The sequence below is a fragment of the Flavobacterium sp. LB2P53 genome, from assembly GCF_003970305.1.
Taxonomy (GTDB): Bacteria; Bacteroidota; Bacteroidia; order Flavobacteriales; family Flavobacteriaceae; genus Flavobacterium.
This window is the reverse complement of the sequence record NZ_RYDG01000002.1, coordinates 461,371-517,267: the sequence shown is the minus strand read 5'-3', so window position 1 is coordinate 517,267 and position 55,897 is coordinate 461,371. Positions and strand designations below refer to the sequence as shown.

The following is a 55,897-nucleotide window of genomic DNA, read 5'->3' as shown; positions in this document are numbered from 1 at the left end:
GCTGGTGCAGCATTAACTGGAGGAAACTTTTGGCAAGGCGCAGTTACGGGTTTAGTGGTTAGTGGACTCAATCATGCAATGCATCAGATGGATAGTCCAGATGACGATGTGCGAATTAACACTAAAAATAAAACGGCAGAAGTTACAAGAACAGGCGATGGTCACGACAGAATTTTTGTTGATGGTGTTGAAGTTATGGCTACTCCTAGAGGCGCATTAGGTCCAGAGTTAAGAGATAATGGATATTCAATATCAATGAAAGGTCCGCAAGGAGTTGGAATGGGATTAACTGATTTAGTACTAGACGCATTCAATTTAATAACTGGAGCAGGTGAATTAAAAATGGGTGTTACGATGCTGTCGAAATCTTCGTTAGGTTTAAAGGTTTTAGGAGGAGCTTCAAAAGGAACTTTAAAATCGTCAGTTTTTTATAAATCAGTTTATGGTAATGCTAAAATCAGCTTATTTGGAGGAGCTGTTACAAGACTTCCTTATGTTTCTCCTTTCGGAGTTGGTATGGTAAGAAATTGGTCTTCGTTTTATGGTAGAAACGCAGCGCTTTTTGGAGGAACAAGAGCAACAGCAGGTGCAGCAGGATTAACAAATAATTAGATATGGAATTTTTGGAGACTAAAGTTTGTGATTTTTTTAATGAATGGTTATTTAGTAAAAAAGAGTATAATCTAAATACAATTATAAATACGATAGATTTAGACAAAGAAGATGCAATAATGATTTTTGAAGAGTTTTTAAATAAGTTTGAGATAGAATCAGGGTATTCTAATTTTGATACAAATAAATATTTTTACAAACTAAATTTTTTAGATGCTTTATTAATTAATATTTTTAGAAAAAAAATTGAAAAAAAATATGTCAAAAAACCATCTATCACCATTGCTCATATGGTAATGGTAGCTAAAAGAAAAGAGTGGTTTGATCCATTATCATAATATTTAAAAAAAAGCCGAGCAAATGCTCGGCTTTCTTCCCTTTATAAAGTCGCTACATTTTTAGCGAAGAAATCTTTAAATTTTTTATTGGTAAGCATTTTATCAATAAGTTTAAAGATGGTTTGTTTGTCATCATCTTCTAGCTGTTGTATGAGTCTCATTTGCTCAACGGCTGTTTTATCTTCCATTACAACTTCGGTTGGAATTTTGCCGTCGTAATTAATAATTTGATCAGTAGTTAAATTCAAAAGTAATGTTACATTTTAGTCGTTTTCCTAACACGACTTTCTAACGTGTTAAATTTTTTCAATTTTTCTAACACGTTTACATAACGTGGTAAGTTTTTAGCATTTTTCTAACACGTTGTTTTTATGCGGTAAATTTTCAATGGTTTTTTACCATATTTAACTATTCATTAAAACGTTTATCAATTCGGTATTCATATAATAGTTAGATTTTCCGACTTTGGTTTTTTCTAAAAATCCTATTTCTGAAATTTTATCTAAATAAATTGAAGCCGTTTGGCGCGTAATATTCAATTCTTTTTCCAAAAACTCAATTTTAGTGTAAGGATTTCTAAACAAAATATTTATCAAATCTTGACTGTATATTTTAGGTAATTCAGTTCGCATTTTACCTTTATAATCTGCCATTAAATCCCGAATTTTAGTAATCAGAACAATAGTTTGCTCTGCAGTTACCTCAACGCCTTTTAACATATACAACACCATCGCTTCCCAGTCGTTAGTTTCTCTAACGCCCTGCAAAACTTTGTAGTAATTGGCTTTGTTTTGGGTAATGTAACGGCTTAAATACAAAATAGGAATATCTAACAATCCCGATAAAACCAAATAGAGAATGTTGATAATACGCCCCGTCCGTCCGTTACCATCATAAAATGGGTGGATACTTTCAAACTGATAATGTATAATTGCCATTTTTATAAGTGGGTCAATATCCGAAAAATCATTGTCGTTTATAAACTTTTCTAGGTTGCCCATTAAGTCCAAAACTTCATTGGCCCTTTGTGGTGGAGTATAGACCGTTTGCCCTAGCGAGTTTACTAATTTTGTTCCCGCTTGCGTTCTAAATCCAGCATTGTTTTGTAACAGCTCCTTTTGAATGGTTAAGATATGTTTGTTTAAAAGTAATTTCTCTTTTCGCACAATTTCAAAACCAAGTTTCAAACCTTGTGCGTAATTAAAAACTTCTTTACTGGCGTGTTTCTTGGTGTCAATCAATACATTTTCTTTGTATAAATCGTCGTGAGTAGTGATGATGTTTTCAATCTCACTACTGTCTTTTGCTTCCTGGAGTGTAAGCGTATTAATCAAAATACTTTCGTTTGGAATAGTCTTTGCCGTGCCTTTGAGTTCAGCTAAATACCGATGTGATTTTGCCAATTGCTTCAATATAGCAATCGATTCTGTAAAGTCTTTAGGCGGTAAGGATTGCAAAGTAAAATTTTCTGTCATTGTATGTGATTGATTCACAAAGTTAGAAAACTTATTTTGATATTGTAGTGATTTCAAAAAATACAATTTCTTGAAAAAAATTAAATTCATACCCCCCACAAGAACCACCAAAAAGAAAAGTTACGGAGGTAAAATATTTTTTTTGAGGTACTCCCCATCTTTTATTTAAGAACGGAAACCACCATAATAAAGTGATTTACACAGAAAACGAAACTAAGACATTTATTTAAGGACAAAAAACCAAACAGCTAAACTTTTATTATTCCAAGTTAAGACTATAGAAACAGATAAACGATGTTATAAAGATACTGTTTAACAGTTTTTAACTTATTGTATCAATCTAATTATATTACATTAAAATAGGTTCATTTTAGTTTCACAACACGAAACGGAGTTGTTATTAGGTCAAGTTTAAAAAACAAAAAACCCAAAACACTAATAATTAGTACTTTGGGTTTTAAAAGTGCGGATAATAGGACTCGAACCTACACGCCTTGCGGCACCAGATCCTAAGTCTGGCATGTCTACCAATTTCACCATATCCGCGAAATTCTGAGTGCAAATATAAGCATTACTTCTTAAGTTCAAAGGAATTTCTTAAAAAATTATTTACTCAGTTTTTTGTACTTTTGAGATTATAAAATAATTAAATAATGGAAAATATTAAAGCATACATTCAAGAACACAAAGACCGCTTTATCAACGAGTTAATCGAATTATTAAAAATGCCCTCCGTGAGCGCAAATCCTGCTTTCTCACTAGATATCATCAATACTGCTGCTGCCGTAAAAGCAAGTTTGGAAAAAGCAGGCTGCGATTTCGTTGAAATCTGTGATACCCCAGGCAACCCAATCGTGTATGGCGAAAAAATAATCGACCCAAATTTACCAACCATTTTAGTGTATGGCCATTATGACGTACAACCCGCAGATCCTATTGAATTATGGACTTCGCCGCCATTTGAACCCGTAATTAAGAAAACCGAAACTCATCCCGACGGCGCTATTTTTGCCCGTGGCGCTTGCGATGACAAAGGCCAAATGTACATGCACGTAAAAGCATTGGAATATATGGTTCAATCGAATACTTTGCCGTGTAATGTGAAGTTTATGATTGAAGGCGAAGAGGAAATTGGCTCCAAAAGCTTGAGTTGGTTCGTAGAACGCAATCAGGAAAAACTAAAAAATGACGTGATTTTAATTTCGGACACCGGAATGATTTCTAATCAACAACCGTCAATTACAACAGGATTACGTGGATTGAGTTACGTAGAAGTCGAAGTTACGGGACCAAACCGTGATTTACATTCCGGATTATATGGAGGAGCGGTTGCCAACCCAATCAATATTTTAGCCAAAATGATTGCTTCGCTTCATGATGAAGACAACCACATTACCATTCCTGGTTTTTATGATAATGTAGCAGAATTATCCTTGGAAGAAAGAGCCGAAATGGCCAAAGCGCCTTTCAACTTAGACAATTACAAAAAAGCATTAGACTTAAATGACATTTACGGCGAAAAAGGCTATAACACAAACGAAAGAAACTCCATTCGCCCTACACTGGACGTCAACGGAATCTGGGGTGGTTACACCGGAGAAGGTGCCAAAACCGTTATTGCAAGCAAAGCTTTCGCTAAAATCTCGATGCGTTTGGTTCCTAATCAGGATTGGGAACAAATCACGGAATTATTCACAAAACATTTCATAAGCATTGCTCCTGCCGGCGTTACCGTAAAAGTAAAACCACATCATGGCGGACAATGTTATGTAACGCCAACAGACAGTATTGGCTACAAAGCCGCGAATATGGCGTATACAGAAACCTTTGGCGTTCCCGCAATTCCCGTGCGCTCCGGAGGAAGTATTCCTATCGTGGCGTTATTCGAAAAAGAGCTGAAAAGCAAAACTATTTTGATGGGATTTGGTCTGGACAGTGATGCCATTCACTCGCCAAACGAACATTTCGGAATCTTCAATTACCTGAAAGGGATTGAAACCATTCCGTTGTTTTACAAATATTTTGTAGAACTTTCTAAATAATAGTTGGCGATACCGTCCGTTCGAGTTTTTTTGTAAAAAGAAACGGAACAAAAAAGTATCGAGAACCTACATCCGCTCTAAACAGGGCGGATTTTTTTTGGGCGTTCCCACGCTTCCACTATCGTTCCAGCGTGGTCAGGCTGTCCGTTCTCAATCTTTTTATTTTTTGAAACAAAAAAATAAAAAGGATTTCCACTCCCATCCTTAACGCAAACCGCTGACTACCAAAATATTTTTCATAAAAATTTGTTTATTTCAATTTATATTCTACATTTGTAGAGCTAACTCTATTTTCGTAGAAAAAAATTATTTTATGCGACAAACTGTTATTGTAATCGGCTTATTATTTTTCCTCTTTAGTTGCAAAACCAATCAGATGAAAAATAAACTTAGAGAAGGACTTTGGATTGAACAATACTCACAGGATAGTTCCCATTATAAATCAATTGGAAAATACAGAAAAGGTGATCCCGTAAAAAAATGGAGTTATTACTTAAATGGCAAAATTATTAAAAGAGAAAAATACAAAGACAACATCTGCAACACTACTTTTTATCATGAAAATGGAAAAATACAGTCCAAAGGAAAAACAAAAATGGAAACGAGTGATAAGTACGCGCATTGGTTTTATTTTGGTGACTGGAAGTTCTTTAATGAAAATGGAAGACTAATAACGATAAAGAAATACAAAAACGGAGAATCAGTTTCCGAAATAGAAATTAAATAACATGCAACAATTAACAAACTCAGAAGAACAACTCATGGAACACCTTTGGAAACTCGAGAAAGCCTTCATGAAAGACTTGCTGGAAGCCTATCCAAAACCAAAACCGGCAACCACAACCGTGGCTACTTTATTGAAAAGAATGATTGACAAGCAATTTGTAGCGTATACTGAATTTGGGAACTCCCGGGAATATTATCCATTGGTCAAAAAAACGGATTATTTCTCCAAACACGTCAACGGATTGATAAGTAGTTTTTTCAATAATTCGGCATCGCAATTTGCTTCTTTCTTTACCACCGAAACGAATTTGTCTCAAACGGAACTGGAAGAACTCAAGAAAATAATCGACAGTGAAATTCAAAAAAAGAAAAAATGAGCGACTTTCTAATCAAATCAACTATCACTTTATTCATATTATTGGCAGTGTATTATTTGTTTTTGGAAAAAGAAAAAATACACATTTTCAATCGGTTTTATCTGTTGTTCAGCCTTGTTTTCTCAATGGTGATTCCCTTTATTACTATTGAAGTTATTCAGGAAATAGCACAACCTGCAGTCAATCCAGGAAATATCCAAATACTGCAAGGAAACGCTGTAGTACTTAAAGAAACAAACTATCTAGCAATAGGATTATGGAGTTTATATGCTGTAGTAACACTCGTTTTGGCGATACGTTTTATCAGTAATATCATCAAGATTTCATCTAAAATGAAGTCGAATTCGCCAATTGATTATAAGAATGCCAAATTGATTTTGCTACCCGAAAAAACGCTGCCGTATACTTTTCTGAATAGGATTTTCATCAACGAAACGGAGTACAACAACCGTCAAATTGAAGCTGAATTGTACACGCATGAACTCACACATGTAACCCAAAAACACACTTTGGATATTTTATTCATCGAACTATTGAAAATCGTTTTTTGGTTCAACCCAATTTTTATTTTTTACAAAAAAGCAATACAACTCAATCACGAATTTCTTGCTGACGAGAAGGTAGTGACATCCTACAACAATGTTCCGTTTTACCAATCTTTATTACTATCGAAAGCAAACGAGAACCAAACTTTTTACTTGGCCAGTAATTTGAATTATTTAATAACTAAAAAACGATTACTTATGATGACAAAAACCACATCAAAAACGAAAGCTTTATTAAAAAAAGCAACGTTAATTCCGGTAGTAACTGCCTTATTATTTTTATTGTGTACGAAAGTCGTTGCGCAAGAAACCAATGTGAAAAAAGAAACTACTCCTGTAAAACCTGGAAATTTATTTAAAACGTATTACGACAAAACCACCTTTAAAATTAAAGATGAAAAAGGGAAGATTACCAGCGAAAAAAAATACAATGAACTAACTCCTATCGAAAAGAGAGCTATACCTTCTATCCTATCAAAACAAAAAAAATTACCTACAAACGAGGAACTTCTGGCGACTTTAAGCAAAGGAGCGCCTGAAGTAATTGAAATAGACACATTCAATTCTGAAAATCAGTTTGTCCAAAAAGGGGAAAATGAAGTCTACAATACTGCTGGAATAACCGAAAAACCAGATTTTCCCGGAGGAATATCAGAATTTTACAAATTTGTCGGCAATAATTTTAAAACTCCAACACAACCTAACTTAAAAGGAAAAATATACATCACCTTTATAGTAGAAAAAGACGGCAGTTTAAGCGACATAAAAAACATACGAGATATTGGTTTTGGAACCGGTGAAGAAGCCATACGTGTTTTGAAAATATGCCCGAAATGGATTCCCGGGAAAATGAACGGCGTCCCTGTGAGAGTAATGTATAGCCTCCCAATAACTTTACACTCAAAATCATAATAGTATAAAAAAACAAATCCGCTTCAAAAGGAGCGGATTTATCAAACTAAAAATCTAAAAACAAACTACTAACTAAACTCTTTATCAGGATTGTATCCTAAATATGGCATGGATTGTTCTTTGAAAACAACACCGTATTCCTCTAATTCTTTCAAAATAGGCACATACACTTCCTTACGAATCGGTAATTGAACTCCGGGAGTCGTAATTTTACCATTCAGTATTAATAAGGTTGCCATTGCAACAGGCAAGCCTACAGTTTTTGCCATCGCAGTGTAGGTTTGATCATCCCCAATACAAACCATTTTGGAATCTATTTGTTCTTTTTTGCCATTTAATTCGTATCCAAATTTGTGATACATGACAATCATATCTTTATCATCTTGCTGAAGCGTCCAACTATCAGTCAAGATCTTTTCCAGAATTTGTGCCGGCGTGGCATTCTTCAAGCCTACAATTTTATTGCGATTGAACAAGTCCAATTCCAACAATTTGTCCCACATGATATCATCCTGATCAATCTTAAGAATCAAACGAGTCTTAATTTCCACTGAATCCGTGGGATGATACGGCAAGAAAGAATTCACGTATTCTCTGTAACTCATGTTCTCCGAATCCTCCATGACGTAACTGTCATCCGTCATTCCTAATTGCACAAACATATTCCAAGCTTTAGAAAAACCAACTCTACGGATTGTTCCTCGGTATAAAGTCAGTACATTATCCAAGCCATACACACTGCGGTATTTCAAGGAATCCCGATTAGAATAGGCTTCAAATCGGCCAAACTCTTCCACTTCTAGAAATTCCGTTCTGCGAAACAAATTACAATACGGAATGTATTTATACGTTCCTTCCTGAATAAATTTGGCAGCGCCTCCTTGTCCTGCCAAAACCACATTGCGTGGCGCCCAGGTAAATTTATAATTCCAAAGATTCGTGTCGGATTCCGGCGCTACGAGTCCACCACAAAAAGATTCAAAAAGAAGCATTTCTCCGCCTTTTTCTTTAATTTCATCAATCACTTTCATCGCACTCATGTGGTCAATACCTGGATCAAGTCCAATTTCATTCATGAAAATGAGATTGTTTTCTTTGGCGGCAGCATCTAATTCCTGCATGGCATCGCTCACATAAGAGGCGGTAACCAGATGCTTTTTATATATTATACAATCTTTAGCCACTTCGATATGCAAATGAGCCGGCAACATCGAGATGACAATGTCAGCATTTTCAATTGCTTTTTTTCGTTGCTCATTATCGTAAATATCTAAAGCAATTGCAGTTGCGTTTTTATGATCATTGGTTTTACGCTGAGCTAAAGCCAAAGACAAATCACCAATAATTAGATGCAAGTTTTCTTTTTCTGATTTACTTAAAAGATAATGTATCAAAGAGGAAGCTGATCTTCCCGCCCCGATGATTAAAATTGTTCTCATTTTTATTTATTTACAACACAAACATACAAAAATGTTGTATTTATAACAAATAACTCAAAATAATTTACTGAGAAAGCTTTTATTCTTTTCGTTCTTTCTTTTACGTTTTAAAAATAAAAAAATTAGTCTGCTTAGTGTACCGTTAAATTAAGTTCATTTGAAAGTATCGTGCCAAATACTTTTAAAGTTAGGAGATATGAAATACTTTTGCATCAAACATCATTATCATGGACAAAAAGATACTTACAACGGGAACTATTCTGGGAATGATTGCAATAATTTTTGGTGCTTTTGGCGCACATGCCCTAAAAAAAGTACTGTCTATTGAGCAATTAAATACTTTTGAAACAGGCGTACGCTACCAAATGTACCATGCACTGTTTTTATTGTTTCTTGGACTCCTGAAAGACCTCTCTCAAAAAACAAAAAAAACGCTCTATAATTTAGTGCTTTTCGGTGTAATTCTATTTTCTGGCTCCATTTATCTATTGGCAACAAACACCCTTACTTCGTTTGATTTTAGCATCATTGGATTTATAACTCCTATTGGCGGACTCCTATTAATACTGGCCTGGGGCGTTTTATTGATAAATATTTTAAATAAAAAGTCACAAATTTAGACGAAACAAATTCTATCTGAAATTTAATATCTACTTTTGCAGTCTATAAAAACAAACTACACAACAAAATATTTATGGACAATAACACACTTTTCACGCAATCGATTTCGTTAAAAGAATTAGGAATTGAAAATGCAAAAATTCATTACCAGTTATCTCCTGATGAATTACACGACATCACCATCAAATCTGGTCAAGGAATCGAAGTTTCAAGTGGATCATTAGCGGTCAACACAGGAGAATACACAGGCAGATCTCCGCTGGATCGTTTTATCGTGAAAGACAGCGTCACTGAAAACGAAGTGTGGTGGGGAAAAGTAAACATCCCTTTCTCGCCAGAAGCTTTTGAAAAATTATACAACAAGGTTACCGCTTATTTATCCGGCAAAGAAATTTTTGTGAGAGATTCTTATGTGTGTTCAGACCAAAATTACAGATTAAATGTCAGAGTAGTGACAGAAACCGCTTGGGCCAACTTATTTTGCTACAACATGTTTCTGCGGCCCGATGTTCAAGAATTAGCAAATTTCACCCCAGAATGGACGTTACTCTGTGTGCCTAGTTTTATGGCTGATCCAGCAGTTGACGAAACACGCCAAAGCAATTTTGCGATTCTTGACTTTACACGAAAAGTAGTTTTAATAGGCGGAACTGGATATACAGGTGAAATAAAAAAGGGAATTTTCTCTGCCTTGAATCTCATTTTGCCAGTTTTCAAAAATACGTTACCAATGCACTGTAGTGCCAATGTTGGAAGAAACGGTGATACTGCTATTTTCTTTGGATTATCAGGAACTGGAAAAACAACTTTATCAGCTGATCCTAACCGAAAATTAATTGGCGACGATGAACATGGATGGACGAATGAAAATACCGTTTTCAATTTTGAAGGAGGGTGTTATGCAAAAGTCATCAACCTTTCTGAAGAAAATGAACCAGACATTTTTCGCGCTATAAAAAAAGGAGCAATTCTGGAAAATGTAATTATCAATAAAGATACGAATGACGTTGATTTTGAGGATATTTCCATTACACAAAACACGAGAGTAAGTTATCCTATTTTTCATATTGATAATATTCAGCAAGGTTCCATTGGACAAAATCCTAAAAATATATTCTTTTTGACCGCGGATGCGTATGGTATCCTGCCTCCTATTGCACTCCTAACTCCGGGACAAGCAGCGTATTATTTCATCTCAGGATACACAGCAAAAGTTGCCGGAACTGAAGCAGGAATCACAGAACCTCAACCCAATTTCTCTACGTGTTTTGGAGCGCCATTTATGCCATTACACCCAACAAGATATGCTGAAATGTTAACTAAAAAAATGAAAGATGCCAATGTAAAAGTCTGGCTTATCAATACAGGATGGACTGGTGGCCCTTACGGAATAGGAACCAGAATGAAATTAAAATACACCCGTGCCATGATTACCGCTGCATTAAACGGAGAATTGGACGATGTACCGTATGAGAACCACCACGTTTTTGGAATTGCAAAACCGCAAACCTGTCCAAATGTTCCCAGCGAAATTCTAAATCCCAGAAATACATGGGAAGATCCAGAACTTTACGATAAAAAGGCAATAGAATTAGCTCAAAAATTTAAAGCCAACTTCACCAAATTTGAAGAATTTGCCAATGCCGAAATTATGGCAGGAGCACCATTGACATAAGGTACTATTAATTCAAAAACCAATAGAGCCGTTCGTAAAGAGCGGCTCTATTTTATTTAGGACAAACCGTAACAAAAAGCCATAAATAAATACCTATCAAGTATTTATACCACAATCCGTTTTTTGTCGTTAAATTTATATTCATCAATCATCCGAGCCGGAATAGCAATCTGGTGAAGCAATCAAAAATCAATTATGTTAAAACAATTTTTCATTCTGTGTTCCGGCTCAGACAAAGACCTACTCGTAGGCTGTTCCGAAGGCGAACAAACCAAATATGTAGGTATTGGCGCCACTGTTTTCTTTACTGCGGTCATGGCTTTTCTTGCCAGTTCGTATGCATTGTTCACCGTCTTTGACAGTATGTATCCCGCAATCGCATTTGGTATCGTTTGGAGTTTACTCCTATTTAATTTGGATCGTTTTATTGTTTCCACTATTCGAAAAAGAGATAAATTTGGAAGTGAATTTCTGCAGGCAACTCCCCGAATTATTTTAGCGGTAATCATTGCGATCGTCATTTCGAAACCATTAGAAATTAAAATCTTCGAGAAAGAAATCAACACCGTTTTATTGAAAGAGAAAAATGCGATGGCTTTGAATAACAAAAAGGAAGTGGCCAATTATTTCAAATCGGATTTAGACAAGAACAAAACCGAAATAGCAGGTTTGAAATCGGAAATTACAAAGAAAGAAAAAGAAGTTAACTCGCTTTATGAAACGTACATCACCGAAGCCGAAGGAACCGCAGGAACCAAAAAATTAGGCAAAGGCCCTGTTTTTAAAGAAAAAATTGCCAAACATGATATGGCAAAACAAGAACTGGACAACCTACAAAAAACCAACTTGGCTAAAATTGCCGAAATGGAGAAAAATACCAAAACGCTGCAAACCGATTTAGACAAAAAAGTTACCGAAACCCAACCTATTATTGATGGATTTGACGGTCTAATGGCACGAATCAATGCCTTGGATAAATTACCGTGGCTGCCTTCGTTCTTTATCACACTCTTGTTTTTAGCCATTGAAACTTCTCCTATTATTGCTAAACTTTTATCTCCAAAAGGGGAATACGACTATAAATTAGAAGATTTAGAAACAGCGTTGAAAGCAACAATCGAGCAAGACAAATACCAACGTTCTTTATTGGTAAAAACTAGCGCCACTATGCACGACAAAGTGTACGGAGACATTGCTCAAGACAAACAGTTGTATGATTTACAACGAAAAAACGCTGCCGATTTGCTCGAATTACAATCAAATAATTTTGTAGAAAAGCAGAAAAGAACACTTTAAGTCTAAAGTCGAAAGTCCTAAAGTCAAAAGGAAGTAAATATCTTTTGACTTTATGAATTTCCGCATTAAGGCTAATTACATAAAACTTAAAATTTCTTTTTTGAAAGCATCGTATTCGCCTTGCAAAATCAATCCGTTATCTAGTAATTTTTTATAATTCTGCAATTTTTCAAAAAGTTCGTCTTGCGATAAATCGCTTAAAGATTTGTCTTTTGATATTACTGTAGACTCTTCAAAATCTTGATTTTCAGCAGTGAAATTAGTTGGTGGAACAGGCATTAGTTCAGCAAAATTAGTCACTTCTTCCGTTTCCATTTCTTCAATAATTTCATCTTCTGCCATTGGTGAAAACGGAATTGCATCTACAAGTGTTGCATTTAATACTGCTCCTGTTTTCAATATATCCAATTGTTCTTTGGCATACGTAAAAATTTTACGCGCTTGGATTTTAGGAATATAATCAATGGAAACCTCCATATTTGTTTTGGTTGTAAATGAAAACTCAGAACCCAGAATGTTTTCTTTCACAAATGTGCCTTCTATTTCATCCCAAGTGTAATCAATAAAATTCATTGAAAGTCCCAGATTTTTAGGCTGACAAATGATAATTCTTTTATTCGTCATCACAATACTATCCGGCAAAACAGTAATCGCTGGTTTTTTTTGAACAGCAATATATCCGATTTCTTCATTTTTCATCAATAAATCACTCAGTTTTGAAGCGATTTTTTCAATGGCTTTTGGGTCTTGTTCTTCGTTTAAAAACTTTTTAAATTGTTCTTTCATGTGATATGCTGAATTTATTCCTTACGCATTTATAATTTTATTCGACTTTTCTTGGCAAAAGTAACACCTAATCTTCTAATTCTTGAATTTCACTCTGCAATTTCTTTGTTAAACTTTTGAAAACCAAATCATAGGAATGATCCACCAACTCTTTGAGTAATGCATCCGCAACTGATTCATTTACAGCAATTGTATTCCAATGGGTTTTACTCATGTGAAAACCCGGTTGAATGTCCTCATATTCAGCGCGCAATTCCTGAGCGCGCTCTGGATCACATTTTAAATTAACTGATGGCTGTCCTTTCTCCCACTGACTTAAAGAAGACAATGCAAACATTTTTCCACCCACTTTAAACACCAATGTATCTTCGTCAAAAGGAAAGTGTTCCGTTACTCCTTTTTTAGACAAGCAATATTCGTAGTACGTTTCCAGGTTCATCTCTTGAAATTATTTTTCATTCAATCATTTAAAATAGCGTACAAAACCGGCTTACTCGGACTCGCATCATTTTCAAAAGAGGCAATTTGTAAATTCAACAAATAACCGCCATCTTTCACTTCATCAGCCACAAAAATCATCTCCGTAATCGTACAATTCAATCTGGCTTCTGCATTCAGATTGTTGACATCGGTCACATTCCAAAAGGCTTTGTGTGCCAATAATTTCCCTTCATCATGCTCTTTATCCACGCTGGGCAAATCAATTAGCAAGTGCTGAATCCCGCTTTCGCGAATGAAACGCGCAGCATCTTCATTTAGATAAGGCGGATTCGTATTCGAATATTTTAAAGATTTTTTTATTTTAAAATTAGGAAGTGTTCTGATAATTAAGGCTTCTTTTGGAACACCTAATTTCAGTATCACATCGAGCGCAGTCGAGATGTTATCCAGTGTAATCACTAAATCTCCTCCTTGCATTTCCGGGACAACCGAAATCAACTCAGCTAAAAAAATAAACTGTTTCAAAGATTGATTAACACTGTAAAATTCACGTGTAATATGTCCCAAACATTCCGTATGCGTTCCGTGTCCGTGTGGATTGAAGAAAATATTATTGAAATTAGTAGACGACTTTCCTTCCGAAACTTTCCCTATCCAATCCCCAAAAATAACGGGTTCAATGACTGGTTTCTCGATATACCAAGCAATTGGATTCTCGTCTGTATTTGTTAATGGAATCGAAATATCAATGGGTTTTGATAAATCGACTTCAATGGCTTGGTTGTTATGTTGGATTGTTGCTAACATTTACGCTGAATTTATTTCAGCATCTCATCTGGAGATACTTTATAAGTTCAAATATAAATCTTTTAATTCAGGATTTAAAAGTTTTGCAACATTCCATTTCCAGTCTTTATGCCAATTTTTAAGTTGTTTTTCTCTTTTAAAGACAGCACTTAAGTAGCAAGAAAGATATATTGTCGCAATTATTAAAATACGACATTAAATTTTAGTCATCATTTAAATCTTCCAAATAGATTAAAATTGTAGCATTCTATTTTTTTGTAAAAACTGCGCCGGTACCATTTCTATGACAATCAATTCTGTTTTTTAAATTTTTTGTGGCACCCACCTACAAAACAGTACTGTTTTTATTCGTCAAAATATATGTAAATCCTTTTTCCATACAAAATCAATTAAAATTCAATAGATCCTGAAACTAGTTCACGATAAATAAATCTGAAGCAATTCCATCTGTCAAAAATTTTCCTTTTTTGGTTGGCTTTAAAATCCCATTTTCAATAAAAAGCAAATCATCATCAAGAAATTTTCGAGATTGATTGTTCAAATATTCCAAATACCCACTTCCGAATTCGCTTTCAATTTTATCCAAAGAAACACCCCAAATCGTTCGTAAACCCGTCATAACATATTCATTATACCGGTCCATAACAGAAAGAATTTCGATTTCATTGGGTATTTTACCCTCTTGAATGGATTTTAAATACAGCGCATTATTCGACACATTCCAACTTCTGGAAACTCCATCATAACTGTGTGCTGAAGGACCAATTCCAATGTATTTTTTTCCCAACCAATACGCTGAATTATTCTTCGAAAAATAGTTTTCCTTCCCAAAATTTGACAATTCGTAGTGAATAAAATCATTGGCTTCGAGCATTTCGATTAAAATAGCAAAGTGCTCTTGCGCGACATCATCTTTAGGCGCTGCAATTTTCCCTGTTTGAATGAGTTTATTCAACGCTGTTTTAGGCTCTACCGTCAAAGCATAACTCGAAATATGCGGAATCCCAAAACTCAATGCTGTTTCAATATTTTGTTTCCATTTCTCATTGCTCATTTGCTGCGCCTGTTCGCCATTTTGGCTCGAGTCCGGAATTCCGTATATTAGATCGAGAGAAATGTTGTCAAAATACTGAGTAGCAACTTCTAAACATTTTCTGGCTTCCGCCGAATTATGAGCTCGGTTCATCAATTGTAAATCGTCTTCAAAGAACGACTGAATCCCAATACTTAGCCGATTAATTTTGCTTTTAGATAATTCGATTATTCGTTCACTTGACAAATCATCTGGATTGGCTTCCAGTGTAATTTCAGGATTATCTGAAACAGAATAGTATTTGTACACTTCCGCAATCAGGAAATTAATTTCTGCTGAAGTTAAAACACTTGGCGTTCCTCCGCCAAAATAAATGGTTTCGACAATTTCGTTTTTAAATTCGCTTTTACGCATTTGAATTTCTTTGGCAATAGCCAAAACCATTTCTTCTTTCTTCTTCATCGATGTTGAAAAATGAAAATCGCAGTAATGACACGCCTGCTTGCAAAAAGGGATATGGATGTAGATTCCGCTCATTTAGTAGTGGTCAGTTTTAAGAAAGTGGTCAGTGGTCAGATTTTTAGTGTTCAGCCTTAAGAAAGTGTTCAGTGAGCAGTTATTTAGTAATCATATATGTACTGAATACTAAAAAACTGAACACTAATCACTCCTTTTTAACTCCAAACTTTTCAGGGTTCAATATCATATAATTAACAAGTTTTCCAATTTCTAAACTTTCAGAGATAAATTCCTGATAAATAGCTTCAGAAATATATTTACAAGACACAGAAAACTCTAACCACACTTGTGTTTCTGAATTTTCTCCATCAGAATCGGTCAACTTACTATAAAAATGTTTAGGGTAAATCCTCTTTCTATAGGCTTCGGCAATAGTTGCAGGAACACTCCTTGAAGAACGCCGAATTTGATCCGTTAATGAATAGGTTTCTTCCTTTGGAAATGATTTTGTTATTTCAAAAATCTTCATTGCTAATGCAAATGATTTTTTATAGGCTAATAAATCTTGGAATCTCATATGATACAATTTAAAAAACGGAATACTCTTACTTAATTAAAACTGCTGAAAACTGACTACTCATCCCAGTCCAACACAACTGAACACTAAAGTACTGAACACTGATCACTTTTTTATTCGTTCTTCGTTTTGTTTCACAAAAGCATCCCAACCGGTATAACTTTTCTCTCCCACCACTTTCCCAGAATTGAAAAAATGACAAACCGCAGCTGCTAATCCATCTGTACTGTCAAGATTTTTAGGCAATTCTTTTAATCCTAAAAGTTGCTGTAGCATTTTGGCAACTTGTTCTTTGCTGGCGTTTCCATTTCCGGTAATCGCCATTTTTATTTTCTTAGGTTCGTACTCCGTAATGGGAATATCTCTCGAAAGTCCCGCTGCCATAGCCACGCCTTGCGCGCGTCCTAACTTCAGCATCGATTGTACGTTTTTACCAAAGAAAGGCGCTTCAATCGCAATTTCGTCTGGATTGTGGGTATCGATTAACTCAATGGTGCGTTCAAAAATGATTTTGAGTTTTTGATAATGATTGTCGTATTTGGACAATTGCAATTCGTTCAGTTGCAAAAACTCCATTTTTTTATTGACAATTTTTATCAATCCAAAACCCATAATCGTCGTTCCGGGGTCAATTCCTAATATGATGCGCTCGTTTGCCAAAAGTTTTAGTTTTTTATTACACAAAGATACTCAAAGGGAACACAGAGGTACACAAAGATTAATTTTACAATCGACCAAACAAAAAACTTTGCACTGCTTAGTAATTTCTTTGTGAATCTTTGTGAAATAGCTTTTTCAAAATACTTTTTCTTTTCTTTGCGGTATGATTACAATTCCACACAAAACTAAGCAATTCCTCGTACTTCTAATCAAAGTTTTGATTGTGTGCGGTGCGTTTTATTTTATTTACAATCAATTGGCTAATAATGACAAACTGGATTGGCAGAAATTCATCGTTTTATTCCAGAAAAATCAGTCTATTGGCGGAATCGCCTTTATTTTACTACTGAGTGTTTTGAATCGGTTTTTTGAAATTTTGAAATGGCAAAATTTAGTTGAATTCATTCATGAAATCTCAGTAGGAACAGCAACCAAACAAGTTCTTGGCGCATTAACCGCGGGACTTTTTACACCCAATGGAGTTGGAGAATATGCCGGAAAAGCGTTATTTTTTGATAAATTAAACACTAAAAAAGTCATATTCTTAAATCTGATCTGCAACGGAATCCAAATGATATTGACCGTTATTTTTGGGGTTTTCGGATTGCTATTTTTTAATGCGCAGTACCATGTGATTACCACAAAAACAGTAGCGTTACTTTTTGGATTTCTGATACTTCTCTTCATTGTTTTATTTTCGGCCAAAAAAATTACTATCAAAGGGTATTCGATCGAAAAACTGATCCATAAGATTAATGAAATTCCAAAACCCATTCATCAAAAAAATATCTTTTTGGGTATTTGTCGCTATCTTGTTTTCTCGCACCAATACTACTTTTTGTTTCTGGCTTTTGATGTTGATTTGCCTTATTTTACCCTAATTGCCACCATTTCCTCTGTTTATTTCTTAGCTTCTTCCTTGCCTACTTTTCAATTTTTAGACTTTGCCGTAAAAGGAAGTGTTGCGGTTTATTTCTTTGGGATTTTAGGTGTAAATGAATGGATTGTTATTTTCATTTCGACTTTAATGTGGTTTTTGAATGTGGTTTTACCCGTAATAATTGGCACTTATTATGTGTTGAACTTTAAAATCCTCTCTCCTCCCGGAGCTTCGGGACTCCCTAAAGGTGAGAGAGATAAAACTTATTAAAATAATTATGATTACAAATATTTTATTTTTGGTACTTTTGATTTATGCCGTTTTTATTGGACTTTTGATTTATGGTCTCATTAAAGTGAATACAATTGATTATATTGGCTTACAGCCAAAAACAAAATTCTCAATTATCGTTCCTTTTCGGAATGAAGCTGAAAATTTACCCATTCTATTAGACAGTTTGTCGAAGCTGAATTATCCGATGGAATTGTTCGAAGTGATTTTGGTCGATGATGAATCGGAAGAAGTGTTCAGTGTCCCGTGCTCATTGTTCCGTGTTCGGATAATAAAGAACATTCGGATTTCAAACTCACCCAAGAAAGATGCAATTGTAAATGCGATGCAAATTGTAAATGCAGACTGGATTATCACCACCGATGCCGATTGTGTAGTTGATAAAAACTGGTTATTGACCTTGGACAATTACATTCAGCTCCATGATGTGGCGATGATTGCCGGGGCAGTAACGTATGATTGTGGCAATTCATTTTTGCATCATTTTCAGCAATTGGATTTGGCGAGTTTACAAGGCGCAACCATTGGGAGTTTTGGTATTAACAAAGGATTTATGTGCAATGGCGCCAACTTTGCGTACACGAAATCCTTTTTCCAAAAACTGAATGGCTTCGAAGGAAATGACAGCATTGCCAGTGGCGACGATGTGTTCCTGTTGCAAAAAGCGATTGCAAAATCCCCTGAAAAGGTGCATTATCTAAAATCTCGAAATACTATTGTCACCACAAGGCCATTGAACAATTGGAAATCATTATTCCATCAGCGCGTTCGCTGGGCCTCTAAAACAAGTTCGTATCAAAGTACTTTCGGGAAAGGATTGGGACTGTTAGTATTTGCGGGGAATTTGTGTTTGGTGATAGGCGCTGGGTGTTGGGTGTTGGGCGTTATTCCGTTTCTAAATATAGTTTTACTGTTCCTTTTAAAATTTCTTGTTGATGCTGTTTTGATATACGAAACCAACTCTTTTTTAACCAAAACCAAAATACGTTATTTGATTTTGAGCAGTTTGTTTTATCCTTTTTTTAGTACAAGCGTGGCTTTGTATTCTGTGTTTGGAAAATACGAATGGAAAGGCAGAAGATTTTAGAATCCTGATCCGAGCCAAAAAGTAAATACTAACGTAATCTGAAATCAAAAATAGCTACTCTTCATTCGAAAATCCTTTTAAGAACTACTCTACTTTGAGAATCACCGGAAGAATAAATTGTATTTTTACGGGAATACCGCGCTTTATAGCTGGGTTAATTTTTGGAAAATCAACTAAACGAACTTTAAGAATACTGTCAATTTTGATTTTGTCATAAGCCACGGAATCTTTGGGAAACTGCGGCTCAAATTGCATCGTTGCATTTGGAAAAACCGTGACCTTAACTTCAATCGTATCCAGTTCCGGATAAAGAATTGCAAGGGTATCCACACTCAATTTCTCCTGAATCAGCTGGGTTAAAACATCAAAAAAACACTGTTGGCGTTGCTTTTTATCTTCTATTTTTTCACAATCTACTACTGATGGGTATTCATCGACTTCTTTCCAGTTGATGGATTTCAGTTCCTTTTGCAACAATTCTTTTTCCGAGGGAATTTGCTTGTCTAAGTATTGACAGGAATTAAAAAATATAAATACTAAAAAAAGGTAATTCTGCTTCAAGGTTTTGTGTTTGAATTGGACTAATATTCTATAAAAATACAATTATTTTTTTTGAGATGCTTTCGAAAGCAAATAATCTTCGTAGTTTTCAGCAAACCATTTCTTTTTGATCGCAGCGGCAATTTCTTTTTGATCGGAATACGAAGCCACCAATCGATCTGGAAGAACAGCAGTTTGGATTGTATATTTATAAAATTCCTCCTAATTCAATACCGAGTTTGGGTCTGATTTTTTATCGAAAAAATCAAAAAAAGCGCATCAAACTCTTTCAAATAAAAATTCAATACTTTTGAGTGTTCAAAATTAGTAAAAATAAATTTATGGATGTACTGCTTTTGGTTCTTGGTTTTATGTGTATGATTTTAGGCGTTTTGGGTAGTTTTTTACCGGTTCTGCCCGGACCTGGCATCAGTTGGGTTGGATTGGCATTACTGTATTTCACAAATGCTGTTCCGGTAAATTATTGGATTTTAGGAATTACTTTATTGATCACCGTGATCCTATCGGTTTTAGATTACGTGATTCCGGCAAAGGGAACTAAGCGATTTGGCGGAAGCTCCTATGGTATTTGGGGCACTAACATCGGATTGATCGTGGGGATTCTTGCTCCTGTCCCTTTTGGATTCATTATCGGCCCTTTTGTTGGTGCGTTGATAGGTGAACTTATTTATGATTTTAAAGACCATAATCGAGCTTTGAGAGCGGCTACAGGTTCCTTTATAGGGTTTCTGGCATCCAGCTTTATGAAATTTGTGGTTTGCGTGATGTATTTAGGATTGTTTGTGTGGATTGTCTGGAATTATAAATCTGAGTTATTTTAAGGGAAATACGAAATGAAAGGCATGTATGCTAACCCACTGAACTCCCAAACCTGCTACATTTAAATCAAAAAAGCTATCCACAAAGTGGAAAGCTTTTCATTGGTCTAACTACTAAACCCGCTACGAGTTACAAATTCGCAGCAAACAACACAACTAACGTTAAAAACCTTTTAGGGGCAAAAAAGCCTTTCTGTTACGAAAGGCTTTCCCCAATATTGCGGTCTGGACGGGACTCGAACCCGCGACCCCATGCGTGACAGGCATGTATTCTAACCAACTGAACTACCAAACCTCTGCGTTATTGCGGTGGCAAAGATACAATAGATTTCCGTTTACGCAAGTGTTTTTTGAAAAAATAATTGATAAAAAACCGTACTATCACCCAAAGTTTTGTTTTTCAACCAAGTACGTCAGTACTATTTTTTCAAAACTTTCATTCACACTCACCGGAATATACTTTATTCGGTTTTGAGAGCACGTTAAAGCCAACTTATTGAAGTACATTTCTACTTGTTTTTCATATTCCTCCTTCACATTATCGGCAAAAACTGCTACTTCCTCTCCTGTTTCTATATCAATAAACTTTCGTGGAGCGTTATCATAGTCAAAATTAAGCTCTGTTTTATTGTCAACAACATGAAACAAAACCACTTTATGCTTGTTGTGTTTCAAATGTTGTAAGGCATCAAACAGCGCTTTTTCATTACCGGATTGAAACATATCGGTAAATACAATAATCATCGAACGGCGGTGGATTTTCTCGGCTATTTGATGCAAGAAAGTAATTGCATCCGTACTTTTAGTAGTCGCAGATTTCTCTAAAAGTCCTTCAAGCGCATTCAAAATCATTCGATGGTGGCGATCACTGCCTTTTTCAGGCGCGTAGTACTCGTAACTGTCCGAAAACACACTTAGCCCCACAGCATCACGTTGCTTCTTCAAGAGATTCATTAATACTGCCGAAGCCAAAACTGAAAAACCAATCTTATTCTCAAAAAAATTCTGATTCTCTTTCAATTTCGGATAATGCATCGATGAGGAATTATCAATGATAATATGACACCGCAAATTTGTCTCTTCTTCAAATCGCTTGACGTACAAGCGTTCCGTTTTGGCAAACAGCTTCCAATCAATATGTTTGGTACTTTCGCCTGCGTTATACACTTTATGCTCCGCAAATTCAGCCGAAAATCCATGAAACGGACTTTTATGCATTCCAGAAATAAATCCTTCCACCACTTGATGCGCCAGCAATTCCAGATGCTGGAAACTAGAAATTTTCTCTATTTGCGATTCGATCTTCATATCCCAAATATATTAAAAGATTGAACGATTTAAAAATTAAACTATTACAGAAACTCAATTTAGGAACTGAAATAAATTCAGCTTAAACAAAAAAAAGGCTTGACTCTCGCCAAACCTTTTCTCTGAATCCAGTACAGATCCTATATAAATCATAATCTACTGATTACAACAATGCGTCTAAACTATCCGCGTAGGTTTGCTTTGGAGCAACTCCTACTTGCTTTCCTACTACTTCTCCGTTGTGAAAAACCAAAACAGTTGGTATATTTCTTACTCCGTATTTGGCAGCAAATTCTTGATTTGCATCCACATCTACTTTTCCTATAACTACTTTTCCTTCGTATTCCGTACTCAATTCATCAATGATTGGTCCTACCATTCTACACGGTCCACACCAAGCAGCCCAAAAGTCCACCATTACCGGTTTGTCAGATTTCAAAACTAATTCTTCAAAATTCGCGTCTGTTATTGCTAATGCCATACTATTTTATTTAAAGTTTATCGTTTGAATTTTTAAAATTCAAAACTAGAATACAAATTTAGAAATTAAAAACTAATCAAACACTATTCCTGAATTAGTTTTACCTATTAATACATTGCCAATTCTTATTCAACACATTCAGTGCACCTCCATTTATTACTTATTTGGAGCTATTTCCTGCTGTACGCTGTATTCCCAATTAACAAAAACTACGGCTAAAAAAGCCTTGTTTTTCTAAATCGGGAGATGCCGCTCCCATCAGGGCTAGGGGTTTCCTGAAAACCAAAATATTTATTCCTAAAAAAAGACCGTCATTTCAGATAGTCTTTTTAAAAAATCTAACTTTTTGTGTTTATAAACTGTATTTTACTCCAAGTGTTAATCCCAATCCGCTGATTCCAACATAAGAACTCAGCTCATCCGTAGGTCTGGAAGTATCCACGGTATTAAACTGAGCGTTATTAGAGTTACTGTCTAAACGGTCTGAATAATTCGAATGTATCTGAGATATTGTACGCGTATTCAATCGATCTACTCCATTAACCGTAAATTCCGTTGTTTCTTTATCTTTTCCATGAACAGTAAAGTTACGGTATTCCAATTCTGCAAAAGCCGAAAGGTTTTTGGCCAATTTATACGAAGTCCCTAACGCCGCTTGAAAACCTACTGTAGGATTTGGCTTGATGACATCCTTGCTAAATACATTTACACCAGCGCCAGCAACGGCATTTGTTTCAATCGTCAAATCCCCGTGAACAGGCACAATTACCCCAACTTTAGAGTAGGTTTCAAATCCTTTTACTTCTCCCAGAAAAAACACAATTGCAGGAGCTAAATCAAAAGCTGTAATTTGCCCAACGGATCGCAGTGTTGTAGCGCCATCATCGACTCTTTTGACCATTGTTTTATCCGTACTATTATAATAATTGATTCCCATTTCCAGACCCAAACGATCCGTAAAACGGTATCCAACACTGCCAGATGTGCGAAAACCTTCTCCAAAAGACCCCGTAACACTCTCCTCTGAAACTAAATCGCCTCCTACATAAACTGTACTTAGTGCAGACTGGCCTCCAACAGTAGGGAATTCAGTTGCGGCTGTCTGAAGAAAATAGGATCCTCCTAATTTAAAATACCAACTTTCCTTTTTTTCCGTTTGCCCTATCACAATCATAGAACAAAACATAAATCCAAATAAAAATAAATTCTTTTTCATGATTATTGTTGTTTAATTCACACAAACATAATGTAAATTTACCCAACGATTCCGGGCTTTTTAGGCCGTAAAAAGCGCAAACAACAGTTCTGTCAAACGCCAAGCTAAATTTTTACTGTGCGCGCATAATTTTAACAAAAACAACACTAAAAAAAATTAAATTTAACTGTTAAAAAATCAGTTTAACTTAAAATTAATTTGCATTTTTTCCAGTTCAACCAACAATTCATTTGAAATTTTCACTTTCAATTTTCTGCTTGGCATGGTCAGCTTAGTCACTACTTTTATTTCTTCTACTTCAGTTGCCGTACTAATTTCGGGATTTCCTGATTCTAGAGAATCGGTTTCCTCATTTTCGTCTACAAAAACGGCTTCTTCATTTTCCGGAAGTACCACCACATTTTCTACTAATCGCTTTATTTTTTCCAACTCCATAATTTCAAAAGCTACAGTATTATCGCCTTTGTTTTCTTGAAAAATATGATTTAACTTATGGATAAATTCCGCCTCTAAATCATTAATATTCAACAGTAAAATTAGCTTTTTAGCAAATGTAGTCAGGACATCCTGCAGGTATTGCACCAGCACAAATTGTAATCTTGGATCCCCTTTTTTTCCAGTATCCCGATCCGTCCAGCCTTCCTTGACCATTACTTTCATGAACGTAAAATTATTCTGAATCAGAAAATGGCGAAACTTCAAATACTCCTCCCCAAAAATCCGAAACTCATAACTTTCATCGTACCCTTCTAATGTAAATATGCCCCAGCCTTTTCCGTTTTTGGCAACACGATGTTGTACATTATTGATAATCCCCCCAAAAGTCAAATTTTTACTGACATGCAATTCCATGTTCTTGAGTGCTTCTAACTTGGCATTGCAAAAATATTTCATTTCAAATTTGTAATCGTCCAGCGGATGCCCAGAAATATAAATCCCCACCACTTCCTTTTCTTTGGCTAATTTTTCCATTGTGCTCCAATCCTCACAAGGCGGAACAACAGGTTCTTCAATTTGCACATCACTACTTTCGCCAAACAAACTTACTTGAGCTGAATTTTCATTTTCCTGAAATTTAGCTCCGTACCGAATTGCTTTTTCGTAAAAGGTAATTCCATCGCCATCATCATGAAAATATTGTGCTCTAGTAGTTCCTAAAAACGAATCGAAACCACCCGCCAAAACCAGATTCTCCAATGCTTTTTTATTGGCCGCACGCAAATCAATCCGTTTGGTCAAATCAAAAATAGATTTGTATTTTCCGTCTTTTCTATTTTCCACAATCGTAGCCACAGCGCCAGAACCTACACCTTTTACAGCTCCCATCCCAAACCGAACCGCATAATCATCGTTTACCGTAAATTTATAAAACGATTCATTCACATCCGGTCCTAAAACCTGTAATCCCATGCGTTTGCATTCTTCCATAAAGAAAGAAACTTGCTTGATATCACTCATGTTATTGGACAAAACCGCAGCCATATATTCAGCCGGATAATTCGCCTTCAAAAATGCCGTTTGGTAGGCAATCCAGGCATAACAAGTCGAGTGTGATTTATTAAACGCATATTCTGCAAAGGCTTCCCAGTCTTTCCAGATTTTCTCCAGTTTATCTTCAGGATGCCCTTTGGCCGCAGCCTGACTGATAAATTTAGGTTTCATTTTATCCAAAACATCCTTTTGTTTTTTTCCCATCGCTTTACGCAAAACATCCGCATCCCCCTTTGAGAAATCCGCTAGTTTCTGGGACAAAAGCATTACTTGTTCTTGGTAAACGGTAATTCCGTAGGTGTCTTTTAGTAATTCTTCGCAGGCGTCAAGGTCATAAATAATTTCCTCTTCACCGTTTTTTCGCTTGACGAAACTTGGAATATAGGCAATTGGCCCCGGACGATACAAGGCATTCATGGCAATCAAATCGGGAAATACTGTAGGCTTTAATTCCTTCATGTATTTTTGCATTCCCGGACTCTCATATTGAAAAATTCCTACAGTTTCTCCACGCTGGAAAAGCTCGTAGGTTTTCAAATCATCAATAGGAAACTCATCCGGGTTCAGGTCAATTCCAGTTCTGTATTTTACTAATTTAACCGTATCTTTTATCAGAGTAAGGGTTTTCAAACCCAAAAAATCCATCTTTAACAAACCGGCACTTTCCACCACCGAGTTATCAAACTGGGTCACATACAAATCCGAATCTTTGGCGGTTGCTACAGGAACAAAATCAGTAATATCACTTGGCGTAATAATGACACCACAGGCGTGAATTCCTGTATTTCTAAGATTCCCTTCTAAAACTTTGGCTTGCTGAATGGTTTCTCCGCCCAAATCATCTTCATTAGCAAGTCCTATTAATTCCTTTATTTTATCATACTCTTCGGGACGAACGGCCTTCTTAATTACATCGTCCTTTTCATTTAAAAAACGAGCTAAATTCCACTTAGAAGGCATCATTCCCGGAATCAATTTGGCTATTTTATCGGCTTCAAACAAAGGTAAATCCAATACACGAGCAGTATCTCGAATCGCTGATTTGGTAGCCATTTTACCATACGTGATAATTTGCGCCACCTGTTTCGAACCGTATTTACGGATCACATAATCCATTACGCTACTGCGTCCTTCATCATCAAAATCGATATCAATATCGGGCAAAGACACCCGATCCGGATTCAGGAAACGCTCAAAAAGCAGGTTGTACATCAAGGGGTCAATATTGGTAATCTTCAAACAATACGCCACCACCGATCCCGCCGCAGAACCCCTTCCCGGCCCTACAGAAACGCCCATGCTTCTCGCCTCAGCAATTAAATCCTGCACAATCAGGAAATATCCTGGATATCCTGAATTAGATATCGTCAACAATTCAAAATCAAGTCGTTCTTGAATTTCTTCGGTCATTACGGGATATCGTCTTGTTGCTCCTTCAAAAGTAAGGTGCCTCAAATACGCATTTTCTCCTCGCACCCCACCATCAACAGCATCTTCCGGATTATTAAATTCAACCGGAATTTCAAATTTTGGCAATAAAACTTCCCGTGCCAAATCGAAAATTTCAATTTTATCCACAATCTCCGAAATATTTGAAATTGCTTCGGGCAAATTTGCAAAAAGTTGTTTCATTTCGTCTCCCGACTTGAAATAATATTCCTGATTGGGCAATCCGTACCGATACCCTCGACCACGACCAATAGGCGTGGTTTGCTTTTCGCCATCACGCACACAAAGCAAAATATCGTGCGCATTCGAATTTTCCTTATCTATATAAAAGGTATTGTTTGTCGCTATAATCTTGACATCATGCTTTCTGGCCAATGAAATCAAAGACGCATTCACCCGATTTTCATCTTCCTGATTGTGACGCATCACCTCAATGTAAAAATCTTCCTTGAATTCGTTTTTCCACCAAAGCAAAGCTTCTTCAGCTTGGTTTTCACCAATATTTAAAATCTTATTTGGAATTTCACCATAAAGATTTCCGGATAAAACAATAATATCTTCTTTGAATTCCTGGATGACTTTCCTATCGATTCTTGGCACATAATAAAAACCTTCGGTATACGCAATGGAAGACATTTTAGCCAAATTATGGTACCCTTTTTTGGTCTTCGCCAAAAGTACTATCTGGTAACCATTGTCTTTAATTTTTTTGTTTTTATGGTCCTCACATACAAAAAATTCACAACCTACAATAGGTTTCATCGGAACTTCAGTAGGTTCATCCCCATTTTCAATCGCCTCTTTATTCTTGGCTTCAGCCACTTTATTATGGTATAAAATATCGCGGACAAAATGAAAAGCACCCATCAAATTCGCATGATCGGTCATGGCAACTGCCGGCATTTTTTGTTGTGCCGCCGCTTTTACCAATGCTGCAATACTGATCGTCGATTGCAATACCGAAAACTGCGTATGATTATGCAAATGCACGAAAGGCGCATCAATAAGTACTTTTTTATTCTCTGAAAGTTCTGCTTTCGAAACTGTCGGCGCTTGTTTTTCGCCAAACTGCTGACGAATTTTATCGGACGCTTCCTTTAGATTAATATGTTTTAAACCTATGAGTTTAATCTCACTTGGATTCTTGCTTTGAAAATCTTGAAAATAACTGCCCGGAACGTCTAGTTCCTCTTTTGTAAAAACATCACGACGAATTAACTCTAAGAAACAACGCGTAGTTGCCTCCACATCGGCAGTGGCGTTGTGCGCTTCACCGAAAGGTTTATTAAAAAGATACGAATGCAATTCCGTTAGCGTAGGCAGTTTAAATTTACCGCCACGGCCACCTGGTAATTTTAATAACGAAGCCGTAACTTCTGTACAAGTATCCAGAATTGGCATCGAGCTCATTTGGCTCTCCACTCCCATTCTGTAAAATTCGCACCCCATAATATTGATATCAAAACCTAAATTCTGACCCACTATAAATTTAGCTTTACCTAAAACAGCATTGAATTTTTCTAGCACTTCTGCCAACGAAATCCCATCGGCTTCCGCCAATTCTGTAGAAATACCGTGAATTCGTTCGGCATCAAACGGAATATTAAACCCTTCGGGCTTGATCAAATAATCCTGATGCTCAATCAGTTTACCCATATCGTCGTGCAACTGCCACGCGATTTGAATACATCGTGGCCAGTTATCCGTATCTGAAATGGGTGCGCCCCAACGTTTTGGTAATCCTGTGGTTTCGGTATCGAATATTAAGTACATAGCTGGATTTGAAGAGTTTGTGATTTTAAAAAATCGCGAAAAATGAATTTCAAATTTAGTTTTTTTAGAGTAGAATAGAAGTAAATTATCAACAAAAAACAAAATTATTTTCCAAGGCTATTCTCCTATTAAAACTACGATCACTTTCAACAAATCAGTTTGATTGCATCTTATTAAAAGATAAAAAGACGACATATTGCTTTTTTGGATGTCGTAGTATTTCATCAAAAAAAAACAATGAAATACCGCTAAAAAAAATGTTGTTTACTACGAAAACCATTTTAAAAAACAACTGTCACAAAAGTGAATTAGTGAATTTAAAATTAAAAAAAAGTTACTTTTCATACCATTTAATTAAATATTCGTAAATATAACTGCATTTAAGAAGCCTAATTTAACGATTCAATAAACATCAAAAAACTCAACAAATTGATTTTTTATTAGATCTAAATAAAAAAGTACCGTACAAAAAAAAAGTAAAAAGACAAAAATCAACAAAGAAATATCCGAATGGGATTTTGGGTATCGTATATAATGGAATATTGATACGTAAAGCCTTGATTGTTTTTTTAGCTTTGTCTTTATTGTTATCATCGTAGCCTTTTGGGCTATAAACAAAACACATTAAAACATATTAAAATGAGTACTACATTATTTGACAAAGTATGGGATTCGCACGTGGTGCGCAAAATTAAAGACGGACCAGACGTATTTTTTATTGACCGTCATTTCATCCATGAAGTTACTAGTCCTGTAGCTTTTTTAGGTTTAAAAGAACGAGGCATTTCAGTATTATACCCAGAGCGCACTTTTGCTACTGCAGATCACAACACACCAACTATAAATCAACATTTACCGGTTGAAGACGCATTGTCTGCCAATCAACTCAAAGCATTAGAAGAAAACGCTGCTGAATACGGCATTAGCCATTGGGGTTTAGGAAATCAAAAAAATGGAATTGTTCATGTGGTGGGTCCTGAAAACGGAATTACCTTACCCGGAGCAACCATTGTTTGTGGTGATTCACATACATCAACTCACGGAGCTTTTGGCGCCATCGCTTTCGGAATTGGGACGTCTGAGGTTGAGATGGTACTTTCTACCCAATGCATTATGCAACCTAAACCTAAAAAAATGCGCATTAATGTTGCCGGTAATCTTCAATTTGGGGTTACTCCCAAAGATGTGGCACTTTATATTATATCTAAATTATCGACTTCAGGGGCTACCGGCTATTTTGTGGAATATGCAGGTGAAGTTTTTGAACACATGACCATGGAAGGCCGTATGACCGTTTGTAATTTAAGTATCGAAATGGGTGCTCGTGGCGGAATGATCGCTCCAGACCAAACTACTTTTGATTATTTAGAAGGACGTTTGTATACTCCAAAAGGGGATGATTGGAATAAAGCAGTAGCCTATTGGAAAACATTGAAAACAGATACTGATGCCAAATTTGATGAAGAAATCAACTTTGAAGCATCGGATATTGAACCTATGATTACCTACGGAACAAACCCAGGAATGGGATTGGGAATTTCTAAAAGCATTCCAAACTCAAAAGACGTTGCCGAAGGAGAAGAAACATATGCAAAATCTTTAGGATACATGGGATTTCATCAAGGAGAAGCCATGATTGGAAAACAAATTGATTATGTTTTCTTAGGAAGTTGTACCAATGGTCGAATTGAAGATTTCAGAGCTTTTGCCTCCATTGTAAAAGGACGCCAAAAAGCGGATAATGTTACCGCTTGGCTGGTTCCAGGATCACATGTCGTAGAAGCACAAATTAAAGAAGAAGGAATTCTTGAGGTATTAACCCAAGCTGGTTTTGTTTTGCGTCAGCCAGGATGTTCCGCTTGTTTAGCAATGAATGACGACAAAGTTCCTGCCGGAAAATATGCGGTAAGTACTTCCAACAGAAACTTTGAAGGACGTCAAGGACCTGGCTCAAGAACGTTGTTAGCAAGTCCGTTTATGGCTGCTGCTGCCGCTGTAACTGGAGTTTTGACAGATCCTAGAGAACTTCTTTAAAAGAATTCAGATTGAAGATTAACGATTTTTGATTGCAGATTTCGTTAGTGTCAAAATCCAATTTGGATTTTTAAAATCAAGATTAAAATAGTAAAAAAATAAAAACAGTAGCGATTAAAGATTTATTTTCAAAACAGGAAATCAAAAATCAAAAATCTAAAATCGTTAATCAAAAATCAAAAATCAAATGGCTTACGATAAATTTAATATTCTTACCAGTAGCGCAGTTCCGCTTTCTATCGAAAATGTAGATACGGATCAAATTATTCCCGCTCGATTTCTAAAAGCAACCGAACGTGTTGGTTTTGGCGACAACCTTTTCCGTGACTGGAGATACAATAATGACGGAACTCCAAAAGCTGATTTTGTACTGAATAATCCAATCTACAGCGGAAAAATTCTTGTTGGAGGCAGAAATTTTGGTTCGGGTTCCTCAAGAGAACACGCTGCTTGGGCGGTTTACGATTATGGTTTTAGATGTGTGGTTTCTAGTTTTTTTGCTGATATTTTTAGAAATAACTGCCTGAATGTTGGTGTCTTACCAGTTCAGGTTAGTGCTGGATTTGCAGAAAAAATATTTAAAACTATCGAAGAAGATCCAAAAACGGAACTAGAAATTAATCTTCCAGAACAAACCATTACCATTAAAGCAACTGGCGAAAAAGAATTTTTTGATATTTCGGGTTATAAAAAAGACAATATGATCAATGGTTTTGACGATATTGATTATTTGCAAAATATAAAATCAGAAGTGGTGGAATTTGCCAATCAACTTCCTTACTAAACATAATCCGAAAAGGTATTGGCTAAAGATTTTCTTTGGGTTCTCCCCGAAGCAACTGTTTTTAGTTTTTGATAAAAACAAGATATCCCGATTTCTGATTCATGAAATCGAAATCGAATCCCATTTATAATGAAAAAAAGAAAAATTGAAATAATGGATACGACGCTCCGTGATGGTGAACAAACCTCCGGAGTCTCCTTTTCTGCTGCAGAAAAATTAACCATTGCACAATTATTACTGGAAGAGCTTCATATTGACCGAATCGAAGTTGCTTCGGCTCGTGTAAGCGAGGGTGAATTTCAAGGAGTAAAAGGAATTATGGCTTGGGCCGAAACAAAAGGATACAGCAGCCGAATTGAAGTTTTAACCTTTGTAGACGGGGGACTTTCTATTGAATGGATGAAAAATACCGGAGCTAAAGTTCAGAATTTACTAACCAAAGGATCGCTCAACCACTTAACCCACCAGTTAAAAAAAACACCCGAACAACATTTTTCTGAAATTGCGCAAGCCATAGCCTTAGCTCAGGAAAATAATATTGAAACCAATGTATATCTGGAAGATTGGAGTAACGGAATGCGTAATTCCCCTGAATATGTATTTCAATATTTAGACTTTCTAACTAAGCAACCGGTCAAAAGAATCTTATTACCGGACACTTTAGGGGTTTTAATCCCTTCTGAAACTTTTGAATTTATTGCAAAAATTATAACGAAATACCCTGATACTCATTTTGATTTTCATGCGCACAACGACTACGATTTAAGTATCGCCAATGTAATGGAAGCCGTAAAAGCTGGTATTCAAGGGCTTCACGTAACTGTTAATGGGATGGGAGAACGGGCTGGAAATGCACCCCTTGAAAGCACTGTTGCGGTAATCAATGATTTCTTACCCGAAATAGAAATTGGCGTAAAAGAATCTTCGTTATATTCTGTTAGCAAATTAGTAGAAACGTTTACCGGATACAGAATCCCTGCAAACAAACCTATTGTGGGCGACAATGTATTTACACAAACTGCTGGTATTCATGCCGATGGTGACAATAAAAACAACCTGTATTTTAACGATTTACTACCGGAGCGTTTTGGAAGAAAAAGAAAGTATGCCCTTGGTAAAACCTCTGGAAAAGCCAATATCGAGAAAAATCTTCAAGAATTAGGCCTTCAATTAAACCCTGAGGATTTAAAGTTAGTTACCCAAAGAATCATTGAATTAGGAGATAAAAAAGAAACCGTTACTAAAGAAGACTTACCCTATATTATCTCTGATGTTTTGGACAGCCAAACCTATCAGGAAAAAATTGTTGTTGAGTCCTATATATTATCTCATGCAAAAGGCATGCGTCCATCGACTACTTTATCTTTAAAAATAGATGGTGAAATCATTGAAGAGCACGCACAAGGAGACGGACAATTTGATGCTTTCATGAATGCATTGGCAAAAATATATAAAAGCAAAAACTTAGAATTGCCAAAACTGATTGATTATGCCGTACGAATTCCACCAGGAAGCAGTTCTGACGCCTTATGCGAAACCATAATCACCTGGACAAATAATGAAAAAGAATTCAAAACCAGAGGGCTGGACTCTGACCAAACAGTTGCCGCAATTATAGCAACCCAAAAAATGCTGAACGTAATCCCAGCCCCAGCCCTCCACGAAGGCGAGGGAGCCAAGCCGAAATTGGAGCTTGAAAATTTGAAATAAAATTAAAGAAATACAACACAAACTACAAACCCAATCCTTCAACACCCAGTCTCCCTTTCCTTTGGAGGGAGCTGGGAGGAGGAAAACACAATTAATATGAAATTAAAAATAGCCCTTTTAGCCGGAGACGGAATTGGACCAGAAGTAATCCATGAAGCCGTAAAAGTTTCGGATGCGATCGCTAAAAAATTCAACCATGAAATCATCTGGACTCCTGCACTTACAGGAGCTTGTGCCATTGACGCCGTAGGAGTTCCTTATCCTGATGAGACTCACGAAATTTGTATGGCTGCTGATGCTGTTTTATTTGGAGCCATTGGACATCCAAAATACGATAATGATCCAAGCGCTCCGGTTCGTCCAGAACAAGGTTTGTTATTAATGCGTAAAAAACTAGGGCTGTTTGCTAATGTTCGCCCAACATTTACATTCCCCTCTTTGATTGACAATTCTCCTTTAAAAAGAGAGCGTATTGAAGGAACTGATTTAATCTTTTTAAGGGAACTTACCGGCGGAATTTATTTTGGAGAAAAGGGAAGAAAAGACGGTGGTGAAACAGCGTTTGACACTTGTACCTATACCAGATCAGAGGTAAAACGTTTAGCTAAAAAAGGTTTTGAACTAGCAATGACTCGTACTAAAAAACTATGTTGTGTAGACAAAGCCAACGTAATGGAAACTTCTCGTTTGTGGAGAGAAACCGTACAAGCAATGGAAAAAGACTATCCCGAAGTTACGGTAAGTTATGAATTTGTGGATGCCGTAGCGATGCGTTTAGTACAATGGCCAAATTCATATGATGTCTTGATTACAGAAAATTTATTTGGAGATATTTTGACTGATGAAGCTTCAGTGATATCCGGATCAATGGGATTAATGCCTTCTGCATCCGTTGGAGAACATACTTCATTGTACGAACCCATTCACGGATCCTATCCACAGGCCACAGGCCTAAATATTGCCAATCCATTAGCGACCGTATTATCTGCTGCAATGATGTTTGAAGATGCCTTCGGCTTAAAAGAAGAAGCGGCTGCGATTAGAGCTGTAGTCAACAAATCACTCGAACAAGGAATTGTAACTGAAGATTTAGTTGCTAAAGGGACTAAGGCACACAAAACTAGCGAAGTAGGTGACTGGTTAGTTGCTAATTTGTAAAATCCAACCCCCTTTCCTCTGGGAGAGGGCTGGGGTGAGGAAACAAAAAAGGTGTCAATTTACATTGACACCTTTTTTTATAGTTGTAGAGAAAAATATTAATATCCACCTCTGTTTCCACCACCACGGTTTTCTCCACCACGGCTGTTTCCACCACCATAACCACCGCGAGATTCTCCACCACGACTGTTATTGTTAAAACTTCTTCTTTCACCTTCTGGTTTAGGCTCCGATTTGTTTACAACGATTGCACGTCCTTGAACAGTAGCACCATTCAATTCATCAATAGCCTTTTGAGCTTCTTCATCATTTGGCATTTCAACAAAACCAAATCCTTTACTTCTTCCAGTGAATTTATCAGTAATAATTTTAACTGAATCAACTGCTCCATAAGCCTCGAAAGACTCTCTTAAATCTGCTTCCTCAATACTGAATGGAAGACTTCCAACAAAAATATTCATATGTTCTTATTTAAATAATAAAACAAATGTACTGCTATTTTTTTTGCAATCTACTATAGATTAGCTTATTTATGTTTTTATTTTAAATTCAAAAAGAAAATGAAGCTACTAAAATACCCAACTCCTGCAATTTAAGAATCTTAACCGTGTGAATTTAGGGAACCCGCAGACTTACCGGAACCTTATAAAATACGCCTTGTTGAAAATTCAAAACAGTCCCTGCTGATGGGTTGCCATTTGCATTTTCTGCACTAAATTTAAAAGTACCTGTAACCGTAAGACCCTTCTCATCATAATCAGTAATTACTATTTGCCCGCTACCCATGTCAATACCTGTTGCAAATGAAAAATCGCTTCCTCCAGTCAATACGTAAACAGCTGTCTTGGAATTACTGGTTCCCAATGGATACACTTGAGGTGATATGGAGGTTGTCTTCAAAGTCAAAACCTCATTTCCAGTAAACCCTTCAATTACTAGTGAACCATCAGAAGCTAAAGTCGCTTTGGAAGCTGTCGCTCTCCAAAACACATTGTCTTTCCTTCCTTGTAAAGAAGGAGTATTAAAACTCACCTCTTCCGCACATGAAATCATTAAAAAAAGTACCCCTAGAAATATCAAATATTTTTTCATAAAACCTTCTTTTACTAACAAAAATAGGGCATTAATGCTAAAAAAAAAACATAACAGGACAAAAAAACACGAATCAAAACCACCTACAGCGCACTGCCACAGATTAAAACCACAATCCAATTAGTATTTATCAATAAAAAAGGTATCTTTGCACCCTTAATTAACAGAGGTCGAGTACCTCAAAATTTAATCACAAGATTATGTCAGTAAAAATTAGATTACAAAGACACGGTAAAAAAGGAAAACCTTTTTACTGGGTTGTAGCTGCAGATGCACGCTCAAAAAGAGATGGTAAATACCTAGAAAAAATTGGTACTTACAATCCAAACACAAACCCAGCAACTATCGACTTAAACCTTGATAGTGCAGTAAAATGGTTGCACAATGGTGCTCAACCAACAGATACTGCTAAAGCGATTCTTTCTTACAAAGGAGCTTTATTGAAACATCACCTTGACGGTGGTATCCGTAAAGGAGCCTTAACTCAAGAACAAGCGGATGCTAAATTAAATGCTTGGTTAGAGGCAAAAACTGGAAAAGTAGATGCTAAAAAAGACGGCTTAACAAAAGTGCAAGCGGATGCTAAAGCTAAAGCTTTCAAAGCAGAACAAGATGTGAATGCAAAACGTTTAGCTGCAGCTGCTCAAGCAGAAGCTGACGCTATCGCTGCTGCAACTCCAGCTGTTGAAGAAGAAGTTGCTGAAGCTGAAGAAGCTCCTGCCGCAGAAGAAAATAACGAAACAACTGAAGCATAATTTTAGAAGGCGACTATGCGTAAAGAAGATTGTTTCTATTTAGGTAAAATCGCTAAAAAATTTAGTTTCAAAGGGGAAATTCTAGCCTATTTAGACACGGACGAACCTGAGTTATATGAAAACTTGGAATCAGTGTTTGTTGAATGTAACAAACACTTGGTTCCTTTTTTTATTGAAAGTAGTTCGCTGCACAAAAACGATTTACTTAGAATTCGTTTTGAAGACATGACTACCGAAGAAGAGGCAGACGCCATTATAGGCAATGCCATCTACCTTCCTTTGAAGATGTTGCCGAAACTTAGCGGCAATAAATTCTATTTCCACGAAGTAATTGGTTTTGAAGTTGAAGACAAACGTCTTGGTGTTGTTGGAAAGATCGAATCCATTAATGATACCACTGCCCAACCCCTTTTTGAAGTCCTCAACGGTGATGTTGAGATTCTTATCCCCATGATTGATCTTTTCTTGGTTAAAATTGACCGTGAAAACAAAAAAGTTATCATGGATCTACCAGAAGGACTTATTGAAATGTACCTTTAAATTAGTGTTCAGTATTCAGTTTTTAGTGTTCAATTCCTCAAAAATCGTTAATCTACAATCTGAAATCAAAATTCCCTATGTTTAGTTTCAAACAATTCTCAATCCAGCAAGATCGTTGCGCCATGAAAATTGGAACCGATGGCGTTTTACTTGGTGCATGGACTCCTATTGAAAACAATCCTATTAGTATTTTAGATATTGGAGCCGGAACAGGAGTAATCGCACTAATGCTGGCACAAAGAAGTAACGCGGAACAAATTGACGCTTTGGAAATAGACGAAGAAGCGTATGAACAATCCGTAGATAATTTTGAAAACTCCCCTTGGAGTGATCGCTTATTTTGTTTTCATGCCGGTTTAGATGAATTCGTCGAAGAACCGGAAGACGAGTATGATTTAATTGTTTCCAATCCTCCATTTTATACTGATGATTACAAATCTGATAACGAACAACGTGATTTAGCCCGTTTTGCTGACGCGATGCCTTTTGAGGATTTAATCGAGGCTGCTGATTTATTGCTTTCAGAAAACGGAATATTCACAGTTATAATTCCTTTCAAAGAAGAAGAAAATTTCTTGGCTCTTGCCAAAGAATACGAATTGTATCCAATTAAAATTACACACGTAAAAGGAACTCCAACTACCGAAATTAAACGCAGTTTATTGGCCTTTAGCCGAGAAGAAAGCTCGAACTATCCCGTTGACGAATTGATTATCGAAACTGCAAGACACATTTATACTCCCGAATACATTGCATTGACTAAAGAGTTTTATATGAAGATGTAAGTCCAAAATGATTCTAAATAACACCTAAACCATTCCGTAATCTTATTTAAAACACCTTTGATCTCTGCTAAAGTTAATTTTTATTGTAATTTAGAGGAAAATACCTTTTTTAATAAAATCTCGTATATAAAAGGACTTATTTGTTAAAAAATAAGCTAAGTAATAACCATGGTATAATGTCGTATTTTAAAATCAGGATAAAATCATGTAAAAATCTGATTTAAAACTGTTTTACTTAAAGTTAATTCTTTTGACTTTACGACTTTTAAACTTTCGGCTTACTTATTTCTATTTCAAATAAAAAAATATAACATTTGTTAATGCTTTTGTTATATTTCTTTCTGTAAATTTGTTCCATAAAAATTAATAACCATGAGACCAGACTTATTTCAAGCTCCAGATTACTACAACCTTGACGATTTACTAACAGAAGAACACAAACTAGTACGTGACTCTGCTCGTGCTTGGGTAAAACGTGAAGTATCACCTATTATAGAAGAATATGCTCAAAAAGCCGAATTCCCAAAACAAATCATTAAAGGTTTGGGCGAAATAGGCGGTTTTGGTCCTTACATCCCAGAAGAATACGGCGGTGCGGGTCTAGACCAAATATCTTATGGTTTGATCATGCAAGAAATAGAACGCGGTGATTCTGGCGTTCGTTCCACTTCATCTGTACAATCTTCTTTGGTAATGTATCCTATTTGGAAGTACGGAAATGAAGAACAACGCGTAAAATATTTACCTAAGTTAGCCACTGGAGAATACATGGGCTGTTTTGGTTTAACGGAACCTAACTATGGTTCAGATCCAGGAAGTATGATTACCAACTTCAAAGATATGGGCGACCATTATTTATTGAATGGTGCCAAAATGTGGATTTCAAATGCTCCGTTTGCTGATATTGCCATTGTTTGGGCAAAAAATGAAGAAGGAAGAATTCACGGTTTAATTGTAGAACGCGGAATGGAAGGTTTTACCACTCCGGAAACGCACAACAAATGGTCGCTTCGTGCCTCATCAACTGGAGAACTGATTTTTGACAATGTCAAAGTGCCAAAAGAAAACTTATTGCCCAATAAATCTGGATTGGGAGCACCGCTTGGTTGTCTGGATTCAGCACGTTACGGAATTGCCTGGGGCGCTATTGGCGCAGCCATGGATTGTTACGATACGGCTTTGCGTTACGCCAAAGAACGAATTCAGTTTGACAAACCAATTGCAGGAACCCAATTACAACAAAAGAAATTAGCCGAAATGATTACTGAAATCACAAAAGCGCAATTATTAACATGGAGATTAGGTGTTTTAAGAAATGAAGGTAAAGCGACAACGGCCCAAATCTCAATGGCCAAAAGAAATAATGTAATGATGGCTGTGGAAATTGCCCGAGAAGCCAGACAAATGCTAGGCGGAATGGGAATTACTGGAGAATATTCGATCATGCGTCACATGATGAACCTGGAATCTGTAATCACCTATGAAGGGACGCACGATATACACTTGTTAATTACCGGTATGGACATCACTGGAATTCCTGCTTTCAAGTAGTGGTAAACAGTTATTAAACTATTAATAAAATTGATAATAAAAGCTTCTTGATACCAAGAAGCTTTTTTATATTTACACAAAAATACTCTTTATGAATATCCAAACCATCAACAATAGTATTCAGCCTCAAAAAGAACTGTTGTTACACCATCCTTTATATAAAAAAGTAAAAACTATTGAGGATTTACAATGTTTTCTAGAAAATCATATTTATGCTGTTTGGGATTTCATGTCTTTGTTAAAAGCACTACAATCCAAATTAACTTGTACAACAACGCCTTGGTTTGCAACGGAAAATCCACAAACCCGATATTTAATAAACGAAATTGTCCTTGCTGAAGAATCTGACTTAACATTAGACGGACGCCGTTTGAGTCATTATGAAATGTATATTGAAGCCATGCAATCCTGTGGAGCAAATACTGAAGGTATTGAACATTTTTTAACTGAAGTAGATTCCCTTCAAAACATATTTGTCGCTATAAAAACCAGCACTTTACACCCCAATATTAAAGCATTCCTGGATTTCACATTCAGGGTTATTGAGGAAGGGAAATCCCATGAAATTGCAGCGGCTTTTACTTTTGGAAGAGAAGATTTGATACCGAGTATGTTTACCGCTATTTTGAAAAACTTTCAGGAGAATTTCCCTGAAACGGATTTGAGCAAACTGATTTATTATTTTGAAAGACACATCGAATTGGATGCGGATGAACATGGGCCAATGGCGATGAAAATGATAACAGAACTTTGCGGTACAGATGCTCAAAAATGGTCTGATGTTGAGGAAGTATCAAAATTAGCTTTAGAGAAACGCATTGGTCTTTGGGATGCCATCGAAGAAACTATCTTAATGAATGTTGAATTGGCATAAAACTAATACTTTCAAATAACGCAACACTTCTTTAGAAAATACCCTTAAAAAAAGCATCTTGTTTTAGTAACAAGATGCTTTTTTATTAATTTTCAGGAGCCAATTCGAGTTCTAATCCCTCGAGGCTTTCGGTAATTGGGATCTGACAGCCCAAACGACTGTTTGCTTTTACATAAAAGGCTTCTGAAAGCATTGCTTCTTCATCATCGCCCATTTCTGGCAAGGCAACATCATTAAGAACATAACATTGACAGGAAGCACACATGGCCATACCGCCGCAGGTTCCTTCTACAGGAAGCTCATAGGCTTTGCATAATTCCATGATATTCATGGCCATATCCGTGGGAGCCTGTAACTCATGCACGACTCCTTCTCGATCTTTTATTTTTATTAATACATCCATATGATTGTGGGTGTTTGTTTTTAGGCAATCGGTGTTGGTTATTAAATACGGACTGCGTGAGGGATAGAAGCTAGCTACCGAAGTAGCGCGGATAGCCCGACCGTTTTAAGAAAAAAGGCCTATACCCGTTAAAACAAGTAGCTTTTTTTCTTAAAAGGGGCACGCCCTGTTAATTTATAGGATATTTACAACAGTTTCTATTTGTGGTGCAAACTTTTTGATGGTTGTTTCTACTCCGGCACGCAATGTCATTTGATTTACGCTGCAACTGGTACAGGCTCCTTCGAGACGCACTTTTACGTGTTTCCCGTCCTCTATGGAAATAAGGGTAATGTCACCACCATCTGAATTCAAAAAAGGTCTTATTTCTTCTAGCGCTTTTTGAACTTCTAGGGTTAATTGTTCTGTTGTCATTGTCTTTGTTTAAAGATTCAAAAGATTAGAAAATTGAACGATTGAAAATTATTTTCATGCGTTCTAATTTTTTATTTTTTTACTGCGGAACAACCTGCCATAGTTGTAATTTTCACAGCTTCGGTAGCAGGTAAATTTTTATTTCTGTTGACGGTTTCCTGCACTACATTTTTTGTGATTTCCTCAAAAACTGTTTCGATAACTGAACCGGTTTGCATGGCTGCAGGACGACCGTAATCACCTGCTTCCCGAATCGATTGTACGATGGGCACTTCACCAAGGAATGGAACATCTAAGTCTTCGGCAAGATTCCTGGCCCCTTCTTTTCCAAAGATATAGTATTTGTTTTCAGGCAATTGCTTCGCCTGTTCGCTTTCGCTCGAGTCTTCCGGTGTAAAATACGCCATGTTTTCTATAATTCCTAAAACTGGTACATTTATAGCTTCTGAGAGGAACATTGAAACTCCTTTTTTGGCATCGGCCAAAGCTACGGCCTGAGGAGTACTTACGATGACAACTCCTGTAATTGGCAAGGATTGCACGATAGAAAGGTGAATATCTCCTGTTCCTGGTGGCAAATCGACTAACATAAAATCTAATTCTCCCCAATCTGCATCAAATATCATTTGGTTCAAGGCTTTAGAAGCCATGGGTCCTCGCCATATTACTGCTTGACTTGGTGCTGTAAAAAATCCTATCGAAAGAATTTTTACCTCATAACTTTCTACGGGCTTCATTTTTGATTTTCCGTCTACCATGACAGAAATGGGCTTTTCACTTTCTACGTCGAACATAATAGGCATGGACGGACCATAAATATCCGCATCTAGAATCCCTACTGAAAATCCCATTTTAGCTAATGATACTGCAAGATTTGCAGTAACGGTAGATTTACCTACACCGCCTTTACCAGAGGCTACTCCGATAATATTTTTTATACCTGGAATTTGTTTCCCTTTGATTTCCGGTTTGTCCGGCACTTCCACTTTACTATTAATTTTGATTTTAGCCTCCGGAGATACTAATTCAAGAATTGTTTTTCTGATGTCGTCTTCCGCACGTTTTTTGATGTGCATTGCTGGGGTATGTAATACTAGATCTACCACTACTTCATCGCCAAAAGTGACTACGTTTGCAATTGCTCCGCTTTCAACCATATTTTTCCCTTCTCCGGCTATAGTAATTGTTTCTAAGGCTTTAAGAATTTCTTTTCTTTCTAATTTCATTTTTAGTTTACTGTTTCTATTGGCTTATACCACCAGAATATTATCTTTATTTAAACTGATTTCAGATTACAAAGATACTATGAAAAGTTCTTATTATAAAGGATTTGCATCGCATTTATTGATGCACAGATTGCTGGTCGTTATTGAGTATTTGTTGAGATTAGAACCCCGGAATCTGAACTATTATAAATCATTCTGTCCTGACTTCCGGTTGCCAAAAATATTTTTCTAAATCTACAATTTGATTGTTGGTCACGATTATTCCCTCGCTTTCCAATAATTGCTGCATCAGATTGGTGCCGTCAAAATGTAATTTCCCCGTAAGCAAACCGTTCCTGTTGACTACACGGTGTGCCGGAACATCCTCCAGACCATGGGAGGCATTCATTGCCCAGCCTACCATTCTGGCAGAGCGTGCCGTTCCTAAGGCCTTTGCAATAGCGCCATACGAAGTAACCTTACCGTATGGAATTTGCCTGACGATGTCATACACGCGTTCAAAAAAAGTATCGTTTGACATGATTTTAAATCTAGTGAAAAAAGGTTTTATGGGAGACCCGGTGAGCCAATTACCCCATATAATAACGGACAATATTAATCAAAGTAACTAATGATATAAACCCGGTTATGCTACCAATAATTGTATTCATGTTTCGCATAATATAATCCGACTTCTCTTGTATTTTTTGAAAAAAAGTAATGTACAAATAAAAACCCAAAAAAGAGCCCAACACTACGCCTGTCACAAAAACAAAAACATTTGAAAAATCAAACAGAAACAAATTATAAGAAGCCAAAGTAATGCTTGCAAAAACATAATAAGGGATCGGGAAAAAGTTAAGAGAGGAGAGCAAAACTCCTAAGAAAAAACGAGTGGAAGTACTCTTCTTTTTTATTTTGCCTTTTTTAATTTTGGGGGTTTTAGCAACCAACAAAAAAAAAATAGTCAACGCAGTAAAGATGACAAATCCTACTTCTCGCAATAAAACAATCACATCCGGGCGCACTTCGATAAATTGTGCAAATAAAATAGCGAGATAGGCTTGTACAAAAATTACGATTACTGCTCCCAAAACAAACCAAAAAGCGCTTTTCTTCCCTTCTTTCAGATTTACTTTAGCAGCTGTCATATTTAGAAGTCCCGGGGGAGTAATCCCCACAAAGGCAGTAACAAAACCCAAAAACAAGGAAGTGATTAAATTCATAAGCAAACGGTACCAGTATTCAAAAAAACAATCCCAAATATAAAACTATTCTTTAATTTTAAATCGAATATACGTAATTGCTTTATTAACTTCCAAATATTGTTTTTCATAAAATGTCTGAAAAGCAGTTACTTCCTCGGGACTTCCTTCATTTACATACACATTATGATTGGCATATAAAACTTCGTGCCCTTCGCCATGCAGCAAACCTAAGGTATATCCATGCATGAATTCACTGTCTGTTTTAAGATTTACAATACCGTCTTTTTTAAGTACTTTTTTATACAATTGCAAAAACTCGGAATTTGTCATTCTGTGTTTGGTCCGTTTGTATTTTATTTGGGGATCGGGGAAAGTAATCCAGATTTCGTCTACTTCATTTTCATCAAAAATATGATTGATCAATTCGATCTGAGTTCTAATGAAAGCCACATTATGCAATCCGGTATCCACAGCAGTTTTAGCACCACGCCAGAAACGCGCGCCTTTGATATCAATTCCGATAAAGTTTTTATTGGGATACCTTTCTGCCAGACCTACTGAATATTCTCCTTTCCCACAGCCTAGTTCCAGCACCAATGGATTTTCATTTTTGAAAAATTCTGTATTCCATTTCCCTTTCAACGGAAATAAATCACCTACTACTTCTTCCCTCGTTGGTTGAAAAACGTTGTTGAATGTCTCGTTTTCCTTGAATCTTTTTAATTTGTTTTTGCTTCCCACTTTTTTAGTATATTTTGGCAAAATTAAGGAAATATATAAGACGGAGCGAACTAGGGACCAAAAAATGAAAAACGTTTTAAAAACAACATTTAATGCACCCTTTAAACTATTATTTAATTAAAGATGGCTTTTAAACAACAGTACATTTTATGAAGAAATTTTAAACTAAGTAATGACTCAAATTTAATGTCATATTTTAATAAAGCACTAAATTTCTTTGCCACAGATTAGCACAGATTAATTCGTTATGTAATTTTAAAAATCTTTTTAATCCTTACAATCTGTGGCAAAAACTCTTTTTAATAATTGCGACAATATATCTTTCTTGCTACTTAAGAATAAAACAAAAACTAAAAATTTTATTGCTTTGCTTGTAATTTTTTGATCATGGCATCTTCGATAAAAGTTTTAACTTTAATCACTTCACCTGAATTATCATTTGGGATTGTCATAGACAAAACGTATTGCTTTATTTTCCATTTTTGCCCTATTTTGACTAACACGCCTGAGCCGCGACAAATTTTCATTTGAGTATTCAGTAATTCATCAAACCAAGCTATTTTACCTGTTTTGTCAAAATGAATATGACGTTCTAAAGCTGTAAAACTCCATGCTTTTCCTTTATCGAAATGTGGTTTTGCATAGGCCTGAAAAGCTGTTTTATTCCAATTCTCTGTTGCATCAGTACCTATAAAAATTGCATCATCTGACATCAAGCCGAAGTATGCGTTATAATTAGCATCTGCAGCAGCTTTATGCCAAGTATTTAATACAACATTGATTTCATTTTTTGAATCGGTTTGTTTTACCATCACATTTTTACAACCAGACACGGTTATTACTATCAAAAAAGCTAGTAGTTTTTTCATTTCATTCGGTATTTATTTATGGTTTTTTATTCCATCTTATTTTTATTTTTCGATCAACAGCTACTTGTCTCCTCGTAGTCCTTTTCTGTTTGAATTACAAGGTAGCATAAAAACATCCGATATAGCAATGAATCGCTCGAAACTAATTATTCAAACAACTGAAAATCATTTGAAATCCAAACCACAAAGTCCAAAATACGTAAAGCAATAGCTCTATTTTTTGTAAAGTGGTTGTGTTGATTCAATAAGGACAGCCCAAAGGAATAATTTTAAAAAATAATTTAGACTAAATATCACAAAAATGCACCTTTACCCTTTTGAAATAAAAACTTAGAATATTTCCTTAATTCCTTTCATAATTTTTGGATTTTGATAATCCTATTTGATTTCAAATTTAGTTTTAGAAACGAAACAAAATACCGTAACCAATTGATTAAAAGATTATTGAATGTAATTTATTTTTAATCTAGACACTTCAATTACAAATCTGATTTCAAACTAAAAAGAACCGCCCAACCCAAGGCGGTATTACACATCTAGTTTTGACGTATTTTTGTATTGTTTAGACAGTAAAATGTAAGATTTAAAGTTAAGATTATGAGAAAGTTAAGCACCTCCATACTACTTATTATTTTTGCACTACTATTTACCCTCGTTTCCTGTAAAAAGAAAGATGTAAATGACACTAAAAAGGAAACGAGTTTAAATACCGTTGCAGTTGCTTTTGACAGTACACAAATCAAAACGTTTTTTGAAAAATATCCTAAACTGCAGCCTTACCAAACAGACGTAGAAAAGTTATACCGCAAGCATCAGTTTCATTACATCTGGTTTGACAAGGATGGCCTCAATGAATTTGCAGGTTTATTATACAACAAAGTGAATAATCTGACGCAGGAAGGAATTGAAACTGCGATTCCGTACAAGGAAAAACTAGATGACATTTATGACAATCCGGAAGACAATCAAAAAGCAAGTATCAATACTGAGTTGTTGAGTTCTGCGTTATACTTCTTTTATGCGGATAAAGTATATGATGGGATCGATACTCAAAAATCGAAGGATTTAGAGTGGTTTTTGCCTCGAAAAAAACAATCGTATGGCGATTATCTGGATTCACTATTGATCAATCCATCGTTAATTCACAAAGACGAAAAAGGCGTATTGAAACAGTATTACCTCCTTAAAGCTGTACTGCAGGAATACCGCAAAACAGAAACTAAAGGTGGATGGAAAACCACTGAATTAGACCCAAGTGTAAAATCCTATAAACCCGGAGACAGTGCCACTGCCATTGCACAAATCAGAACACGTTTGTTTGTCACGGATGATCTTTCCAGAGATTCAAAAAGTGCCGTGTATGATGCCGAATTAGCCACCGGAATTTTAAAATTCAAAAAGAGAAGTGGTAATCTCCTGAACAAAACGATACTTCCGGAACACATCCACTACATGAATGTATCTGTTGCAGACCGCATCAAAACTGTGATGGTCAATATGGAACGCTGCCGATGGATTTCGAATGATATTACCAAATCCAAGGAATTAATCGTGGTGAATATTCCGGCCTATGAACTGACTTTTTTAAGAGATGGGAAACCAGAATTACGCTCCAAGGTTGTCGTAGGAAAAGCCATGCATAAAACCGTAATTTTTAGTGCGCCAATGCAATACATTGTATTCAGACCGTATTGGAACGTGCCGGCAAGTATTCTCAAAAAAGAGATTCTTCCTGCCATTGAAAACAATCCCAATTACTTGGCCGAGCACGACATGGAATGGAAAGACAATTACGTGAGACAAAGACCCGGACCGGAGAACTCCTTGGGATTAGTCAAGTTTTTATTTCCCAATTCGAATGCGATATATTTGCACGATACGCCGGCAAAAAGTTTATTTGGTAAAGAAGACCGCGCGTTCAGCCACGGATGCATACGTGTGGCCAAGCCAAAAGAACTTGCTGCGATGATTATGAAGAACGATAAAAAATGGAATCCTGCTAAAATAGAAACTGCGATGAACGGCGGAGAAGAATATTGGTACACGTTAAAAAATAAAATTCCGGTATACATCGGTTATTTTACCGCTTGGGTAGATGCGGACGGCGTGGTTCATTTCTATGAGGATGTGTACAAAAGAGACGAAGCTTTAGCAAACTTACTGTTTGATAAGTAAAATTTATTTTGTTTAAATAATCATTAAAACCGCAAATGCGCAAATTAAACATGTCGAATCTGTATCAATAATTTGCGAAGTTGTGGTAAATGTTTTTAAAAACCGAAAGTGAAATACACTAAAAAAATCGTTTAAAATTAAATTTGAGACTAACTTAGAACTAGTATTTTATCCTGTTTATTGTTTATACTATTATTTTAATTTATTCATTTCCTCTTTTAAAACTTTAGCATTTTGTGAGCTAACAATTTTTTTACCCGTTTGTGCTTCTATTTGCTTTCTGGTATCGCCGGCAATTTCACCACCTTTTCGGGCAATTTTTTTATTATCTGCAAAGGTTTTAGGATTGTTTTCTTTGCTAATTTCTGTTGTGGTTGCTTCTGCTAACATATTTAATACCAATTCTAAATTGGTCATATTATCTCTTAGATTTTCTTTTTTTAAGCCTTTTAAATTCTTGTACTGCTTTACTGTGTTTCCGCTCCAAGCTTGGGTAATTATATCGGTAAGTGAAGCAAATTGCTGTCCTTTCTTAACACCTCTATTTTCCCATTCATCGGTGAGTTCTTTTCTAACTTCGATGCTTTTCAACCGCTGATTAATCCAGGCTGTGGAGTATCCTAATTTCAAATAATTTTCCATAGCACGATCAATAGCCTTTTCAGGATCTTGACTTTCTTCTATCCGTTCGTAGCCTATTTTAGCTAGCCATTGTTTAAAAGGCTCAGCTTTAGGCGAAGGAATGGATTGGATCAAACGGAATAATTGCTCCGTATCCGCAACATCTGTTAAACGCATCTTACCATCAGGAGCTACCATTTTCAAACCGTTACAATTTGTAACGGTTTCATTTCCTTCAGCCAAAAGTCGTTTTTTTAAAACTCGCCAATACACTTGTGGATTATTACTATCTGTTAAAGCGGCAATAATATCTACAATCGAAAAAAACCACTTCTCTTGTTCGTTATCCCAAGATGAACGGATTTTTTGGCTTTCAAATAATTTTATGTTTTCCATTATTTTATTCTATAAATTTCATTTTCTCAAATTGCAACTTTTCAACGCTTTTCGGAATTATATTGAAAGTACTAATTTACTGCTAAAATTATTAAAACCACTATCCAAATTCTAAAGAATCTCAACCAAAAAAAAGGACACTATCCTATAGAGACAGTGTCCTTTTTTTGTTTGCCAAATGGCAACTATTTAATGAGTTTTCTTTTTTTCGAAAGTTGTTTCCAACACTTTTTTAATTTTGTCTAAGGCACCATGAAATGCTTTTTCGGTAGTATCGGCATGATTGGTAACCGCTACAGGTTGCATATTTATAGGTCGGGCTTCAATCAAGCATCGTTTGTCGTTCACGCCACCTTTATCGCTGTTTTCGTCACCAAGGTGTACTTCTAAACGGGTTATTTTATCTTCAAAACGCACCAAAGCCGTTCCCAATTCCTCGGTAATATACGCTTTCAAACGTGCGTGTCCTTCTACATTGTTGTCTGTGTTGATTTGTACTGTCATGTTTTTATTAATTTAATGTTGTCTTTCAAATTTACCCATTGCAGTATGAAAAAACGAACCAATTAATAAAACATTGTGAAAAGAAAAAAGTGAAATTGTGGAGTTAAGGAAGGGAATGGATTATCCATTTTCTAAATAATCATAAATAAAGTCATTCTCGGTTTCAGACTCTGAATCAAATTTCATTACAAACCTAGAAGTTAGTTTTTCTATCCAATTTTCAATTTCTTGTTTTGAATTTAGAGTATCCAAAAACTATTCTTCCTCTTGAGAAATTGGTTCATCATTCATGAAAGCTTCAAAAGAACCAACTGGTGCAAAGTCAATATTAATTACTGAATAATCACCTTTTTTTCGCCATAAACGAACAGAATCAGTTCCTCTCTTTTGCAACCATTCACGTGTTACAGGTTCTCGTTCTTTTAATCCTAAAACATCCACCAAAAGCCACTGTCCTAATGCAGATTGTCCATATCTTTTTCCATTTTCATTATATTCTGCATTACTCCCAGATTGTAATCCCTTCATATTACTTTGAGTTACTAACGAAGGTATTTTTTTCCCATTTGGGAGTTGTAAATAAAAGCGGACTTCTGGCTTATTTTCTTTACTACCTTTATAACTTTCTCTAAATTGCTCAAAATCAAATATGTTTTTTATAAAAAAATCAGGATGTTTTTTATGAAATTCTCTCGGAATAGGAATATAAACTTCATTTAGTGGCCTTAAGGTGTTACTACCTTTATTTTTAGAAGCTCCATTCCACGAATTTAATCCAGATTTTTCTTCTACCTCTTTTGAATGGTATGAATATAATGGTAAATAGACTTCGACGATATCAATTTCGATTGGTTTTGAATTTTCAATGATATCGAAATATGCTTTTAATAAAAACGCAAATGGATCTTCAATAATTTTTACATCAAACTTATTCAGAACTAATGAATTATATTTATTAGAATCAAATTTTTGATGTATCTGAGAATCTCCAAAAGTGTACCGATAATCTTTATTTCCATCTGACCAAGATAATGCTGATTGGGTTGCACTAAGGTCCTTTAGGTTATTAATGTCAATCAATGGATAAGAGCATTCATTTATGGTTAAGACGCCTTTATCTCTGGTTACATAATGATAAATATTTTTATCCTCTGATAATCCTAAGCGTTCATAATCGCTTTTCATTCTCTCATTCTTAATTTCTGAAATCTTATAAGCTAAAGAATGTAAATTATTACGATGTAGATTTATTTCATTTTGGTATCTTTTGAGTTGCATCACTTTCTGAAATGATGGTTTACTTCCCATCCAAGTTTTCAAACCAATACCTATTCTAACATCCCCAAAAACTGATAAAACATCGTGTGGAGTGTTGCAAATATCAACATTTTGGCTCTTAAAAATTTTAGCAAAAACTGTTTCTTGAAATTTAGAATCAAGATATGGAATTAAATCGCCTTGTTTTTGACGAAACAAATTTGACAAAGCACCATAAACTTGTAAAAATTTTATGTACTCCTCTTTTTGATCATTAGAAAATTGCTCCCAAACACTCATTTTAAATGATTTTAATAATTTCTATACTTATTCTTTCAATCAAAGTTGTTGTTACTGAATTTCCTGCCTGCATATATAACTTACTATTTGCAATTTTTGGTAAAATATATTGTTCCATAGGATAACCTTGAAAACCAAAACATTCTTTAGGAGTTAATTTTCTAATTCCAAAATCATCTAAAATTAAAGGGACATTGTGTCCTCCAGTCCCCATATTAGCAGTCAAAGTTGGACATACATTACTTTTGTTTTCACGAACATAAACTCTTCTCCATTGATAAAGAGTATCTTTTGAAGTCATAGTCTTTTCAAGTTCCGGATAATATTGATGGTCTTTTTTATAATATAGATTATCTGCTTGTTTCCCTTTTTCTAAAATATCATGAATTGTATTAGTTAAAGGTATTGGTTCAGGAAATTTAAAATCCCCATGATTCACTACTTGTTCTTTATCAAAAGCTACTATAAAAATTCTTTCTCTATTTTGCGGAACATTTGCATGTGTCACGGAGTTTAATATTTTAGTATAAGCTTTGTAACCAAGTTTTTCTTCTAAAATTTCTAATATTATTTTGAAAGTATTTCCTTTATCATGAGAAACAAGATTTTTTACATTTTCAAGGAAAACTACTTTTGGTCTTTTAGTCTCAATAATCTTTTCTAAATCAAAAAATAGTGTTCCTCTTGTATCTTGAAAACCTTTTCTATTTCCTGCTATTGAAAAAGCTTGGCATGGGAAACCAGCACACAAAACATCAAAATTATCGGGTATATAATTTTTTGTTCTCTCTTTTGTGATATCACCAAAAGGGACTTCTCCAAAATTAGCTCTATATGTAATCTGTGAATCAGCATTCCATTCAGAGGTAAAAACACATTTACCACCTGCATTTTGCATTGCAATTCTGAATCCTCCAATCCCCGCAAAAAGATCAATAAATTCAAATTTATACTTTTCTGGTGTTGGAAAAGGCACAGTTTCAACCTCGAACAATAATTGTTGTAAAGCAATATCAGATACAATATTTAAATCTTCCTCTTGATTTTTGTATTGTACGATTTCTTTTATATATTTCTCGGCTTCCTTTTGATAATGTTTTTTTATTCCTTTGCGATAATTATGAAGATAGTGAGTAACTACGGCTTTTCTATTATCTTCTGGTTCAACAAGGCGAAGTTTAAACTTTTTGTTGTCGAATTCTTCAATTGATATATTCTCAGTAATTTTCATTTCTTAAATCTGTTATCATTAAAGAATGTCATAAAATCAGTTCCTAGAGCAATAATTATTTTGTCTAAAATCTTAACTGTTACATTTCTTTTTCCTGTTTCTACTTTGGTCATGTATGTCCGATCTACTTCAGCAATATTCGCTAAAGCTTCTTGAGACAAGTCTTTAGCTTTTCTTAATTCTTTTATTCTGTCACCAATTTTAATATTGATACTCATTATTTTTATTGTATTGAAGTGAAACAAATCTATCCGAATGTTGCTTTTGGTGCAACGGCATAAGAGTCACTTATTAGTATTGTTTATAAGTTCCTAAAACAAAAAAAACGCTACTCTTTCGAATAGCGTTTTTTGAACTTCTTATAATTTGTGATGTGACTGCTTTTCCGCGTGCCTCGCAACTCCTCGTAATGACAATTATCTAAGGAATCGAATGCCCTAGCCCTGATGGGAACGGCATCCTTTTCCTTCCGCCACTTTCGGCGGAGGAAAAGATACAGTGTACAGCAGGAATAAGCTCCTCCCTTCTCCCGAAGTTTCGGGATCGCTCAGGGTAAAATCGGTATCACAATTGTTATTATTCCAATTCTGGCAATAACACCACTCCCATGTTGTACAACGTGAAGGCCTGAAGATCTACATTTTCCTGGATGGTTGCCGCTACGGATTTTCCGGCACCGTGTCCTGCATTGATGTCAATACGGATTAGTGTGGGGTTTGTTCCGGTTTGTTTTTCTTGTAATTCGGCTGCAAACTTGAAACTGTGTGCTGGCACTACTCTATCATCGTGATCCCCTGTAGTGACCATGGTTGCTGGATATTGAATCCCTTTTTGTATGTTGTGTACTGGAGAATAGCCTTTGATGTAACTGAACATTTCCTTACTGTCCTGCGCCGTTCCGTAATCATACGCCCAACCTGCTCCTGCAGTAAAGGTGTGGTAGCGCAACATGTCCATCACGCCCACTGCTGGTAATGCAACTCGCATCAAATCAGGACGTTGCGTCATGGTAGCTCCCACTAGTAATCCTCCGTTTGACCCACCACGAATGGCAAGATATTGTGAAGATGTATATTTTTGAGCAATCAGATATTCAGCCGCTGCGATGAAATCATCAAATACGTTTTGCTTTTGCATTTTGGTTCCCGCATCGTGCCATTTTTTCCCGTACTCGCCACCACCACGTAAATTGGGCACGGCATAAACGCCTCCGTTTTCCATCCAAACGGCATTGGCAATACTGAAACTTGGTGTCAAACTCACGTTAAATCCTCCGTAACCGTAAAGCATTGTTGGATTTGTTCCGTCGAGTTTCAATCCTTTTTTGTGGGTGATAATCATCGGGATTTTGGTTCCGTCTTTGGAAGTGTAAAACACTTGTTTGGACTCGTATTGCTCGCTGTTGAAATCTACTTTTGGTTTTTCATACACTGCCGAAGTTCCGGTTGCTGGCTCGAATGAAAAAGTAGAACCCGGAGTAATATAATTCGTAAAGGAATAATACACCGTTTTTTCTTTTTTCTTTCCGCCAAAACCACCTGCAGTTCCTACGCCTGGCAATTTAATTTCACGAACTAGTTTTCCGGAATAATCATATTGTTTCACCACCGAAACGGCATCTTTCATATAATTAGCAAAGAAATATCCACCACCTGTGGATGGAGATAAAACATTCTCAGTTTCTGCAATAAAATCTTTCCAGTTTTCTGGTTTCGGGTTTTTTACGTCTACGGTAACAATGCGTTTGTTGGGCGCATTTAAGTCAGTTTCTATGAATAATTTTCCGCCTTCGTTTTCAATAATGTTGTTGTCGCTCTTGAAATTATCCACTATAGTCACAATAGGACTCTTTGACTTTGTCAAATCTTTGATGTACAATTCGTTTCCGTAGGTAGAATTAGACGCTGTGATTACCAGATAATGGTCATCTTCCGTAACTCCACCGCCTACATAACGGCGCTTTTGGTCGGCACCAAAAATCACTTGATCCTGTTTTTGTGCAGTCCCTAATTTATGGAAATACAGTTTATGCTGGTCAGTTTTTGCAGACAATTCGCTTCCTTTTGGTTTGTCATAACTGGAATAGTAAAATCCTTCATTTGCTCTCCAAGACACACCGCTAAATTTTACATCGACAATAGTATCTTCAATTATTTTTTGAGAAATGGCGTCCATGATAATGACTTTTCTCCAGTCGCTTCCGCCCTCTGAAATAGAATAGGCTACTTTAGAACCGTCTTTAGAGAAATCTAATCCGCCAAGCGAAGTTGTTCCGTCTTTAGAAAACGTATTGGGATCCAAAAATACGGTTTCAGTTCCTTTGGCGTCTTTTCTGTACAACACTGATTGGTTTTGTAAGCCGTTATTTTTATAGTAATACGTGAAATTTCCTTCTTTGAAAGGCGCTCCTATTTTTTCGTAATTCCACAGTTTTTCCATTCTTGATTTCAAGACATCGCGAAACGGAATTTGTGCCAAATACCCGTAGGTCACTTCGTTTTGGGCTTTTACCCAGGCACCGGTTTCCGCTGATTTATCATCTTCGAGCCAGCGGTATGGATCCGGAAGTTTGGTGTCGAAATACACATCCACGGTTTCCCCTTTACTTGTAGTGGGATAGGTTAGCGGTTTTGGATTTGGGTTTTGGCCGAAAGTCGCCATTGCAGAAGTTACAGCCATTATTAAAAAAGTGTTTTTCATTAGATTCTGTTTTAGGTTGTTACAAAAATAGGAAAAATAGTTAGTCTTGTAACGGTGTGAAAGTCTTTAATAAAACTAAAAAATAGTGTTTGGAGAAAGGTGATTTTATAAAATATTTCTTTGAAGTTTAAAAATACTAATTAAGTTAAAAAAAATCAACCACATAGAAACATAAGTAAGTCGAAAGTTTAAAAGTCGTAAAGTCAAAAGAATTAACTTTAAGTAAAACAGCTTTAAATCAGATTTTATCCTGATTTTAAAATACGACATTATACCATGGTTATTACTTAGATTTCTGACTAACAGTTAAAGAAAGCATAGAAAATAGTTCTATTCTTCACATAGCTTGGCTACTGAAAGTGAAATGGCTATATTTTCTTTTAAAAACTAAAAAAATCTATGTTCCTTATGTGGTGAAAAAAATTAATTAAATGTAATGGGTCGAGCTTACAAATTAAAATTCACACCCAAAATGATGTTTCTTCCTATGTTTGGAATCCCATCTGTTTTAAGACGGGAAAGATGTGCGATGTATCTTTTATCAAATAAATTATTCCCGTTGATGTTGACATCAAAAGCGGTTTTACCCAGTTTTACAGTTCCGCCAAAACCTAAATTCACTAAGTTATATCCATTTGATTCTGTTTCAAAACCGCTTACATTTTTTTGATTGAACGTACTGGAAACATTTAAGGTTGCAAAACCATCTTCTAACCAGTTTTTGATTTTGAATTCGGTTCTAATGGTGTTGTTCCAATTGTTAGCCGGGATTAACGGCAAATAATCTCCGTTTTGTTTTTCGCCGGTTACCGTTTCATAACTCGTTTCAAAATGCAACCAATCCAATGGATGCGGATGAAAATGCAGTCCGATTTCGCCTCCATACAATTTGGCGTTATTCTGAATATAATCAAAAATAGCATTCTCTGCAATCATTTCTCCTGTTGGCGAAGTGTAGATATAATTGTTGATGTGATTGTAAAATCCGTTTACAAAAAACTCAAAATGATCCGTTTTGTATTCTAAATTTAAATCCGTTTGCACATTTTGCTCAGTTTTTAAATCGCTATTTCCTACTTCATAACGATTCGTCCCTTCATGAACTCCATTAGAAGTTAATTCGGCAAGGTTTGGCGCTCTAAATCCTGAAGCTACATTCAAACGCAACGTCAAATCATCGACCAGATCGGTTTTGTAACCCAACGATGCATTAAAACTGTCGTACGATTTATTAATGGCTTCAAAAGAACCTTGTTCGCCTGTAATTCCTTGTGCATCCGTAATGATATTTCTATTATCGAAACGCAAACCGGCTTGCAACACATTCGTATTCCACTCATAATTAGCCGTCCCAAAAATACCAAAATCATTGGTAACCGCATCCGGAATTAAATATTCTTCCCCTGAATTTATATTGGTTTGGTGCATTCCCTGAATTCCAACAATGGTCTCTATTTTTCCCATTTTTGGTAAATGGTATTTTGCATTGTAATTGAATGTCTTTAGTTTCATGTGTAAAACCGCCACATTGCTGTCTTCAAACTCGCTTCGATCATTGGCAATATACCCTAAGTCGACATCCAACTTTGATTTTTCGAAAAAGAAAACATTGTTTAAACTCAACAAATGATTAAAAATTCCTTGTTTTGGAAATCCAGTTTTCTTGCTAGTCGTTTGGTCCGCAATACCATTTTCCGGAATTCCCAAATCTAATTCATTGTAATTGTAACGCAGTACACTTGAAAACTTGGCATTACTATAACCAATTCCTGTTTTAAAATCGGTTTCATTGTAACGGGTATTCGTTACTCTATCGCCACCTGAAATTTTATAATCAGCATGCGTGTTGTAACTTCCACGAGCCATGAATTTCCAGTTATCGGTGGATGTCTTTAAACCTAAAGAAGAACTGCTTCCAGCAGTATTCGAGAAATATTTTTGACTGAAGTTTGTTTTAAAAGTATTCGCGTCAGCAAATTTTTCGGGATTAAAATACAAAACACCACCCAAGGCATCAGAACCGTACAACAAAGAAGCCGGTCCTTTAATCACCTCAACACTTCCTATTCCAGAATCGTTCAATCCCAAACCGTGTTCGTCACCAAACTGCTGGTTTTCTATTCGAACACCTTGTGAATATACCAAAACACGATTGCCACTCAAACCACGAATTACCGGTTTCCCAATAGACGTACCGGTAGAAACCTGAGAAACTCCGGGAATAGTCGCCAATCCTTCAATTAAAGTGGCAGTTCCTTTTCGTTGTAAATTTTTGATGCTTTCGTGCTCCACTTTCATCACGTTTTGCGATTGTATTTTATTGAAAGCGGTTGAAACGATTACTTCATCCATCTCGAAAATTGCTTCCACAAGTATAATATCTAATATATTTTCTTTTTGAAGACTGCTTATGG

Annotated in this window: 52 protein-coding genes and 2 tRNA genes (1 of these 54 cut by a window edge); 22 read left to right on the top strand and 32 right to left on the bottom strand. The window is 35.9% G+C overall.

Features of this window, described 5'->3' with window-relative positions; translation table 11 throughout:
• Together EKL95_RS14880 and EKL95_RS04740 are read left to right on the top strand one after the other, a co-directional pair.
• On the top strand, positions 1 to 612 hold a 612-nt coding region (locus EKL95_RS14880; protein WP_158614843.1), incomplete at its 5' end, for a hypothetical protein.
• Between the two features lie 2 nt (positions 613 to 614).
• Positions 615 to 950, top strand: a complete 336-nt coding sequence (locus EKL95_RS04740; protein ID WP_126553834.1) for a DUF1493 family protein — start codon at positions 615 to 617, stop codon at positions 948 to 950.
• A 41-nt stretch (positions 951 to 991) separates the two neighbouring features.
• On the opposite strand, the gene EKL95_RS04735 is transcribed toward EKL95_RS04740, so the two are convergent.
• The 3 genes from EKL95_RS04735 to EKL95_RS04725 form a co-directional block, all read right to left on the bottom strand.
• Positions 992 to 1,198 (bottom strand): hypothetical protein, encoded by a 207-nt coding sequence (locus tag EKL95_RS04735; RefSeq protein ID WP_199736775.1) that lies wholly within the window; start codon positions 1,196 to 1,198, stop codon positions 992 to 994.
• A gap of 156 nt (positions 1,199 to 1,354) precedes the next feature.
• Positions 1,355 to 2,425 (bottom strand): Fic family protein, encoded by a 1,071-nt coding sequence (locus EKL95_RS04730; RefSeq protein ID WP_126553836.1) that lies wholly within the window; start codon positions 2,423 to 2,425, stop codon positions 1,355 to 1,357.
• 464 nt (positions 2,426 to 2,889) lie between these two features.
• A tRNA-Leu gene (locus EKL95_RS04725) sits at positions 2,890 to 2,971 on the bottom strand.
• Positions 2,972 to 3,078: 107 nt separating this feature from the next.
• On the opposite strand from EKL95_RS04725, the gene EKL95_RS04720 reads away from it, so the two are divergent.
• The 4 genes from EKL95_RS04720 to EKL95_RS04705 all read left to right on the top strand — a co-directional run bounded on the left by EKL95_RS04720 (position 3,079) and on the right by EKL95_RS04705 (position 7,027).
• A complete protein-coding gene (locus EKL95_RS04720) occupies positions 3,079 to 4,467 on the top strand; it encodes a dipeptidase (RefSeq protein WP_126563647.1) in 1,389 nt (462 codons plus the stop codon).
• A gap of 376 nt (positions 4,468 to 4,843) precedes the next feature.
• Complete coding sequence (locus EKL95_RS04715; RefSeq protein ID WP_233589375.1) at positions 4,844 to 5,194, top strand: hypothetical protein; 351 nt, start codon at positions 4,844 to 4,846, stop codon at positions 5,192 to 5,194.
• 1 nt (position 5,195) lies between these two features.
• Positions 5,196 to 5,570: a BlaI/MecI/CopY family transcriptional regulator gene (locus tag EKL95_RS04710; protein ID WP_126457489.1), complete on the top strand. Its 375-nt coding sequence runs from the start codon at positions 5,196 to 5,198 to the stop codon at positions 5,568 to 5,570.
• Positions 5,567 to 7,027 (top strand): energy transducer TonB, encoded by a 1,461-nt coding sequence (locus tag EKL95_RS04705; RefSeq protein ID WP_126563645.1) that lies wholly within the window; start codon positions 5,567 to 5,569, stop codon positions 7,025 to 7,027. The genes EKL95_RS04710 and EKL95_RS04705 overlap by 4 nt, the downstream gene beginning before the upstream one ends.
• A 68-nt stretch (positions 7,028 to 7,095) precedes the next feature.
• Here EKL95_RS04705 and EKL95_RS04700 read toward each other — a convergent pair whose 3' ends face one another.
• Entirely contained in the window at positions 7,096 to 8,466 is a 1,371-nt protein-coding gene (locus EKL95_RS04700) for a saccharopine dehydrogenase family protein (protein ID WP_126562133.1), read from the bottom strand.
• A 227-nt stretch (positions 8,467 to 8,693) separates the two neighbouring features.
• On the opposite strand from EKL95_RS04700, the gene EKL95_RS04695 reads away from it, so the two are divergent.
• The 3 genes from EKL95_RS04695 (at position 8,694) to EKL95_RS04685 (ending at position 12,058) form a co-directional block, all read left to right on the top strand.
• The gene (locus EKL95_RS04695; RefSeq protein ID WP_126457494.1) at positions 8,694 to 9,086 is read left to right on the top strand and encodes a DUF423 domain-containing protein; all 393 of its coding nucleotides are present in this window, start codon (positions 8,694 to 8,696) and stop codon (positions 9,084 to 9,086) included.
• A 74-nt stretch (positions 9,087 to 9,160) separates the two neighbouring features.
• A complete protein-coding gene (gene pckA / locus EKL95_RS04690; protein ID WP_126563644.1) occupies positions 9,161 to 10,762 on the top strand; it encodes a phosphoenolpyruvate carboxykinase (ATP) in 1,602 nt (533 codons plus the stop codon).
• A 195-nt stretch (positions 10,763 to 10,957) separates the two neighbouring features.
• Positions 10,958 to 12,058 carry a DUF4407 domain-containing protein gene (locus tag EKL95_RS04685; protein ID WP_126563643.1) on the top strand — a complete coding sequence of 367 codons (1,101 nt, stop codon included), beginning with the start codon at positions 10,958 to 10,960 and terminating at the stop codon, positions 12,056 to 12,058.
• Positions 12,059 to 12,133: 75 nt separating this feature from the next.
• Here the strand turns inward: EKL95_RS04685 and EKL95_RS04680 are convergent, their stop codons facing one another.
• The 6 genes from EKL95_RS04680 to ruvC form a co-directional block, all read right to left on the bottom strand.
• On the bottom strand, positions 12,134 to 12,844 hold the full coding sequence (locus EKL95_RS04680; protein ID WP_126563642.1) for a PH domain-containing protein: 711 nt from the start codon (positions 12,842 to 12,844) through the stop codon (positions 12,134 to 12,136).
• 67 nt (positions 12,845 to 12,911) lie between these two features.
• Positions 12,912 to 13,283, bottom strand: a complete 372-nt coding sequence (locus EKL95_RS04675; protein WP_126563641.1) for an MmcQ/YjbR family DNA-binding protein — start codon at positions 13,281 to 13,283, stop codon at positions 12,912 to 12,914.
• Positions 13,284 to 13,303: 20 nt separating this feature from the next.
• Entirely contained in the window at positions 13,304 to 14,092 is a 789-nt protein-coding gene (locus EKL95_RS04670; RefSeq protein WP_126563640.1) for a cyclase family protein, read from the bottom strand.
• Between the two features lie 412 nt (positions 14,093 to 14,504).
• Positions 14,505 to 15,662 (bottom strand): radical SAM family heme chaperone HemW, encoded by a 1,158-nt coding sequence (gene hemW / locus EKL95_RS04660; RefSeq protein WP_126563639.1) that lies wholly within the window; start codon positions 15,660 to 15,662, stop codon positions 14,505 to 14,507.
• Between the two features lie 127 nt (positions 15,663 to 15,789).
• Entirely contained in the window at positions 15,790 to 16,161 is a 372-nt protein-coding gene (locus EKL95_RS04655) for a four helix bundle protein (RefSeq protein ID WP_126563638.1), read from the bottom strand.
• Positions 16,162 to 16,266: 105 nt separating this feature from the next.
• Entirely contained in the window at positions 16,267 to 16,821 is a 555-nt protein-coding gene (gene ruvC, locus EKL95_RS04650; RefSeq protein ID WP_091203117.1) for a crossover junction endodeoxyribonuclease RuvC, read from the bottom strand.
• A 163-nt stretch (positions 16,822 to 16,984) separates the two neighbouring features.
• Here ruvC and EKL95_RS04645 point away from each other — a divergent pair, with 163 nt between their 5' ends.
• Together EKL95_RS04645 and EKL95_RS04640 are read left to right on the top strand one after the other, a co-directional pair.
• The gene (locus tag EKL95_RS04645; RefSeq protein WP_126562140.1) at positions 16,985 to 17,971 is read left to right on the top strand and encodes a lysylphosphatidylglycerol synthase domain-containing protein; all 987 of its coding nucleotides are present in this window, start codon (positions 16,985 to 16,987) and stop codon (positions 17,969 to 17,971) included.
• Between the two features lie 7 nt (positions 17,972 to 17,978).
• A complete protein-coding gene (locus tag EKL95_RS04640) occupies positions 17,979 to 19,079 on the top strand; it encodes a glycosyltransferase family 2 protein (RefSeq protein WP_126562141.1) in 1,101 nt (366 codons plus the stop codon).
• An 84-nt stretch (positions 19,080 to 19,163) separates the two neighbouring features.
• On the opposite strand, the gene EKL95_RS04635 is transcribed toward EKL95_RS04640, so the two are convergent.
• Positions 19,164 to 19,640 carry a hypothetical protein gene (locus tag EKL95_RS04635; RefSeq protein WP_126457504.1) on the bottom strand — a complete coding sequence of 159 codons (477 nt, stop codon included), beginning with the start codon at positions 19,638 to 19,640 and terminating at the stop codon, positions 19,164 to 19,166.
• Between the two features lie 320 nt (positions 19,641 to 19,960).
• Here EKL95_RS04635 and EKL95_RS04630 point away from each other — a divergent pair, with 320 nt between their 5' ends.
• Complete coding sequence (locus EKL95_RS04630; RefSeq protein ID WP_126457505.1) at positions 19,961 to 20,461, top strand: DUF456 domain-containing protein; 501 nt, start codon at positions 19,961 to 19,963, stop codon at positions 20,459 to 20,461.
• A 218-nt stretch (positions 20,462 to 20,679) separates the two neighbouring features.
• Here EKL95_RS04630 and EKL95_RS04625 read toward each other — a convergent pair.
• From EKL95_RS04625 to dnaE, 5 genes are all read right to left on the bottom strand, one after another.
• Positions 20,680 to 20,753 (bottom strand) — tRNA-Asp (locus EKL95_RS04625).
• An 86-nt stretch (positions 20,754 to 20,839) separates the two neighbouring features.
• Positions 20,840 to 21,766: a DUF58 domain-containing protein gene (locus EKL95_RS04620; protein ID WP_126553868.1), complete on the bottom strand. Its 927-nt coding sequence runs from the start codon at positions 21,764 to 21,766 to the stop codon at positions 20,840 to 20,842.
• A gap of 163 nt (positions 21,767 to 21,929) precedes the next feature.
• Entirely contained in the window at positions 21,930 to 22,247 is a 318-nt protein-coding gene (gene trxA / locus EKL95_RS04615) for a thioredoxin (RefSeq protein ID WP_126454285.1), read from the bottom strand.
• A 352-nt stretch (positions 22,248 to 22,599) separates the two neighbouring features.
• A complete protein-coding gene (locus tag EKL95_RS04610; protein ID WP_126562144.1) occupies positions 22,600 to 23,463 on the bottom strand; it encodes an outer membrane beta-barrel protein in 864 nt (287 codons plus the stop codon).
• A 177-nt stretch (positions 23,464 to 23,640) separates the two neighbouring features.
• Positions 23,641 to 28,176 carry a DNA polymerase III subunit alpha gene (gene dnaE / locus EKL95_RS04605; protein WP_126562145.1) on the bottom strand — a complete coding sequence of 1,512 codons (4,536 nt, stop codon included), beginning with the start codon at positions 28,174 to 28,176 and terminating at the stop codon, positions 23,641 to 23,643.
• Between the two features lie 639 nt (positions 28,177 to 28,815).
• Between dnaE and leuC the strand changes: the two genes are divergently transcribed.
• The 4 genes from leuC (at position 28,816) to leuB (ending at position 33,862) form a co-directional block, all read left to right on the top strand.
• Entirely contained in the window at positions 28,816 to 30,210 is a 1,395-nt protein-coding gene (leuC, locus tag EKL95_RS04600) for a 3-isopropylmalate dehydratase large subunit (RefSeq protein WP_126562146.1), read from the top strand.
• 187 nt (positions 30,211 to 30,397) lie between these two features.
• A complete protein-coding gene (leuD, locus tag EKL95_RS04595; protein WP_126457513.1) occupies positions 30,398 to 30,994 on the top strand; it encodes a 3-isopropylmalate dehydratase small subunit in 597 nt (198 codons plus the stop codon).
• A gap of 129 nt (positions 30,995 to 31,123) precedes the next feature.
• The gene (locus tag EKL95_RS04590) at positions 31,124 to 32,704 is read left to right on the top strand and encodes an alpha-isopropylmalate synthase regulatory domain-containing protein (RefSeq protein WP_231507411.1); all 1,581 of its coding nucleotides are present in this window, start codon (positions 31,124 to 31,126) and stop codon (positions 32,702 to 32,704) included.
• A 96-nt stretch (positions 32,705 to 32,800) separates the two neighbouring features.
• On the top strand, positions 32,801 to 33,862 hold the full coding sequence (leuB, locus tag EKL95_RS04585) for a 3-isopropylmalate dehydrogenase (protein WP_126562147.1): 1,062 nt from the start codon (positions 32,801 to 32,803) through the stop codon (positions 33,860 to 33,862).
• A gap of 98 nt (positions 33,863 to 33,960) precedes the next feature.
• Here leuB and EKL95_RS04580 read toward each other — a convergent pair whose 3' ends face one another.
• Together EKL95_RS04580 and EKL95_RS04575 are read right to left on the bottom strand one after the other, a co-directional pair.
• The gene (locus EKL95_RS04580; RefSeq protein ID WP_126454296.1) at positions 33,961 to 34,323 is read right to left on the bottom strand and encodes an RNA recognition motif domain-containing protein; all 363 of its coding nucleotides are present in this window, start codon (positions 34,321 to 34,323) and stop codon (positions 33,961 to 33,963) included.
• Between the two features lie 154 nt (positions 34,324 to 34,477).
• Positions 34,478 to 34,954, bottom strand: coding sequence for a DUF6252 family protein (locus EKL95_RS04575; protein WP_126562148.1), 477 nt, complete (start codon positions 34,952 to 34,954; stop codon positions 34,478 to 34,480).
• Positions 34,955 to 35,154: 200 nt separating this feature from the next.
• Between EKL95_RS04575 and EKL95_RS04570 the strand changes: the two genes are divergently transcribed.
• The 5 genes from EKL95_RS04570 (at position 35,155) to EKL95_RS04550 (ending at position 39,459) form a co-directional block, all read left to right on the top strand.
• Complete coding sequence (locus tag EKL95_RS04570) at positions 35,155 to 35,709, top strand: 30S ribosomal protein S16 (protein WP_126454300.1); 555 nt, start codon at positions 35,155 to 35,157, stop codon at positions 35,707 to 35,709.
• A gap of 15 nt (positions 35,710 to 35,724) precedes the next feature.
• The gene (rimM, locus tag EKL95_RS04565) at positions 35,725 to 36,249 is read left to right on the top strand and encodes a ribosome maturation factor RimM (RefSeq protein ID WP_126457515.1); all 525 of its coding nucleotides are present in this window, start codon (positions 35,725 to 35,727) and stop codon (positions 36,247 to 36,249) included.
• 77 nt (positions 36,250 to 36,326) lie between these two features.
• A complete protein-coding gene (locus EKL95_RS04560; RefSeq protein ID WP_126454304.1) occupies positions 36,327 to 37,034 on the top strand; it encodes a tRNA1(Val) (adenine(37)-N6)-methyltransferase in 708 nt (235 codons plus the stop codon).
• 372 nt (positions 37,035 to 37,406) lie between these two features.
• Entirely contained in the window at positions 37,407 to 38,585 is a 1,179-nt protein-coding gene (locus EKL95_RS04555; RefSeq protein ID WP_126562149.1) for an acyl-CoA dehydrogenase family protein, read from the top strand.
• 91 nt (positions 38,586 to 38,676) lie between these two features.
• Positions 38,677 to 39,459 carry a DUF3050 domain-containing protein gene (locus EKL95_RS04550; RefSeq protein WP_126457517.1) on the top strand — a complete coding sequence of 261 codons (783 nt, stop codon included), beginning with the start codon at positions 38,677 to 38,679 and terminating at the stop codon, positions 39,457 to 39,459.
• An 85-nt stretch (positions 39,460 to 39,544) separates the two neighbouring features.
• Here EKL95_RS04550 and EKL95_RS04545 read toward each other — a convergent pair whose 3' ends face one another.
• The 7 genes from EKL95_RS04545 to EKL95_RS04515 form a co-directional block, all read right to left on the bottom strand.
• Positions 39,545 to 39,862, bottom strand: a complete 318-nt coding sequence (locus tag EKL95_RS04545) for a 2Fe-2S iron-sulfur cluster-binding protein (protein WP_039110363.1) — start codon at positions 39,860 to 39,862, stop codon at positions 39,545 to 39,547.
• A gap of 174 nt (positions 39,863 to 40,036) precedes the next feature.
• Positions 40,037 to 40,276, bottom strand: coding sequence for a NifU family protein (locus tag EKL95_RS04540; RefSeq protein WP_126454312.1), 240 nt, complete (start codon positions 40,274 to 40,276; stop codon positions 40,037 to 40,039).
• A gap of 71 nt (positions 40,277 to 40,347) precedes the next feature.
• Positions 40,348 to 41,502: an Mrp/NBP35 family ATP-binding protein gene (locus tag EKL95_RS04535; RefSeq protein ID WP_126563637.1), complete on the bottom strand. Its 1,155-nt coding sequence runs from the start codon at positions 41,500 to 41,502 to the stop codon at positions 40,348 to 40,350.
• A 190-nt stretch (positions 41,503 to 41,692) separates the two neighbouring features.
• Positions 41,693 to 42,022, bottom strand: a complete 330-nt coding sequence (locus tag EKL95_RS04530; protein ID WP_126457518.1) for an MGMT family protein — start codon at positions 42,020 to 42,022, stop codon at positions 41,693 to 41,695.
• Positions 42,023 to 42,071: 49 nt separating this feature from the next.
• Positions 42,072 to 42,707, bottom strand: a complete 636-nt coding sequence (locus EKL95_RS04525; RefSeq protein WP_126457519.1) for a LysE family transporter — start codon at positions 42,705 to 42,707, stop codon at positions 42,072 to 42,074.
• 45 nt (positions 42,708 to 42,752) lie between these two features.
• A complete protein-coding gene (gene trmB / locus EKL95_RS04520) occupies positions 42,753 to 43,430 on the bottom strand; it encodes a tRNA (guanosine(46)-N7)-methyltransferase TrmB (protein WP_126459008.1) in 678 nt (225 codons plus the stop codon).
• 359 nt (positions 43,431 to 43,789) lie between these two features.
• Positions 43,790 to 44,299, bottom strand: coding sequence for a nuclear transport factor 2 family protein (locus tag EKL95_RS04515; RefSeq protein WP_126562152.1), 510 nt, complete (start codon positions 44,297 to 44,299; stop codon positions 43,790 to 43,792).
• Between the two features lie 597 nt (positions 44,300 to 44,896).
• Between EKL95_RS04515 and EKL95_RS04510 the strand changes: the two genes are divergently transcribed.
• On the top strand, positions 44,897 to 46,474 hold the full coding sequence (locus EKL95_RS04510; RefSeq protein WP_126563636.1) for a murein L,D-transpeptidase: 1,578 nt from the start codon (positions 44,897 to 44,899) through the stop codon (positions 46,472 to 46,474).
• A gap of 192 nt (positions 46,475 to 46,666) precedes the next feature.
• On the opposite strand, the gene EKL95_RS04505 is transcribed toward EKL95_RS04510, so the two are convergent.
• The 7 genes from EKL95_RS04505 to EKL95_RS04475 form a co-directional block, all read right to left on the bottom strand.
• A complete protein-coding gene (locus EKL95_RS04505) occupies positions 46,667 to 47,491 on the bottom strand; it encodes a Bro-N domain-containing protein (RefSeq protein ID WP_126563635.1) in 825 nt (274 codons plus the stop codon).
• 189 nt (positions 47,492 to 47,680) lie between these two features.
• Positions 47,681 to 47,995 carry an HPF/RaiA family ribosome-associated protein gene (locus EKL95_RS04500; RefSeq protein WP_126563634.1) on the bottom strand — a complete coding sequence of 105 codons (315 nt, stop codon included), beginning with the start codon at positions 47,993 to 47,995 and terminating at the stop codon, positions 47,681 to 47,683.
• Positions 47,996 to 48,250: 255 nt separating this feature from the next.
• Complete coding sequence (locus tag EKL95_RS04495) at positions 48,251 to 49,552, bottom strand: restriction endonuclease PLD domain-containing protein (RefSeq protein WP_126563633.1); 1,302 nt, start codon at positions 49,550 to 49,552, stop codon at positions 48,251 to 48,253.
• 1 nt (position 49,553) lies between these two features.
• On the bottom strand, positions 49,554 to 50,783 hold the full coding sequence (gene dcm / locus EKL95_RS04490; RefSeq protein WP_126563632.1) for a DNA (cytosine-5-)-methyltransferase: 1,230 nt from the start codon (positions 50,781 to 50,783) through the stop codon (positions 49,554 to 49,556).
• Entirely contained in the window at positions 50,780 to 51,001 is a 222-nt protein-coding gene (locus tag EKL95_RS04485) for a helix-turn-helix domain-containing protein (protein WP_126563631.1), read from the bottom strand. The genes dcm and EKL95_RS04485 overlap by 4 nt, the downstream gene beginning before the upstream one ends.
• Before the next feature lie 358 nt (positions 51,002 to 51,359).
• On the bottom strand, positions 51,360 to 53,462 hold the full coding sequence (locus tag EKL95_RS04480; RefSeq protein ID WP_233589379.1) for a prolyl oligopeptidase family serine peptidase: 2,103 nt from the start codon (positions 53,460 to 53,462) through the stop codon (positions 51,360 to 51,362).
• 468 nt (positions 53,463 to 53,930) lie between these two features.
• On the bottom strand, positions 53,931 to 55,897 hold the 3' portion of the coding sequence (locus EKL95_RS04475; protein WP_126553895.1) for a TonB-dependent receptor. It continues 241 nt past the right edge of the window; 1,967 of the gene's 2,208 nt are visible here — the last part of the coding sequence; its start codon lies off the right edge, out of view; it ends in the stop codon at positions 53,931 to 53,933.

What these genes read in the sequence shown, in the direction of transcription:
- EKL95_RS04740 (WP_126553834.1), top strand. Translation starts at nt 615, where the DNA reads ATGGAATTTTTGGAGACTAAAGTTTGTGATTTTTTTAATGAATGGTTA.
- EKL95_RS04730 (WP_126553836.1), bottom strand. Translation starts at nt 2,425, where the DNA reads ATGACAGAAAATTTTACTTTGCAATCCTTACCGCCTAAAGACTTTACA.
- EKL95_RS04720 (WP_126563647.1), top strand. Translation starts at nt 3,079, where the DNA reads ATGGAAAATATTAAAGCATACATTCAAGAACACAAAGACCGCTTTATC.
- EKL95_RS04715 (WP_233589375.1), top strand. Translation starts at nt 4,844, where the DNA reads ATGAAAAATAAACTTAGAGAAGGACTTTGGATTGAACAATACTCACAG.
- EKL95_RS04710 (WP_126457489.1), top strand. Translation starts at nt 5,196, where the DNA reads ATGCAACAATTAACAAACTCAGAAGAACAACTCATGGAACACCTTTGG.
- EKL95_RS04705 (WP_126563645.1), top strand. Translation starts at nt 5,567, where the DNA reads ATGAGCGACTTTCTAATCAAATCAACTATCACTTTATTCATATTATTG.
- EKL95_RS04700 (WP_126562133.1), bottom strand. Translation starts at nt 8,466, where the DNA reads ATGAGAACAATTTTAATCATCGGGGCGGGAAGATCAGCTTCCTCTTTG.
- EKL95_RS04695 (WP_126457494.1), top strand. Translation starts at nt 8,694, where the DNA reads ATGGACAAAAAGATACTTACAACGGGAACTATTCTGGGAATGATTGCA.
- pckA (WP_126563644.1), top strand. Translation starts at nt 9,161, where the DNA reads ATGGACAATAACACACTTTTCACGCAATCGATTTCGTTAAAAGAATTA.
- EKL95_RS04685 (WP_126563643.1), top strand. Translation starts at nt 10,958, where the DNA reads ATGTTAAAACAATTTTTCATTCTGTGTTCCGGCTCAGACAAAGACCTA.
- EKL95_RS04680 (WP_126563642.1), bottom strand. Translation starts at nt 12,844, where the DNA reads ATGAAAGAACAATTTAAAAAGTTTTTAAACGAAGAACAAGACCCAAAA.
- EKL95_RS04675 (WP_126563641.1), bottom strand. Translation starts at nt 13,283, where the DNA reads ATGAACCTGGAAACGTACTACGAATATTGCTTGTCTAAAAAAGGAGTA.
- EKL95_RS04670 (WP_126563640.1), bottom strand. Translation starts at nt 14,092, where the DNA reads ATGTTAGCAACAATCCAACATAACAACCAAGCCATTGAAGTCGATTTA.
- hemW (WP_126563639.1), bottom strand. Translation starts at nt 15,662, where the DNA reads ATGAGCGGAATCTACATCCATATCCCTTTTTGCAAGCAGGCGTGTCAT.
- EKL95_RS04655 (WP_126563638.1), bottom strand. Translation starts at nt 16,161, where the DNA reads ATGAGATTCCAAGATTTATTAGCCTATAAAAAATCATTTGCATTAGCA.
- EKL95_RS04645 (WP_126562140.1), top strand. Translation starts at nt 16,985, where the DNA reads ATGATTACAATTCCACACAAAACTAAGCAATTCCTCGTACTTCTAATC.
- EKL95_RS04640 (WP_126562141.1), top strand. Translation starts at nt 17,979, where the DNA reads ATGATTACAAATATTTTATTTTTGGTACTTTTGATTTATGCCGTTTTT.
- EKL95_RS04630 (WP_126457505.1), top strand. Translation starts at nt 19,961, where the DNA reads ATGGATGTACTGCTTTTGGTTCTTGGTTTTATGTGTATGATTTTAGGC.
- EKL95_RS04620 (WP_126553868.1), bottom strand. Translation starts at nt 21,766, where the DNA reads ATGAAGATCGAATCGCAAATAGAGAAAATTTCTAGTTTCCAGCATCTG.
- trxA (WP_126454285.1), bottom strand. Translation starts at nt 22,247, where the DNA reads ATGGCATTAGCAATAACAGACGCGAATTTTGAAGAATTAGTTTTGAAA.
- EKL95_RS04610 (WP_126562144.1), bottom strand. Translation starts at nt 23,463, where the DNA reads ATGAAAAAGAATTTATTTTTATTTGGATTTATGTTTTGTTCTATGATT.
- dnaE (WP_126562145.1), bottom strand. Translation starts at nt 28,176, where the DNA reads ATGTACTTAATATTCGATACCGAAACCACAGGATTACCAAAACGTTGG.
- leuC (WP_126562146.1), top strand. Translation starts at nt 28,816, where the DNA reads ATGAGTACTACATTATTTGACAAAGTATGGGATTCGCACGTGGTGCGC.
- leuD (WP_126457513.1), top strand. Translation starts at nt 30,398, where the DNA reads ATGGCTTACGATAAATTTAATATTCTTACCAGTAGCGCAGTTCCGCTT.
- EKL95_RS04590 (WP_231507411.1), top strand. Translation starts at nt 31,124, where the DNA reads ATGAAAAAAAGAAAAATTGAAATAATGGATACGACGCTCCGTGATGGT.
- leuB (WP_126562147.1), top strand. Translation starts at nt 32,801, where the DNA reads ATGAAATTAAAAATAGCCCTTTTAGCCGGAGACGGAATTGGACCAGAA.
- EKL95_RS04580 (WP_126454296.1), bottom strand. Translation starts at nt 34,323, where the DNA reads ATGAATATTTTTGTTGGAAGTCTTCCATTCAGTATTGAGGAAGCAGAT.
- EKL95_RS04575 (WP_126562148.1), bottom strand. Translation starts at nt 34,954, where the DNA reads ATGAAAAAATATTTGATATTTCTAGGGGTACTTTTTTTAATGATTTCA.
- EKL95_RS04570 (WP_126454300.1), top strand. Translation starts at nt 35,155, where the DNA reads ATGTCAGTAAAAATTAGATTACAAAGACACGGTAAAAAAGGAAAACCT.
- rimM (WP_126457515.1), top strand. Translation starts at nt 35,725, where the DNA reads ATGCGTAAAGAAGATTGTTTCTATTTAGGTAAAATCGCTAAAAAATTT.
- EKL95_RS04560 (WP_126454304.1), top strand. Translation starts at nt 36,327, where the DNA reads ATGTTTAGTTTCAAACAATTCTCAATCCAGCAAGATCGTTGCGCCATG.
- EKL95_RS04555 (WP_126562149.1), top strand. Translation starts at nt 37,407, where the DNA reads ATGAGACCAGACTTATTTCAAGCTCCAGATTACTACAACCTTGACGAT.
- EKL95_RS04550 (WP_126457517.1), top strand. Translation starts at nt 38,677, where the DNA reads ATGAATATCCAAACCATCAACAATAGTATTCAGCCTCAAAAAGAACTG.
- EKL95_RS04545 (WP_039110363.1), bottom strand. Translation starts at nt 39,862, where the DNA reads ATGGATGTATTAATAAAAATAAAAGATCGAGAAGGAGTCGTGCATGAG.
- EKL95_RS04540 (WP_126454312.1), bottom strand. Translation starts at nt 40,276, where the DNA reads ATGACAACAGAACAATTAACCCTAGAAGTTCAAAAAGCGCTAGAAGAA.
- EKL95_RS04535 (WP_126563637.1), bottom strand. Translation starts at nt 41,502, where the DNA reads ATGAAATTAGAAAGAAAAGAAATTCTTAAAGCCTTAGAAACAATTACT.
- EKL95_RS04530 (WP_126457518.1), bottom strand. Translation starts at nt 42,022, where the DNA reads ATGTCAAACGATACTTTTTTTGAACGCGTGTATGACATCGTCAGGCAA.
- EKL95_RS04525 (WP_126457519.1), bottom strand. Translation starts at nt 42,707, where the DNA reads ATGAATTTAATCACTTCCTTGTTTTTGGGTTTTGTTACTGCCTTTGTG.
- EKL95_RS04515 (WP_126562152.1), bottom strand. Translation starts at nt 44,299, where the DNA reads ATGAAAAAACTACTAGCTTTTTTGATAGTAATAACCGTGTCTGGTTGT.
- EKL95_RS04510 (WP_126563636.1), top strand. Translation starts at nt 44,897, where the DNA reads ATGAGAAAGTTAAGCACCTCCATACTACTTATTATTTTTGCACTACTA.
- EKL95_RS04505 (WP_126563635.1), bottom strand. Translation starts at nt 47,491, where the DNA reads ATGGAAAACATAAAATTATTTGAAAGCCAAAAAATCCGTTCATCTTGG.
- EKL95_RS04500 (WP_126563634.1), bottom strand. Translation starts at nt 47,995, where the DNA reads ATGACAGTACAAATCAACACAGACAACAATGTAGAAGGACACGCACGT.
- EKL95_RS04495 (WP_126563633.1), bottom strand. Translation starts at nt 49,552, where the DNA reads ATGAGTGTTTGGGAGCAATTTTCTAATGATCAAAAAGAGGAGTACATA.
- dcm (WP_126563632.1), bottom strand. Translation starts at nt 50,783, where the DNA reads ATGAAAATTACTGAGAATATATCAATTGAAGAATTCGACAACAAAAAG.
- EKL95_RS04485 (WP_126563631.1), bottom strand. Translation starts at nt 51,001, where the DNA reads ATGAGTATCAATATTAAAATTGGTGACAGAATAAAAGAATTAAGAAAA.
- EKL95_RS04480 (WP_233589379.1), bottom strand. Translation starts at nt 53,462, where the DNA reads ATGGCTGTAACTTCTGCAATGGCGACTTTCGGCCAAAACCCAAATCCA.